The sequence below is a fragment of the Pseudomonas sp. B13(2017) genome (genome assembly GCF_002113245.1).
GTDB classification, from domain to species: domain Bacteria; phylum Pseudomonadota; class Gammaproteobacteria; order Pseudomonadales; family Pseudomonadaceae; genus Aquipseudomonas; species Aquipseudomonas putida_Z.
This window is the reverse complement of record NZ_NEJX01000011.1, coordinates 1-57,671: the sequence shown is the minus strand read 5'-3', so window position 1 is coordinate 57,671 and position 57,671 is coordinate 1. Positions and strand designations below refer to the sequence as shown.

Sequence of the window (57,671 nt, the reverse complement as noted above, 5' to 3'; positions counted from 1 at the left end):
GCGACGAACTGCCAGTCGCTGTAATGTTCCAGCCCATCGAAACCGCTCCATTCGGCGCTGAAGCCACTGCGCTTGAACGGGGTGGCGTCCGAGCGGCTGTGCACGCCGGTGATGCGGCCATCGATCGAGCGCAGCAGGCCCCAATCGTCACTGTTGGTGATGGGGTCTGGGTACAGCCGGCGAATGTGCCGCCTGGCCTGCGGGAAGCGGTTGTCCTGCAGCAGGTCGGCCAGTTCCTGCGGATACTGGGCCAGCCCCGGCGAGGCGCGGTAGTAGCTGCGCAGGGCCTGGGCATACTGGCTGCCTACCCACAACAGCTGGCGTTCGCGGTCACGCTGGGCGGCACTGGCCCAGAGCGTGCCGGTGGCGGCCAGGGCCACGCTGCTGACCGCAATCAGCAGCAACACGCCCAGGTAGGTGAAGCCGGCGTCGGCCTTACCATTCCGCGAACAGGCTGCCATCGCGCGCCCTCCCTGTGGCACCGCTCTTGATATCGGCCACGCCGCCGGCCACGCCTTCGGGCGGTGGCACCAGCTGCCAGGCATCGCTGCGCTCGGTGATCGGGTCTATCGGGGTGTTGCGCAGGTAACGCTGCTCCACCAACTGCTCCAGCGAGTCGGGGTAGTGGCCGGTGTCGCCGTAGTAGTGGTCCAGCGCCTCGCGCAGCACCGCCAGGCTCTGGCGCAGGGTGGCTTCGCGGGAGCTTTCCAGGCTGTTGAAGTAGCGCGGCATGGCGATGGTCATCAGCGTGGCGATGATCGCCAGCACCACCAGCAGTTCGATCAGGGTGAAGCCTTTGCTGCGTTTCATGGCTGTCACCATTGCCCGTAGGGGATGTTGTTCAGGCCTTTGCCGCGGGCCTTGGAATACACGTCGAACACGTCTTCGCCTTCGCGCGGGTTGTCGGGGCTGCTGTCGTAGGCGCGCAGCCCCCACCCGCCTTCGTCCTCAGCCTTGGCCGCCACCAGCGGGTCGTGCGGGATGCGCCGCAGGAAGTAGAACTTGGCGCCCTTGGCACTGCGCACATCGCGCACGCCGTCGACTAGCACCTGCAGGTTCGGCGGGTAGCCACTGGCGTCCAGGCGCTTCTCGATGTAGCCAGCATCGAACGCGCGCTTGTAGGCGTCGATGGCGTCGCGAATCTGGTACAGCGCCTCGCGCAGCTGCTGTTCCTTGCCGCGGCGCACCACGGTTTCGGTCAGCGGCGCGGCCATGCTGGCAAGCAGCCCGAGCAGTGCCAGGGTCAGCACCACCTCGATCAGGCTGAAGCCCTGCATGCGGCGCTGCGCGATCATGGCCGCGGGCTCCCTTTGGCCGGGGCGATCGCCATCTGGCTTTCCACCACCGGGGCATCGGTGGCCGGGGCATTGCCAGGCACATCCGCCGGCGGCAACGGCGCCATCTGCCGCACCTGCATGGCCGACTCGGTGCCGGTGGCGAACTCCATGTCCGACGGGCTCTGGTACGGCAGGTTGCGCACGATGCGCGGGGTGATCGCCAGCACCAGCTCCGACTTGCTCATGTCGTCCTTGTTGCTGCCGAACAGCCGGCCCAGGCCGGGGATGTCGCCAAGGCCCGGGATCTTGTTGCCGCTGGCGTTGTGGTCGTTGCGCACCAGGCCGGCCAGCACCTGGGTTTCGCCATCGTGCAGGCGCAGGGTGGTCTGGGCGTTGCGGGTGTCGACCTGGACCGGGATGGTGCCTTGGCGCGTGGCTTCCAGCGGGGTGGCGTTGCTCACCTCCAGGGCTACCTTGATCGCCACTTCGTTGTTCAGGTGCACGGTGGGCTGCACCTCGAGCTTCAGGCCCACATCCAGGTAGGTGACGCTTTCGGTGATCACCGGGCCCTGGGTGGACGGCACCGAGGTGGCGCTGATGATCGGTACCCGCTGGCCGATGTGGATGCGCGCCTGCTCACGGTTGCTGACGCGGATCACCGGGCTGGCCAGGGTGTTGATGTCCTTGTCCTGGGCGTTGATCTTGGCCTGCGGCGCCGGCGCGATGCTGATGCGGCTGGAGTCGATGCCCTTGAGCTGGTCGAGCACGCTCACCGGCTGGCCGTCGGAGCTCAGCACGCCGAAGGTGTTGGGCCATTGCAGGCCGAGGTCGAGGATGCGCGAGGTGGCCACTTCCATCACCTCCACTTCCAGCACCACCTCGGGGTTGGACTGGTCCTGCGACTGCAGCAGCTTCTCGGCCATGCGCACGGCATCGGGGGTATCGCGCATGGTCAGGGTGTTGAGGCGTTCGTCGACGAACACGTCGCGGGTCTTGAGCATGGTCTTGACCATGTTCAGCGCAGTGTTGGAGTCGATGCTGGTCAGGTAGAAGGTGCGCATGACCAGTTCCTGGTAGTCCTTGGTCTTCTGCGGCGAGTCGGGGTAGATCATCAGGGTGTTTTCGTTGACGATCTTCTGCCGCAGCTGGTTCTGTTCCAGCAGCAGCGCCACGGCGTCCTCGATGCGCAACTCGCGCACGAAGATGGTGGCCTTCATGTCCGGGCGCATGTCCTTGTCGAAGATGAAGTTGATGCCAGCGACCTGGGACAGCACCTCGAAGATGGTCTTCAGGTTGGCATCGCGAAACTCCAGGGTCACCGGCCGCTCCAGCTTGCTGCGCAGCTGCGGGAACGGTTGCGCGGTGCGCGCCTGCACGTTCTCGATGTCGCTGCGCAGGGCAATGCCCTTCTGGTTCTGCGGGTCCAGGCGCAGCACTTCGCGCATGTAGCGCTCGGCACCGAACAGGTCGCCCTGGCGCAGCGCCGCCTGGCCCAGCGCCACGCGCTCGTCGAGGGTGCGGATCAGCTCCAGCTGGCGGATGCCTTCCTGGGCGCGGCGGTTGTTCGGCTCCAGGGTCAGCACCCGGCCATAGCCCATGCGGGCGCTGGCGAAGTCGTGGCGGATGCGGTCGGCGTCGGCCTGGGTCAGCAGCGCCTCGACCGCGGCCTGGCGGCTGTGGGCCAGGGCGATGTTCAGTTCGGTGTCACGCGGGTCCTCGCGCAGGGCTTCTTCCAGGCGGGCGATGCCGGCTTCGTACTGGCCCTCCTTCATCAGCTGGTCACTGTCCTTGCGTACCGCGCTGGAGCCGCAGCCGGCAATGGCCACGCACAGCGCCACTAGCAGGAACGGAGCCGGTTTGCACAGCTTTGACGACTTCATGGTGCGCTCCCTACAGACAAAGTCTGCGACTGATGCAAAGGCAGGTAGACCAGATGCAGCTCGCTGGCCGATACCCGTTCGAGGCGGTAGGTGTCTTCGATCACGTCGCCCTGGCGCACGACGTAGAGTTTTTCGCCGCTCTGCAGGAAGATCTGCAGGTCGTCGCGGTCGCCGATGCGGCCAATGAACTGGAATGGCAGGGCCGGTGCAGTCGGGGCTGCGGCTACGGCGGGTGCGGTGACCACGGGTTGTTCGGTGACGGTGGCCAAGGCCTGGGGTTTGGTCCATTGCTGGGTCGGGAAGAGATCTCTTGAGGCTTGTTCCGGCCCTTTCGCGGGTAAACCCGCTCCCACAGGGACCGTGGATACCGCCGATTTTGTGGTAGTGGGTTTGCCCGCGAAGGGGGCAACACTGTCTTCCTCGCCGAACCAATGGCCCGGGGCCCAGGCCAGCGCCGCGCTCACGCCGAGGAAGCCAACCCAGATGACAGCACGTTGTGTGTTCATCACGACCTCGACAGGTAAAGGGTCATGCGCAGGCGGGCGTTGAGCTCGCTGTCGCCAATGCGTTTGCGTTGCAGCTCCAGGTCTTCCAGCACCAGGGTCGGCAACTGCTTCAGCAAGCCCCTGAGGAAGCCGCGAATCTGCGGGTAGCTGCCGCGCACCGGCAGCACGATCTGGTAGCGCGCCAGTTGCGTCCTGGGGTCGATGCCCAGGGCATATTCGCCACGCGCCAGGCTGATATGCTCGGCACTGGCCAGGTGGTACAGGCGCTCGATCAGCTCGCTGGCCCGGGGCTGCCCCGGCAGTTGCTGACGCAGGCTGTCGAGGGCCTGCTGCTCGGGCTTGATGGCGATCTTCAGCTCGCCACGCCTGACCCGCTCGACCTGCACGCTGGCGTCCGCTTCAGCGGCGCGCAGCTCGCGCAGGTTCTGCCATTGCGGCAACACCCCGGCGAACAGCACGCCCACGGCCAGCAGGCCCACCGCAATTGCAGCCAGGCCGACCGGGCCGACGCGACGCAGGCGTTCCTGGAGGATCAGGCTGTTCAGCGATTCACGGGCGCGCATGGCCGGTCTCCCAGGTGGCGGTGAGGGTGAAGCGCACCGGGTGCTCGGGCTGCGCGGCCAGCACCTCGTGGTTGAGCAGCGACACATCGCTGAGCTCGGCACTGGCCTCCAGGCGCTGGTGGTACTGCAGCATCGCTTCCAGGTTGCGCGCCTCGGCGGTGATGCGCAGCTGGCCTTTGCGCGCGTCGGGGGCCAGGCTGAGCAGCGCCACGTCGTCCTGGGGTTGCGCTTCAAGCATGGCGAACAGCTGCTGCCAGGGCCGTTGCAGCTGCTGCGACACGCTTTGCATCTGCGCCAGGCGCTCGGCCTGTTCGCGGCTGGCGGCGCTGCCCAGCGGTGCGACAGTGGCCGGGCGACGGCCCAGTTGCTGCTCCAGGCTGTGCACGCTGGCCTCCACTTCGACCTGCTCGGCCTGCAAGCTTTGTTGCAGCAGCACCAGGCCGGCGACCATGGCACTCGCCACGGCCAGCAGCGACCAGGCCAACGGGCTGTTGCGCCGGGGCTGGAATTCCAGGTCGAGGCGGCGCATGTCAGGCCACCGCCCGCCACATGGCGCACAGCGGGTCGGCGTCGCTGGCCGGCTGGCACAGCTGCACCGCCGCCAGTTGCGGCACCTCGCCGCGGCCCGGGGCATGCAGGTAGACCCGTGGCAGGTGCTCGCCGTACAGCTCGCAGGTGCGCTCGATCAATGCTTGCAGGGCCTGGTCGCTGTCGGCGCAGCCTTGCGCCAGCACTTGCTGCCACGCCCCACCGGCGGCCAGCAGCAGCACGCTGCGGCGCGGTTCGGCCAGGACGAACAGGAAGTCGCCCTGCTCCAACTGTGCCGAGCAGCGGTTGTAGGCGGCCATCAGGTATGGCTGCACCGAGCGCAGGCTCAGGTGGCTTTCCCGGCCCAGCGCCTGCAGCCGCTGCAGCAGGGCTTCGGGCAGCGCCGTGGCGATGCGTGCGGCCCCGGCCGGCTCGGGCGACAGCACGATGCGCCAGTCGTCCAGCGGCTGCCCGTAGAGGTTTTCGAAACAGGCCCGGGCGTAGGCGTCCAGTTCGCGCGGGTGGCTGATGGCATCACTCCAGGGCACCAGGCAGAAGCGGCTGTAGCGGGCCGACAGCAGCACCCGCAACTGGGCACCGCGCACGGCATGCTCGGCCAGCAGCGTGGCCAGGGCATCGACGGCGGCCTCCCAGGCCGGTTGGGCGGCATCGCAGGTAAAGTCGCGGCTGCCCAGCCATTGGTGGTGATTGGCGTGCCAGCTACCCAGGCCGACACCTTCGGCGCCGAGTACGGCACTGTATCTGTAAGCGCCACGATCAGATGAATGTGACACGGTTGATCTCCTCGAGAGTGGTACGGCCATCCCGGACCAGGTCCAGGGCCGAAGCCCGCAGCAGGCGCAGGCCGCGCTGGCAGGCGAGGTTCTTGATTTGCGACAGGGGGCGGCGCTCGACGATCATCTGCCGCAGGTCGTCGTCCAGGTGCAGCAGTTCGGCGATGGCGCTGCGGCCGCGGTAGCCACTGCCGCGGCACTGGCCGCAGCCCTGGGCGCGGACGAACTTCCAGCCGGCCACGCCCTCGCGGGTCAGGCCCGCGCCGTACAGGGTGTCGTCGTCGACTTCACACGGCGTGGCGCAGTGCGGGCAGGCCAGGCGGATCAGGCGCTGGGCCAGCACCGCATTGAGCGCAGAGACGAAGCTGTAGGGGTCGACCTGCATCTGGCTGAAGCGGCCGATCACATCGAACACGTTGTTGGCGTGGATGGTGGTGAACACCAGGTGGCCGGTGAGCGCCGACTGCACGGCGATTTGCGCGGTGTCCGGATCGCGGATTTCACCGACCAGGATCTTGTCCGGGTCGTGGCGCAGGATCGAGCGCAGGCCGCGGGCGAACGTCAGGCCCTTCTTCTCGTTGACCGGGATCTGCAGCACGCCGGGCAGCTGGTATTCGACCGGGTCCTCGATGGTGATGATCTTGTCCACGCCGTGGTTGATCTCGCTGATCATGGCGTACAGGGTGGTGGTCTTGCCGCTGCCGGTGGGGCCGGTGACCAGGATCATGCCGTAGGGCTCGGCGGCCAGCCGGCGCAGGGCGCGCAGGGTTTCCTCGGCAAAGCCCAGGGCCTGCAGCTGCACGCCGCTGACCCGGTCGGACAGGTCCTGCTTGTCGAGCACCCGCAGCACCGCGTCTTCGCCGAAGATGCTGGGCATGATCGATACCCGGAAGTCGATTTGCCGGTCGCCCACGGCAACCTTGAAACGGCCGTCCTGGGGCACGCGTTTTTCGCCGATGTCCAGCTCGGCCATCACCTTGATGCGCGAGATCACCTGGTCGGCGAAGGCGCTGCCGCTGGCCTTGCCGGCGCCGTTTAGCACACCGTCGATGCGGTACTTGATGGTCAGGCCCTGGCCGGTCATGCCCAGGTGGATGTCGCTGGCGTGCAGCTTGAGGGCGTCGTACAGCGTGGAGTTGACCAGCTTTACCACACGGCTCTGGTCTTCGCTGATGCTGGCCAGCGACAGGCGCTGCAGCGGGTCGCTTTCGCTGCTGGTTTCGGCGTCGTGGTCAAGGGCGTCCACGGCGTGGAAGCTTTCTTCGTGGCGGGCCAGGAAGGTGGCCAGGTCGGCGGCGTGGGCCAGGTACAGCGGTGCGCCTTGCAGCACGTCGTCGATCCAGGCCAGGCGGGCGTGGTCGAAGGGGTCGGCGAACACGCCCAGCAGTTGGCCGCCCTGCTCGATCAGCACGAATTCACGCTTCAGGCACATCGCCAGGCTGACCTTGTCGAAGCGTGGGGTGCTGGCCAGCAGGGTGTGGCTGCCCAGCACCGGGTAATGCAGGGTCAGGCCCAGGCGCTGGGTGAAGGTGTCGGGGGTGTCGCCGGCCAGCTGTTCCAGGCGGGTGAGCAGGCGTTCGTCGCTGGTTTGCAGGCGGGCCTGGGCCAGCAGGTCGCGGGGGTAGGCTGAGAATGGTGTTGGATTCTTCGCGGGCATGCCCGCTCCCACAGGTACAGCGCAATCCTGAAGGCAACGCGAATCCTGTGGGAGCTGGCTTGCCGGCGATAAGGCCGTAACGGTTGCATCGAATGCTTCTGGCATGGCCTGCGACTCCGCTCAGGGGCGCGTCGCAGGCTGGCTCGGCCAGGGGTGCGGGCGCCGCTATTCCCCTGTGAGCAGTTGATCGTCGTCGGGCCCTGGGGGCTTGGCGCCGTTACGGCGGCGGTCGGCCAATACCCAGCTTCCATCGTACAACTGCAGGGGGAACGATTCGTTCCTGTTCTGGCGTCGTTCGACGAACCCTTCAGCCGGGTTGTCCGTGGCCCTGCGCCGGCGCTCGATGCCCATCAGGTCGAAGACTGCACGGGCCAGTTCCACCAACGGGAACGGCTTGAACAGGACATGGCTCACACCCAGTTCGGCGGCCCGCTCACGCACCTCGACGGTGGGGTGGGCGGTAATCAGCACGAAGTGGCACTGCCTGTTCCTGTGTACGGTCTCCAGAACCTGAAACCCCTCCATGTCGGGCAAGCGGTAATCCAGCACGATCACTTGCGGTGCCAGGCTTGCAGCCTGCTCGATACCACTGGCACCGTCGTGGGCAACATGAACTTCCAGGCCTTGCGCCTGCAGGTACGCTTGCAGGTTCTGCGCAAGAGTCTGTTCGTCATCGACTACCAATACTCTGTTCACCAAGGTCGACTCCCAAGAACTGCCCGGTTACCCGGTCTGCGAAGTGCGCCCCTGTACAGGCTTGAGCAGGCTTCGTGCCAGGCGTGAATAGTCATGCTGAATAACCGTAACTCATTGATTTTGCGGAAGTTCCGTTCGCCACCCGCAACGCGTCGGGCAGGCGCACCGGCCCCGTTCCCCACATGCGGGGAAACTGATGGCACACTGCCATTTCGTTATTCCCCAGCATTGGGGAAACGCCATCAGGGGCTTCAGTCGGCGATCTCCACGGTAGCGGACGCACGCAAACGTTGGCGCACGGACTGGCGCGCCTGCGCCTCCCGCTGCCCGATGAGCGTGGCCCGGGCCAGGACCAGGCCCTGTTCGCGTATGACCGAAGGCTCGTCACTTTGTTGCTGCACTCCTTGCAGGTTTTGCGAATTGGCATCATAGAATGCCTCCACTTCGGCCTCGCTGGGCGCGGCGACCGCGCTGAGCTGGGCGTACACCTGCTGCGCGGCCAGCTCGCGCCGGGTGTACTCATTGTACTGTGCCCTATCGAAGCCCGCTTCCGCCAGCCGCCGCTCAAAAATTGCCGGGCTGCCAAGCGCGGCCTCGATCTCGCCCACATGCGCCGACACCTGCTCGTCGCTGATGGCTATGCCGAGGCGTTGGGCCTCCTGCCACAACAGTTCCTTGTCGATCAGTTCATCCAGGGCCTGATCGCGCAGGCGCTGGTACAGGTTCGGGTTGCGGATGCTGGCCACCGCGCGGCCCTGGGCGTCCAGGTATTCGCTGAAATAGCGCTCCAGGCGCATCGTCTCGATCTCCACACCGTTGACCCGCGCCGCCGGCATATCGGCCCAGCTTGCCTTGGCCAGCACCTGCAACAGGCACAACAACAGAACACGCATGGCAACCTCCGCTCAAGGGCTGTCCGGCAGTGGCCGGTACGGGGTGACCGCGGTAAAGCGCGGCCCGGGAAGGGCCACCGCCACCACATGGGCACCGGCCATGCCCTGGCGGCGACCGGGGCCGAAGCCCAGGGCCGGGGTCAGGCCGGTGGACACATCATGCAGGCCTTCCAGCGCGGCAATCAGCTGCTCGCGGCTGGTGTCACGGCCAGTCTGCTTCAACGCTTCGCTCAACAGGCGCAGGGCGCACAGGGTGTTGACCTGCAACGACGCCTGGCGGGGGTCGAGGCCCTGGCGCTGCTGCAGGCCGGCCAGGGTCGCCAGGCCCTGTTCGGTCCAGTCCTCGGGCACGTAGGGATAAGCCAGGAACACCCGTTGCGACCAGAACTCGGGCAAGCGCGCCACGGCGCCGGTCACCTGGCTGGAGGCGCCAAACAGGTATGGCTGGCGGCCGGCTGCCTGCAGCGCCGAAGCCAGTTCGGCAAAGGCCTGGGCACGGCCGAGGAAGACAATGCCCTGCCCGTCCACGGCTTTGCCTGCAAAGGCCTGGGCCGCAGGTGTTGCCCAGCCCTGCTGCAGCAGGCGTTCGCGCACCTGTTCTGCCAACGCCGCATGTTCATTGCCGGCATACACCACACGCAGGTCGCCCGCTGCCATGCCCAGCGCCGCGCGGGCGTGGCCGGCCAGGCTCAGCAATTGCGCGGGCAAGCCGGGCAACGGGTCGAAAATCTGTGGGCTGCCGCCGCTTCGTGGGGTGCTGCCGATCAGCGGTACATTGTGTGGCGCCAGCAAGGTTGCCAGGCGCTGGTCGAGCATGGGTACCAATGGCGCGATCAGGGCGAATACCCGCTCCTGCTCCAGCAACTGCTGCAGCGCCTGTTCGGCGCTGGCCGGGTCGGCGCCCGGGTCGAGCACCACCAGTTCCAGGCGTCGCCCGTGGATGCCACCCTGCTGGTTGAGTTGCGTCAGGCCGTCTTCCAGCACCGCACGCACCACCTGCCCGGCCTCGGCCAGCGGGCCGGATGCCGGCAGCAAGGTGCCCAGGCGCAGCACACCCTCCTCCACGCCGGGGTCACGTTCCTGGGCCAGGCGCTTGAGGTAGGCCGTGAGGTTGCGCTGGTCGGCCAGGGTCAGCTCGAAGCGTGGCATGGCCGGGTCCAGGCGATTACCGGCCGGGTCGACGCCGTGCTGAATGGCCCGGGCCAGGCTGCTGTCGGTGTAGGCCGGATAGCGGCGGCCGTTGACCTCGCGTTCGCCCTGGCCTTGCGCCAGGCGCTGCCAGTCGAGGCTGGGCGGGCGTACTCCCCCTTCGGCGCGGCCGCGGCCATCGTTGCCGTGACAGCTGGCACAGGGCAGCACGCTGGCGGGGACCGTCATGTCGCTGGCGCCGACACGGGCTTGCAGTTGTGCGTCGCTGCTGGAGACGCCCTGGCGGTAGAGGTGTTTGCCGGCTTGTTCGTTGGCGCTGAGGTCCAAGGCAAAGGCCGGAGCACAAAACATCAGGCTCAAAAGCACAACCAGGGTCGTGCTCATGGCTTTTCCAGCCTGCTCAGGCCTCATCGCCGGCAAGCCAGCTCCCACAGAGATCGCAGCGTGCCTGAAGGCAGTGTCATACCTGTGGGAGCCGGCTTGCCGGCGATGAGGCCGGCAGCAACAGCATAAGGCCACCAAGGCATTCATGATGCTCACCGCCCTGCCAAAGGCAGTGCCAGCAACTGCATGCGCTGGGCAATCGCCGCAGGCGGTGCATCCGGGCGGATCTTGCTCCAGCGCTTGCCGGCCACGTCGCCGGCAATCAGCTGTGTCGAATGCTGCTCGGGGCTGGGCAGGAACTGGCCGATGCGGCCGAGCACCAGGTCGACATTGGCCTTGTCACCCGTCAGGAACACCCAGTTGGGCCCATCCACACCCTGCTTCTCGGCAAACGCCTTGAGCACTTCGGGCGTGTCGTTGAGCGGGTCGCTGCTGATCGACACGAAGGTCACCTGGCTGGCCAGCTGCGGCCCCATGGTCTCGCGCACTTCACGCAACTTGCGGGTAATCAGCGGGCAGGCGTCGGTGCAGTGGGTGAAGATCACATTGAGCATCACCACCTTATCCTTGAGCACATCGCTGTAGAAGCGCAGCTCGCGGCCGTTCTGGTCCTTGAGCACAGTGTCGGTGAACCAGGTCCGGGCATCGCGGGTGCCGCCACCACTGGTCATCGCCTGCGGGGCCGGCTGCGGTTCTGGTGCCTGCGGGGCATGGCCTTCATGGGCGAACGCCACCGAAGCGAGGATCCACAGGCAGCCACCCAGCACCAGCCAGTCAAAACCGCGCATGCCAACGCGGCGGTTGCTTACCTGGCTCATGGTTGCACCTCGTGATGGTCGGCAATGGCCGTGCTCTTGGCATGCACCCGGCGGGCGCCGAGGCGGTTGATTTCGTCGATCAGCACTGCCGGGTCGGTGAACCCGTAGTAGCGCGTCCAGTGCCCGGTGCGCCCGTCACCCACCAGGATCAGCGGCGGGTGCTGGCTGAGGTCGGCGCTGAAGCTGCCCAGGCCCTTGAGGGTTTCGCTGATGGCGTACGGCGTGCCGGTCAGCCAGCTCCAGCCCGGCCCCTTCTGGAAGGCCTTGGCGTAGTCCTGCAGGCGCTTGGCGTCGTCACGTTGCGGGTCGACGCTGATCGACACCAGATGAATGTCTTGCCCTACCCGGCCACCCAGTTGCTGCTGGACCTTGCCCATGATCGACGACACCACCGGGCACACCGTGGTGCAGCTGGTGTAGATGAAGCCCATGACCACCAGGTGGTCGCCCACCAGGTCTTTTTCCAGGCGTACCGGCATGCCGTCCTGGTTCAGCAGCGAGACATCGGCAAAGCGCACGCTGGCCTTTTCCTGGCGCGCCGCCGGCGGCTGTTCGGCGTGGCCGTTGTGATCGTGGCCACCATGGGCCAGAGCCAGGGTGCCGGCCAAAGCCAGGCTCAGGGCCAACAGTTTGCAAGCATGCTTGGCGTTCATCGCAGACTCCTCACGTCATTCTCGGAAACGGTGGACGTTGCGGCCGGCAGGACGCGCAGGCTGGTGTAGTTTTCCTCGGCGAACCTGCGCCCCAGCGACGGCGACTGCACGTGCAGGTACCAGGCGCCGGCTTCGGGCAGGGTCAGGGCTGCCTGATAGATGCCCTCGCCCACCTCCTCCAGTTGCAGGTTTTGCGGCATGGACGAAGGCGCCAGGAAGTAGCGCAGGCTCAGGTCGCTCAGGCCCAGGCGCGGCTGGCCGTCGTCGCCGACGATGCGCACCCGCGCGGTAACGGCGCTGTGCTGCGACAACGGCCGGTCCAGGCCGATGAACTCGGCGTGGGCGCCCTTGCGCTTGCCGGCATTCGGCGCTGCGGCCACGTCGGTGCTGAAGCAGTGGATGATCTGCGGCTGGTTGAGCAGGAAGGCCACGTCGAACTTGCCGGCGGCGGGCATCTTCACCGTCGAGCCGTACACGCCCGGTGCCAGTTCGCGCAGGCTGCGGTCGACGACGATGGCGGCGCGGGCCTGGTGGCCACGGTTGTTGTAGCCGGACATCGGTGCGTTCATGCCTTCGGCGTAGAAGTAGGTGGTGTTGTCCACCGGATTGACCACGAACACCGAATTGTCGTCACGCGACACCGACAGCCCCTGGGCCAGCGGCAGGTCACCGGCCTGGCGTGGCGCCGCCGGGCCAGCCTCGAAGCCCTGGATGATCGGCGAACGCCCTTCGCCCAGGCTGGCCAGGTTGATCATGCTCACCTTCGGCGAAGCCAGGCCGCGCACGTAGGCATAGCCCTTGGTGAAGGTCAGCTGGTACGGTTCGGCCGCCACCGGGATCTGGTGGATCAGCTTGTCGGTACTGGCGTCGATCACCAGGGCCTGGTTCTCCAGGGTGTTGAGCACGATGCCGTAGCGGCCATCGCTGCTGAAGCGCATCGGCCCCAGGCCCTGGGCGGCCTGGACCGTGTGGCGCAGCTGGTGGTTGCGGGCATCGAACACGCGCACGCTGCCCTCCTCGCCATCGACCACGTACACCGCCTGGGACAACGCCGAATAACTGACCGACAGCGGGTGCGGGCCAACCTTGATGGTCTTGGCCAGGCGCATTTCCGGGATGTCGATGACGCTCAGGGTGCCGCTGTCGCGGTTGCTGACATAGGCGTAGCGCGAGTCGGCACTGAAGGCGATTTCGTGGTGCCCGCCGCCGGTGTTGAAGGTTTTCAGGGTGTTGCGCCCCGGTACATCGATCACCGTTACCCCGCCCTTGGCCGGGTCGCTGCTGTTGTTGCCTACCCACAGCCGGTGCTGGTCCGGCTGCAGGGCCACGCGCAGGGGCTGGTCGCCAGCGTTCAGGTCGGCCACGCGGGTGAAGGTCTCGGTATCGATCACCGAGACCTTGCCGCGCTCCGGGATGGACACGAACACCAGCTTGTCGTCACCAGTAGCCACCCAGTCCATGGGCCGCCCAGGCAGGTCGATGCGGGCCATGGTGCTGGTCACGCCGCCCACCGAAACGGTCGGGTCGATCACCGTCAGGCTGGCGTCCTTGTTCATCATCAACAGGAAGTAGCTGTTCAGGTCGAGCAAAGGCCGGGCGCCGATACTGCTTTTGAGGAACAGCGCGACACGGGCCTTGCAGCTCTGGTCGCGGTCGCCCTCCGGGGCCGACTGCGTCGGGTCGATCCACGCCCCCGGGGCCATGCCCGACAGCGGCTGGCCACTGGCCTGGTCGCTGACCTTGAAACGGATGTTGGCGAAGCTGCCCTCCTGCAGCTCGCCCCCCGCCAGCGGCCGGGCCTCGAACTCCACGGTCACGCCGTCGCGGCTGAGCCGGTGCGGGGCCTGCGGGTCGTCAGAGCCCTGCAAATACTCGCGCGGATCGCACCAGAGGCTTTCATAGGCCACGCCCAGGCCGATCAGCACAGCCCCCAGCGCTACCCCCATGTATGCAAGGCGGGTTTTCTTGTTCATGTTCGCGCCCCCATTTACCGTCACTGCGCCGGTGCCGTTGCCGGCGGCGCTTCATTGGTCACCCGCAAGATCCCCCACAGCCCCGAAAGGTTGCCGTAGGCGGCGTAGTCGCGGAACAGGTAGTCACCCGCCACCGCGTTGGCACCGCCGGCACTGGGCAGCATGAAGCTGAAGTGCGCGGCCGGCAGCACGCTTTCCTGGGCCCCGATGTACATGGCCATCGGGTTGTAGCCGAAGCGCACCGAGCCGATGCCAGGCAGGCTCAGCGGGTAGCCGTCCACGTCGTTCTTCTCGGCCTGGTAGTTGTGCAGCGGCCACAAGTGGCCATCCAGCTGGTAGACCATGCCGCGGCTGCCACCACTGGGCATCACGATATGGTTGCGCACTGGCTGGCCGGGCTTGGCGTACAGCACCGGGGTTTGCGGGTCGCCACCGACCAGGGCGTTGGCGTAGGCCATGTGGGCATTGGGCACATCGCCAAAGCCCAGGCCGGCGGCGCGGCCGAAGGGTGAGTCGGGGGCCATGCCGAAGCGCAGCCACAGGGGCTCGGTCTTGTAGTTGACCGCCATGTTGCCGTTGTCCTGCGGGTCGCCGGCGGCGCCGTTGCCTTCGGTATTGATGCCCTCCACCGGGCGGCCGTCGGCCCAGCGCATGTTCAGCGCACGCTGCCAGACCGTGACGAAGTCGCGGTAGTCCGGCTGGCCGGTGACCTTGACCGTGGCCTGGGCCCGTGTTGCGCCGTCTTCGGTCCAGGTGGCGGTCTGCGGCAGGATGCTCATGGCACCCACCAGGCCTTTCTGCGGCTGCTTGATGAAGTCCGACGGGGTCAGGTTGAGGCCGCCGAACTCGATGGCCGTGGTGTTGATGTTGTCCACCGTGCGGCCCAGTTGCGACACCGGCTTGCCTTCACGCTCCAGGTGGCCGGCATAGTACTGGTAGGTACGGGTCGGCCAGGCGCCACTGGTGCCGGCACGCGGGGCCACGGTCTGCACCGGGTTGAGGCCGACGTTGGCGCCGTCGGACTTGGTGATGTCGTAGGCCAGCAGCTGGGCATGCAGGCCCACGTGGCTGGACGGCCGCATCAGGTTGTTGGCAAAGGCGGTGGCACCCTCGCTGTCGAAGCGGTCACGCTTGACCACGTTGTGCATCACCGCAGTGCTGGGCAGGTCCGGCATCACCAGTGGCAGGCGGTTTTCCAGGGTGATGCTGATGCACTCGCCGGCGTTGGCGCGCAGCACCAGCGGCTCCACGGGCACGCCCGCCTTGAGCTTGCCGGTGGTAGCGTCCAGGTCGGCCTTGCGCACATACAGGATCGCGGTCGGGTCGTGCAGCGGCGCGCTGTGACCACCGATGGTGAAGGGTTCCCCATCTTCGGGGTCTACCCCACTGACCAGCGGGATGGCGGTCTTGCGGCTGTTGAACACCAGGGTGCCGCCGTTGGCCTTGAGCGGGCCGCCGACATGCTGGCCGACACCGGCCGGGTCGTTGATGCTGACGCCGTTGCGGTTCTCGAGGATGTCGTTGGCCAGTGCCGCGACGATTTCGTAGCTGCGCTTGACCGTGGGGCGGCTGCCGATGCCGTTGGGGTTGGCCGTGGTTTTCGGGCAGATGCCATCGAAGTTCACGGTGTTGCGCATGGCCACCGGCTGCGGGTTGTTGGGCAGCGGGAACAGGTCGGCACGCTGCGCGGTGTAGTTGCGCATGATGCCCCAGATGCCGTTCCAGTAGCCCTCCAGGGCCGCATCCAGCGAATACAGGTAGTCACCGTTGGTGGCTGCCGAACTGGAGATCATCGACACCGGTGCCATGAAGCCCAGTTGTTCGGAAATACCGATCATCTGCGATGACTTCCAGCCCGAGTTGGAGCTGTTGCCGTAGCCGGTGCCGTTCTGCAGCCACTTCACGCCATGCAAGGTGATGTTGTGCTCCTCTTCATGGCCACCGGCATGCATGCGCAGGCGTACGTTGTCACCGGAGTAGGTGCGCAGCATCGGGGTAAACGGGTCGCCCGGTTCGCTGCCGGCCGCGTTGATGTGCGGCGGGAACAGCGTGGTGCCGCCGGTAGGGCCGACCGCCGAGGTGATCGCCGAGGGCGCCAGGTTCAGTGCCGGGATGGCGCGGTCGGTACGGGTTTGCAAGGCGTAGCTCAGGTCGCCGGCCAGGCCGTCGGCCTGCATGCCACGCTTGCCGTCCGGGCCGACCTTGTTCGGGTCGTACACACGCAGGGCCAGGGGCTCGTTGCGGTAGTTGACGACGAACATGCCCGGGTCATCCACCGAGATTGCCTGCGGGCAGGGCCGGCTTGGGCAACCGGGGTTGATGCCGCCGCGTTCCTCGACGATGGCCTCCAGCAGGTTCGACGCCTTGCCGCGCACCGGCGGGTTGATGGCGTAGCGGAAGCTGTCGGCGGTGGCCGGGTACGACTGGGCATTGGGGATGCCGTCCGGCCCGGCGCCGACATACACACCGGCCTCATAGGCGTGCTGGAAGTCGCTGTATTCCAGGAAGAACTCGCGGTAGCTGTCGTTCTTGCCGTCGCCATCGTGGTCACCGGTCTGGATCACCGCCTGCCACGAGGTCGGGCCACCGTCCTGGCGCGTGGCCGGGTTGTACAGCTTCTCGCCGGTTTCGGCGTGGTACCAGGTGGAGTTGGCCGGCTCGGCCAATACGGTGGCATACAGCCCAAGCTGCTGGTGGGTCGATGGGCCGAGGTGGTCGTGGGTGAAGATGGTGCCCAGGCCACGGTCGACGTTGTACACGTTCACCAGCGGGTCGGCGAACCAGCGCTGCATGGCCGTGCGTGCGCCCAGCCAGTCGGCCCGGCCGAAGCGGCCGAAGTACGGGTGCTGCCGGGCTTGCGGGCAGGCGGCGGTGCCGTCGCGGCTATCGCCCTGGGTGCAGCCGTTGTAGGCACGAATGGCCTGCACCCGCTCGACCACACTGCCGGGCGAGAGGATGCCGTCTTCGTAGTTCCAGCCGTTGGCCGAGCCATCGGCGGCGGTCAGGTCCCACTTGGGCAGGTGAATGTGCTGGCCGATCACGTCGGTCGGGGTGCGCACCTGGTAGTCGTCCATCTCATAGATGTTCGGGATCAGGTTGGTGTGCTGGTACATGGTGCAGTCGAAGGTGTTCATGCGCATCACCAGCGGCTCTGGCGGGCGCTGCTTGGTGATCACCGGCCAGGCGTCTTCCCACAGGGCGATGATGCGGGCCTGCGGGAAGTGGTAGCCGACCTTGTTGTACACCGCGTCGAACTGGATGTTGGCGCCCTTGTAGATGCGTGGGCGGTCGGCGGTGAAGGCCGAGGCGCCACGGAAGTTCAGGCCCGCCAGGCTCTCGCCGCTGAAGTACTCGCCTACCCCGGAAGACTGGGTCAGGCGTTTGCCCCGGTCATCCATGCACGGCTCGTAGAACGGCGCGCCGGCAGTCGGCAAGGCGCCGTTGGTGCGGAACGCCTTGGCCACCGGCTGGCTGCCAGGGATCAGGGCGAAGCTTGGGTGTTCGGCCAGGGCGTGGAACTGCATGGCCGCCTGCTCGACATCGGTGCCCTCTTCGGGCAGGTAGATCGGCTTGGCCTTGTGTACCACCTTGGTGAAATCGAGCTTGGTGGTGGTGGTTTCGGCCTCGCCGCCGGCGGATACGCCGTCCAGCGCGTGGCGCCCCAGGCCGCCGTCCCAGCCATCGACCTGGTTCGGGTCGAGGTTGGCCCACAGTGCGTTGCCGCTTTCCTTGAGCTGGCGTGCCATGGCCGGGTCGAGCATGTCCAGTGGCGGGGTTGGTGGGCGGTTGCCCACGCTGCTTTCCATGCCGCCGATCCAGAACGGATAGCCAGGGTTCTTCAAGGTGCCGTCGGCGTTGCGGTTGGCGTCGCTGCGGTCGACCAGCGCCAGCGAGCCGATGGCCTTGCGGACCGGCGCCTGGTTGGCTGGCTCTTCATCCTCTTCTTCCTCGGGCTCGTCGTCGTCATCATTGGCGGCAACCAGCGCTTCGGACAGCTTCGGTACCACCACCACCTTGCCTGGCATCGGCGCCATGGCCTTGCCGGGCAGCGGCACGATGGCCGGGATCGGCGTGCCGGCAACGATCTCGCCATCGGGCAGGGCCCGGGCGCCAACCGCCGGCTTGCCGCTGCGCAGGGCGAACGGGGTGTTGTGGAAGCCGTTCTCGCCCTGCCCGCTCACCTCGAGGCGGGTGCCTTCCTCGAACACGTCGTGCACCCGCCACATGGCCCACATGCCCTGGGCGAAGTGCGGGTAGAAGTGGCAATGGTAGATGGCATCGCCCGCCACCCGGTTGCGGTTGCCCGAACCGCCGTTGGCGATTTCGTAGGTGTAGCCGACCCCCGCGCCGATGCCCTGGGCATCGATGTAGTCGGAATTGTCGTCATTGGGGTTGAACAGCCACTGGTGGCCGTGCAGGTGGAAGATGTGCTGCTCATGGCCGTTGTGGGTGTTGCGGAACTTGGTGAAGTCACCGATGTAGCTGTGATGCACGTTGGCCGGTTCCGCCGGGAACAGGGCCATGCTGGCCTTGACCCCGACGGCGCTGGCCGGTGGTACCTCGCCAGGGCGGATGTGCTCCAGGCCGACGTTGGCCGGCACGTCCACCAAAGTACCGACGTCACCGACAGTGTGCGCACTGAGGAAGAACTCCTCGTAGGCGCACGACAGGCAGTCGTGCATCGGCCCCACGCCCAGGCGGTTGGCCACCACTTCGGCGCCCATGCCACCGGAACCGTAGTTGATCATGAACGAGTCGCGGGTGGGTTCCAGTACGTGGCCCATCACCGGGTCGGCCCAGTAGCCAGGGAACGCCTGGGTGCCGGCGACCTCGTCGGCGAACTGCGAGGCGAAGTCACGGAACGCCTCCAGGCGGTTGGGCAGCGCCGGGTTGCGCTTGCCCAGGCTTTCCAGCGGGTAGGTGGATTTGGGGAAGCTGCCATCGGGGTTGGGGCCCATGACGATGGCATCGGTTTCGCTGTTGATGATCTGGTTGCCGTCGACCATGGCAATGATCGGCTTGCCGGCCTTGCCTTCGGCGATCCAGGGTTGCATTTGCGGGTAGCGGGCTTCGTAGTCGATCACCGGCTGGCCGGTGGCGGTACGGCCGGTGGTGGCCAGGCGCATTTCTTCTTCGGTGAGGGTATTACGGTAGGTGCGGCCGAGCTTGGGCACCACCACTACCTGGCCGAACAGGCCGTTGGCAACGTTGCCCGCAGTACCCTCGCCGCCGAAGGTGGCGGCCTTGCTGGTAGCGGCGAAAGCGCCTTCGCGTTCGGCGTACAAGGTATAACTGCGGGTGCTGCCGGGGCTGACGAAGAAGTTGCCGTTACGCCCGGTGTAGGCAGAAATGTCGGCAATGCTGTTGACCGCCTGCATGCCGTTGATCTGGAAGCCGACCATGCGCTCGGCCACCTGCTCGTCGGCGACGAAGCCTTCGGCGGCTTCGTTTTCGAGCTCCGGCCCCTCCTCTTCGCCCTCAGCCTCTTCGGCCTCGATGCCGTGCTTGTTGGGGTTGGCCTTGTAGTCGAGCAGGTTGGTCAGGTTGACGGTAAGGCATTCACCGGCGGCCACCCGCAGCACGATGGGCCGCGGGCGCTTGTCCGGGCGCAGGGTGACCTTGCCCGGTACTGCCGCCCCGCCGCTGCTGAGGGGGACCATCTTGTCGTCCACCACATCCTCGCGCAGGGCGAACATCATGCCGTTGGCGTTTTGCGCGCCAAGGCGGTTGAACATCAGTGGCTGGTCCAGCGCCACCACGTTGGCGACCAGGGTGCGCTGGCACTGCACGGCGGCTTCGCTGGTCGACTCCCAGCCGAGCAAGGCCAGAACGAGTGATGACAGGATGGGGCCTTTGAGTGGCATAGACATGCTGCACCTCCGGGACACAGGATCTCTGCGTGGAGCTGGAGCAAGGTGTATGCCAGGAGCGGATTGCTTTTGTTTTCAGTTGGTTGCAGCGGCAAACGAAACAGATTGGGGAGGATTCCCCAGCGGTTTTCCCCGAAACGGGGGGTGGGTTGCAGGTGTTCGTCACAAGATTTTCAGCGCCTGTAAGACATTTCTGAACATAAAACCAAATACTTCAGAAACGACCCGCTTGGGAATTATCCTACGCGCGCTGCCGAACTATCGCTGTTGTCGGGGAAACACCTCACGGATAACGTTTTCGGGTCGCTTCGGTGACCGGGCATGAGAACCCGACAGATAAGCTAGCAGCACCTCTATGGTGGCCGTACGTGGGCGGGCTTTCGCCTGGCCGGGTCTTTGCTAGCTTCTTCTCGGCTTTCTCACACCCGCGTACGGCTGCCACCTTCAATCCATGAGAAAGATTCAGGCGGTAGTTCCATTCCTCTAGAAGCTGGAATTACATAATGAAAAAAGCTTGTCCCCGACCCACCCGTCAAACTGACGTCCCGCCCCTTCTACACCATCAACCAGGACATGCCCTCGGTTGACGCTCTGATCCACTCCCTTCAGCTGATGTCTGGCATCGAAGACACGCTGGACGAATTCATCTGCGCCAACGCCGGCGAGCCCGGCATCAATATGTTGGTCAATGCGGTGCATCATGTTCAGATGACCAAGGCCCTGACAGAGTTGCTGTTCCACCGGCAGGCCGGGGATATCACCTGGCATTGAAGTAGAGTCGACTGGCCTCATCGCCGGCAAGCCAGCTCCCACAGGTACAGCATTGCTCTCGAGGTTGTCGCTGTACCTGTGGGAGCGGCCTTGTGTCGCGAAAGGGCCGCAACGCGGCCCCAGGGTTGATGCGCAACAGTTGAAATTGCTGGGGCTGCTTTGCAGCCCTTTCGCGACACAAGGCCGCTCCCACAGAGATCGCGCCGCCTTTTGGAATTTGAGCAAGACAGTTGCTCCCAGGTACTGCGCATGGCTTGAAACCGATGCGGTCGATGTAGGAGCGGCCTTGTGTCGCGATGGGGCGCGCAGCGGCCCCCGGATCTTGGCTGCGATGCGGATATCGCTGGGGCCGCGTTGCGGCCCGATCGCGACACAAGGCCGCTCCTACAAGGGGGCTGCGCAGTCCAGGGGATTGATGTCACCCAACCAGGGCGCGTACGCAGAAGTACAGGATCGACGGGCCCATCAGGCAGCCCAACCCGGTATGGAAGGTGGCTGTCAGTGCCCCGTACGGCACCAGGCGCCGGTCGGTCGCCGCCAGCCCGGCCGTCACCCCCGACACCGTCCCCGCCAACCCGCCGAACACTATCGCCGAACGTGGGTTGTCCAGCGCCAGCAGGCGCGCCGATACCGGGGTAAACACCATCACCAGGATCGCCTTGATCAGCCCGGTGGCAATCGACAGCGCCATCACGTCCGAGCTGGCCCCCAGCGCCGCACCGGTCACCGGCCCGACGATATAGGTCACCGCACCCGCACCGATGGTGGTCATGCTTACCGCATCACGGTAACCGAATGCGTAGGCCACCGCAGCGCCGACAATGAACGGCAGCACCGTGCCGAGCAGCAGCGCCACCGCGCCGATCATCCCGGCCCTGCGCGCCTCGGTGGCCTGCACCTCGAAGGCCGTGGCGACAATGGCGAAGTCGCGCAGCATTGCCCCGCCCATCAGGCCGATGCCGGAGAACAGCGCCATGTCGGCCAGGCCTTTCTGGCCACCGGTTATGGTGCCGCCGACCCAGGCCAGCACCAGGCCGATGACGATGGCGATGGCCGAGCCGTGCACGCGGCCGAAGGTCAGGTACTTCGACAGCACCACCGACAACCACATGATCGCGCCCACCACCGCAAAGGCAGTGATCAAACCGTTATGTTCCAGGGCATTGTCAATGATCGGCCACATGATCAACGCCCTCCTGCAGGGGCAGCCTGCACATTGCTTTCGGGGCCGGCCTCCACTGCCGGCAGGGGTTCGCCGCGGTGGCTGCGGCTGATCAGGGCAATGGTCGCACCGCACACCAGTACCGCACCCACTGCCGCCAGCAACGCCACCGGCCCGCCGTGCAGGGCGGTGACCACGTTCTGCTGGGCAGCCATGGCCACCACCACCGGGATGTACATGGCGCCCCAGAAGCCCACGCCGAATTCGCATTCCTTGCTCATGCCGCCGTTGCGGTGCATGTACAGGCGTGCGCAGATCAGCAGGATCATGGCGATGCCGACCCCGCCCACATTGGATTTGACGCCCAGCAGCACGCCCAGGAAGTCGCCGACGATGACGCCGGCAAGCGTGCAGACCGCCAGCAGTGCCACACCATAGATGATCATTGTTGTTGTCCTCAGGTAGTGTCGAAGTTGCTTGTTGTTGTTCTTCGTAAACACACTTTTGTGCGGCTTTCGCAGTCATTGTGGGAGCGGGCGTGCCCGCGAACACGGGCGAAGCCCGTGCCATTCACCGAGGTGCCTGCTTCGCGGGCACGCCCGCTCCCACAGGGATCGCCATCCGCCGCGGTGCCGCTGTCATCGTTCGTTGGCCACCTCCTGGCGCAGCAGCGCATCCAGGGTGTCCCGGCGGGTGCCTTCAACAGCAACCACCCTGCCCTGTTCGAACACCGGCCGGGCCAGCCCGCCGAGCACGTTGCCGGGCGGCAGCTCCAGGTGCAGGCGCACGCCACGCTCATAGGCGTTGCGCAACGTAGCACGCCAGTCGACCACCCGCGCCATGTTGCCGGCCAGGTCGTCGCGCAGACGCTGTGGGTCGAATATCGGCCGTGCACTGCTGCCGCTGAGGTAGGTGATACGCGGTCGCTGCAGCTCGACCGTGGCGAACGCACTGGCCAGTTCGGCCGCCGGGCCATCCAGCAACGGGCAATGCGACGGCACGCTGACCGCCAGGCGCCGGGCCACGCCCTGGCCCAGGCGGCGTGCCTTGGCGGCAACCGCAGCCATCGCGCCATCGCTACCGGCGATGACGATCTGGTTGTCGCTGTTGAGGTTGGCGACATACACCTCGCCGCCCGTATCGCTCAACAAGCGTTCGACACAGGCCAGGTCCAGGCCGCTGAGTGCGGTCATGCCGTAGCCTTGCGGATAGGCGCGCTGCATCAGTTCGCCACGCAGCGCAACCAGGCGCACGGCATCGGCAAAGCCCAGGGCGCCCGCCGTGACCGCCGCCGGGTAGGCGCCAATCGACAAGCCCGCCACGTAATCCGGCGCGGGGCTGCGCTGCATCAGCCAGCGCGCCCAGGCCACGCCAGCCAGCAGCAGGCACAGCTGCACGGCACGGGTCGTCTGCAGGGCCTGCTGGCTGTCCAGCGCCAGGGCCTGCTGGCCGAGGGTGTCACTGGCCTCTTCCAGCAATTGCCCGGCACCCTCAGGCAGGCGCTGCAGCATGCCCACCTGCTGGGCGCCCTGGCCGGGGAAGGCGAACAGGCTGCTCATGCTGCACGCTCCATCGCTGCCCATGGGTCGCTGACCAGGCGTGGGCCATGGGCCGACTTGAGCAGCACGCGGCGGGCGAAGCCGGCCCACTCACGCAGGGCGACAGCACCCGCCGGGGTTTCCAGCTGCAGGTCGATACGACAAGGCGCGCAATCGAGGATATCCAGCAGCTCACGCGCCTGCGCCCGGGCCAGCGGTTGTGGCGTGCGCAGCAGCAAGTCCAGGTCGCTGTCGGCGTGTATTACCTCCATACCGGTGGCGATCTGGTACCCCACCCCACCTGTCGGCCCCCAGGCCAAGCCGCTGGCATCCAGTACCGGGGCGACCGAGGCCAGGGCCTGCAATGCAGGCCAAGGGCTTTCAGCTTGCCAGCGCAGCGCTTCGGGGCCTTGCTGACACTGGATATCGGCCAGCCGCATCAGTACACCCGACCGCTGCGCCCTGCCCTGGCCACGCAACCCCACCGCCACCCAGCCGTCCGCACAGGTGGCACGGCGCACCACCACCGGCTGGCCGCTCAGCAGCACCTCCTGCGCCCAACGCGGCGCATCAGCAGGCAGGCCCGATACGGGCATGCCCCAGAGCAGGTCGTGCGGCCTTGGCGCGTTCATCTCAAGCGCCCTGCCACTGGCGGCGCAGCTGTTCGCGCACCTGGCGCGAGGCGCTGCGGTTTTCGCCCGCCAGCCGCGACGACAGGTCGCTCGAGCTGCCGATGTCGCGCACTGCATCTGCCAGGCAGGCACGTACCTGGGCGATGTCGGCACTGCTCGGAATCTCGGCGCTGCCCACCGTCAGCCGGCGCCACAGCAGGCCCAGCGAGGCGTAGCTGGCCAGGTCGTAGGCCATTGGCGGCACCTCGGCGGCCAGGGCTTCCAGTTGCTCGACGCTGCGCAGGGTGATGCGCGCCGCCGCCGCCTTGCCCATGGCGTGCACCATGACCCCGGCATCGTCCAGGGCGATCAGGCGCTGGGCCTGGTAACCGTGGGCCAGGAAGGCACCAGACATGGCCTTGCCGACCAGCAGGCCGATCACCGGGTGCCCGGCCAGCCGCGCCTGGGCATAGGCCTGCACCGCAGCGGCCAAAGCCTGGTGAATACCCAACGCCTCCTCACGGCGGCCATAGGCCTGGCTGGGCACGTCGATCACCGCGACGATGGCGCGCTTCTGGCCATGGCGGTCAGCCTCGACCGCTTCGCTCACGGCCTTGGCCAGGCCCCAGCCTTCCAGCAGGCCGACTTCGCCCGAGCGCGCCCGGGGGAACGGGTTGTCAGCGTCCGGCACCACGGCGATGAAACGCGCCAGGCGGTTGTCCAGTTCGCCGTCGATTACCCGCAACGACGCGGGGTAGCCGGGCAAGGCTTGCCCGCCGGCCAGGCCCGGCAGCCAGTTCAAGGAACGGTTCATTTGGCTTCTCCTTGGTAAAGGTCACGCACGCCAGCGGCATCCAGTTGCGGGCAGCCATCGCCCAGTAGTGCCAGGCGTTCGAGGAACCAGGCGTGTTGACCGGCGCGATCCCTTGAAGGCTCGTCGAGCAATTGCAGCAAGCGTTCGCGCAGCGCCTCGATGTCATCGGCCACATAGGCATCGACCAGGCCGCTGGCGTGGCGCTGCTCGCCGCCGGTCAAGCTCCAGATGAAGGGGCGGTCCTTGGCGTCGTATTCACCGATGCCCGCTTCCTGCTCGATCACCTGCGGGCCGTTGAGGCCCAGGCGGGCTTCGCGGGTGACCAGCAAGTGGCTGCACAGGCCGGCGGCGATGGACATGCCGCCGAAACAGCCGACCGAACCTGCGACCAGGCCAACCACCGGCTGCCAGGCGCGCAGCTCGACAATCGCCGCCTGTATTTCGGCAATCGCCGCCAGGCCCAGGTTGGCTTCCTGAAGGCGTACACCGCCGGTTTCCAGCAGCAGCACGGCGCAGGTGGGGATGCCCTTGCGGTTGTCTTCGATGGCCAGCTCCAGCGCACCGGCGATCTTGGCCCCCCCCACCTCGCCCATGCTGCCGCCCTGGAAGCCGCCTTCGATGGCGGCAACCACAGCGTTGCGCCCGTTCAGCAGGCCCTTGGCGATGACCACGCCATCATCGGCCTGGGGCACGATGCCCTGGCGCGGCAGCCAGGGTGACATAAGCCGGTCGAACGGGCCCAGCAGCTCACGGAAGCTGCCCGGGTCGAGCACGGCGCGGGCGCGTTGACGGGCGCCCAGTTCGACAAAGCTGCGGCTGTGCAGCAGGCGTGCGATATCAGTCATGGGCGATCTCCTCGAAGCCTTGCTCCAGGCGCAGGCGCACCACGCCTGGGGTGGCGCCGAAATCATGGATGTCGATGTTCACGGCCGGCCAGGTGCGGCCCTCGAACAGGCGCTGGAACAGCTGCGCCCAGCGGGCAGCGCTGCCGTTGACCGAAGTCACCACCTGGATTTGCAGGCTGCCGGCGGTGCCGGGTTCGATCAGCACTTCAAGGTCGCCGGAGCTGACGCAGCCCACCAGCGTGCGGCCACGCCCAGGGGCGGCGGCGGGGAATTGAAAGGTCAGGGTTTCCATGTCACAGGCTCCCGGCTTTGTCGAGGAACAGGCAGGCGGCCAGCAGATCGGCGGCGCCGCCCGGTGAGGCATTCAGGTGCAGCAGGTGCTGGTCCAGCCGGCGCAGCTGTCGGCGCCCGGCCAGCGTGGCGCTGCCGCCTTCGCTCAGCACGGTACGGGCGCCGTGCTGGACGGCAGCCAGCCCGGTCGGGCCGCTGCGCCAGAGCACGCAGGTATCGTTGAGCACGGCCATGATCGCCAGCAGCGCGTCCAGCCGGGCGTGCGGCTCGCTGGCACCGGCGGCGCGGCTGCGCTGCAGTTGCGGCAGGCCGTGACCGATAACCGCCGGGAAACCTTGTTGCGCCTGTTCGCGGGCGCCGCCAGTGCCATAGCGGCAACGTACCTGCAGGCCATGGCTGTCTTGGGTGGTCATGGCGGGGTCGTCGAACAGTGCGATGCGACCGGCACGGGCAGCCAGGGTGTTGGCATCGGCCTGGGTGTCGAGGGCCTTGGATGCTACCAGCAGGCCGAGGGCCCAGATTGCGCCGCGGTGGGTGTTGACCCCACCGGTCGCGGCCAGCATCGCCGCCTCGCCTTCGCGGCCGAGCTGGCCCAGGGTGGCGCGCAGGGGCTGGCCGAGGGTGCCGATGGCCTGGGCGGCTTCGGCCATGTTGCGCAGGCATGGCCACAGGGCCAGGGCCGAGGCATGCATCAGGGCCAGGGTCATGTCGTGGTGGGCGCCGTTGCCACGGCGGTCGACCAGGCCGGGTTTGGGGGACAGGTCGGCTTCGTCGATCAGGGCTTCCACGGCCAGGTCGGCCAGGTGGTCGGCCAGGGGTAATTTGGTTGCCTGTGCCGGCCTCTTCGCGGGCATGCCCGCTCCCACAGGGACCGCGCTATCTTCAAGTGCATCACTTTCCCTGTGGGAGCGAGCATGCTCGCGAAGAAGCCCACGCGGTTGCAAGTCGAGTGCTTTCATCACCAGCTCCTGAACCGTGCAGGCGGGTTGTAGAGGCCGCCGGACCATTCGACCAGATCGGCGATGCTGCGCGCGGCCAGCAGCTCGCGGCTGGCGTCGGTGCGGCGGATACCGAGGTCTTCGGGCAAGGCGACCAGGCCTTGCTGGCGCAGGCGCTGAGTGTCCTTGGGGTCGTGTCGCAGGCCGATGGCGGTAACCCCGGCCACGGCGGCGATCATCTGCTGGCGCTCTTCCAGGCTGCGGGCCTTGTACAGGTAGGCAATGCCCTCCTCGGTCAGCAGGTGGGTGACGTCGTCGCCATAGATCATCACTGGCGCCAGCGGCATGCCGGCTTTCCTGGCCACTTCCACGGCATCGAGGGTTTCCACGAAGGTGGGCTTGCCGCCTTCCTGGTAGGTCTCGACCATCTGCACCACCAGCTTGCGACCGCGTTCGAGCATGGTTTCCGGCACGGTCATGTCGAGCCAGGCCGGGGTCGCATGGCGCCGGCCACGGGGGTCGTGGCCCATGTTCGGGGCACCGCCGAAGCCGGCCAGGCGGCCGCGGGTCACGGTCGAGGAATGGCCATCGCCATCCACCTGCAGGGTGGCGCCAATGAACAGGTCGACAGCGTATTGCCCGGCCAGCTGGCACATCATGCGGTTGGAACGCAGCGAACCATCACGGCCGGTGAAGAACACGTCCGGGCGCTGGGCGATGTAGTCCTCCATGCCCAGCTCGGTGCCGAAGCAGTGCACGCTTTCCACCCAGCCGGTCTCGATGGCCGGGATCAGCGTCGGGTGCGGGTTGAGTGTCCAGTTGCGGCAGATCTTGCCCTTCAGGCCCAGGGACTCGCCATAGGTGGGCAGGATCAGTTCGATGGCGGCGGTGTTGAAGCCAATGCCATGGTTCAGCGACTGCACCTGGTGTTTCTCGTAGATGCCGCGAATGGCCATCATCGCCATCAGCACGTGCACCGGCTTGATATGGCGCGGGTCGCGGGTGAACAGCGGCTCTATATAGAAAGGCTGGTCGGCAACCACCACGAAATCGACCCAGGATGCCGGGATATCGACCCGTGGCAGGTCATCCACGCGGTCCACCAGCTGGTTGACCTGGGCAATGACGATGCCGTCGCTGAACGCGGCCGGCTCCACCAGTGCCGGGGTGTCTTCGGTACTGGGGCCGGTGAACAGGTTGCCATCGCGGTCGGCCATGAAACCAGCCACCAGGGTGACGTTGGGGATCAGGTCGACCAGCAGCCGCGAGTACAGCTCGATATAAGTGTGGATGGCACCGACTTCGAGCAGGCCGTCTTCCAGCAGCTGTCCAATGCGCAGGCTCTGCGGGCCGGCGAAGGAGAAGTCGAGCTTGCGGGCGATGCCACGTTCGAACAGGTCCAGGTGCTCGGCGCGGCTGACGCTGGGCATGATCATGTGCAGGTCGTGCAGGCGCCCAGGGTCGACCTTGGCCAGCGCACGCGAGAGGAAGTCGGCCTGCTTCTGGTTGTTGCCTTCGAGCACTACCCGGTCGCCGGGAGCCAGCAGCAGCTCCAAGGCTTCGACGATACGCTCGGTGGGCAGCACCACGCCGTCGGCGAGGTGGCGGACCCGGTCAAGGCGGCGCTGCTTTTCGGCGCGCCGCCGCGACCATTGCGGCGGTGGATTCTTGGTTGTTGTCATGGTGACTCCACGGGTTCGCTGTCGTGGGGGTCACCTTAGGGCTGGGGTGGTTGCGCATCAATCAAGCTCAGGCACTGATCGTTACGGCCAGGGTAACGATTTAGCATATGCGCTGTCGCTCATGGCCCTATCGCAGGCAAGCCAGCTCCCACAGGTACAGCGCAGGCCTTGAAAGTTGTGCGGTACCTGTGGGAGCTGGCTTGCCGGCGATAGGGCCAGCCCGGCCAACCTGAAACCTTGCTAGAGTGGCGTTATCGCCACACAAGACAAAAATGCAGAATCCCCCTGCAGATTTGTCGATTGTGCAAGGCAAATTCGCATGACAGGATCCTGCGATCCTCCAGCGAACTCCAGACTTCACTTGGAAAATCAATAACAAAGCAGGGAGAACGCAATGACTGCGCACGCTCATACCTCGGCAACCGACCATGTGCTGGCCGAGGTCCGCAACCAGATCGGCCATCTGACCCTGAACCGCCCCGCCGGCCTCAATGCCCTGACCCTGGACATGGTCCGCAGCCTGCGCCAGCACCTCGACTTGTGGGCCGAAGACCCGCACGTGCACGCCGTGGTACTGCGTGGCGAGGGCCCCAAGGGTTTCTGCGCCGGTGGCGATATCCGCTCGCTGCACGACAGCTTCAAGGCCGGCGAAACGCTGCATGAAACGTTCTTCGTCGAGGAATACGCCCTTGACCTGGCCATTCACCGTTACCGCAAGCCGGTGCTGGTGCTGATGGACGGCTTCACCCTCGGTGGCGGCATGGGCCTGGCCCAGGGCTGCGACCTGCGCGTGGTCACCGAGCGCAGCCGCCTGGGCATGCCCGAAGTGGCAATCGGCTACTTCCCGGATGTAGGTGGCAGCTACTTCCTGTCGCGTATCCCTGGCGAGCTGGGCACCTACCTGGGCGTCAGTGGCAGCCAGATCCAGGCAGCCGATGCGCTGTACTGCGGCCTGGCCGACTGGTACTTGGCCAGCGACCAGCTGGCAGCCCTCGACGAGGGCCTGGACCAGCTGCACTTCGGCGACAACCCACTCAAGGACCTGCAGAACCTGCTGGCCAGGCTCGGCACCCAGGTGCTCGACGATGCGCCGCTGGAAAAACTGCGCCCGGTCATCGACCACTTCTTCGCCCTGCCCGACGTGCCTGCCATCGTCGAGCAACTGCGTGCGGTGAGCATTGGCGACAGCCACGCCTGGGCCGTGGCCACCGCCGACCAGCTGGAAAGCCGCTCGCCGCTGGCCATGGCGGTTACTCTGGAGATGCTGCGCCGGGGTCGCCACCTGAGCCTTGACGACTGCTTTGCCATGGAGCTGCACCTGGACCGCCAGTGGTTCCAGCACGGCGACATCATCGAAGGCGTGCGCGCGCTGATCATCGACAAGGACAAGCAGCCACGCTGGAACCCGCCGACCCTGGCCGCACTGCAACGCCAGCGGGTCGACCAATTCTTCGAAGGCCTGTGAGCCCGGGAGTACACAGATGCAAGACCTGGAACTGAGCGAAGAACAGATCATGATCCGCGACATGGCCCGGGACTTTGCCCGTGGCGAGATCGCCCCGCATGCCCAGGCCTGGGAAAAGGCCGGCTGGATCGACGATGGCGTGGTGCGCAAGATGGGCGAACTGGGCCTGCTGGGCATGGTGGTGCCGGAAGACTTTGGCGGCAGCTACACCGACTATGTCGCCTACGCCCTGGCGGTGGAAGAGATCGCCGCCGGCTGCGGTGCCACCGGAGCGATGATGAGCATCCACAACTCGGTGGGCTGCGGCCCGCTGCTGGCCTACGGCACGGCCGAACAGCAACAGCAGTGGCTGCCACGCCTGGCCACCGGCGAGGTGATCGGCTGCTTCTGCCTGACCGAGCCACAGGCCGGTTCCGAGGCGCACAACCTGCGTACCCGCGCCGAGCTGGTGGATGGCCAGTGGGTGATCAACGGCGCCAAGCAGTTTGTCAGCAACGCCCGCCGCGCCGGGTTGGCCATCGTCTTCGCGGTGACCGACCCGGAGTTGGGCAAAAAGGGCCTGTCGGCGTTCCTGGTGCCCACTGACAACCCGGGCTTCAAGGTCGATCGCAGCGAGCACAAGATGGGCATCCGCGCCTCCGACACCTGCGCGGTCACCTTCGACAACTGCCGCATCCCTGCCGCCAACATCCTCGGTGAGCGTGGCAAGGGCCTGGCCATCGCCCTGTCCAACCTCGAGGGCGGCCGTATCGGCATTGCTGCCCAGGCACTGGGCATTGCCCGCGCCGCGTTCGAGGCGGCGTTGGTCTACTCGCGTGATCGGGTGCAGTTCGGCAAGCCGATCAACGAACACCAGAGCATCGCCAACCTGCTGGCCGACATGCAGGTGCAGGTGAATGCCGCGCGCTTGCTGATCCTGCATGCCGCGCGCCTGCGCAGCGCCGGCAAGCCGTGCCTGTCGGAGGCCTCGCAGGCCAAGCTGTTCGCTTCGGAAATGGCCGAGCGGGTGTGCTCGATGGCGATCCAGGTGCATGGCGGGTATGGCTACCTGGAGGATTATCCGGTGGAGCGCTACTACCGCGATGCGCGGATCACGCAGATCTATGAAGGGTCTAGCGAGATCCAGCGGATGCTGATTGCGCGGGAGTTGAAGCACTACCCGCTTTAAAACCTTGCGCGATCCCTGCAGGAGCGGCCTTGTGTCGCGATAGGGCCGCATGGCGGCCCCAGCAATTTGTGCATCGAAGCTGACATCCTGGGGCCGCTTTGCGGCCCTTTCGCGACACAAGGCCGCTCCTACAAGGGCCAGCGTTAACCGCCCCGCACTCGTCTATCGCCAATAGCGCGAATCATCCACCACCTTGGCATGCCCCTCGAACAGCGCCGGCAGTTGCTCCTTGAGGTAGTCGATCCAGGTGCGCACCTTGGCATCCAGATAATGCCGTGACGGGTAGATCGCATACAGCGCGCTCTCGCGCAGGCGATACGGCGCCAGCAACCGGCACAACCGCCCCTGCTCGATCGCCTGGCTGGCGGTGTAGAACGGCAGCAGGCCAATGCCCATGCCCAGCTCGCTGGCCACCAGCATGGCGTCGGCGACGTTGGTGGAAAAACTGTCGCTCGGTGCGATCACGCACTGGTCAACCCCTTGCGGGAACACCCAGTCACCTTCGTACATCGGATAAGCCATGCGCAGGCAACGGTGCTGGTGCAGGTCTTCCGGGCGCTCTGGCACGCCGTGGGCCACCAGGTAACTCGGCGCCGCGCAGGGGATGCTGAAAATGTTGCCCAGCGGCACGGCGATCAGCTGCGAATCCGGCAGCGCCCCGTCCACGGTAATCACCACGTCATGCCCTTCGGCCAGCGGGTCAGGGTTGCGCTGGGACAGGGTCAGCTCGATCACCACCTCCGGGCACAATGCGTTGTAGCCGGCCACCAGCGGCATCAGTAACAGGCCCAGGCCGTGCGGGCAATGCAAACGCAGGTGGCCGCGGGGCGTGAGGTGCGCGCCACGGGCTTCGCCCACCGCCTCTTCGGTCAGCAACATGATCTGCCGCGAGCGCTCGAGAAACCGCTCGCCCGCCTCGCTCATGCGCAAACGCCGCGTGGTGCGGTGCAGCAGACGGGTCTGCAGCTGGTTTTCCAGCTCGGCAACGATGCGCGAAACCTGCGCCGCGGAAATGTCCAGGGCATTGGCGGCCGCAGCGAAGCTGCCACATTCCACCACACGGGCGAAGGTACGCATGGCATGCAGCATGTCCATGAAGGTGTGCTCCTTGTTCGGTCTTATTCTTGCGTTACAGGCAGGAATCTATCACGGGTTAGCCCATTTATTGTGGATGACCAATGAATGGATCATTAGCCATACATTGAAAAAAGGAGCCTGCCATGAAACGTTCGATCGCTGTCCTTGCCGTTGCCGCTACTCTCGCCTCGTTCGGTGCCCTTGCCGACACCGGCAGCAACCAGCCGGTCAGCAGCAGCAACTACGAATACGGCATGCCGCTGGACGTGGCCAAGGTCATCTCCATCACCCCGGCCAGCAACGCCGCCGACTGCCAGGTTGGCACCGCGCACATGGTGTATGTCGACCATCAGGGCCAGAAGCGCGAAATCGACTACCGGGAAATGGGCAACTGCTCGCAGCAGTGAGTCAGGCCAGCACCTCGGTGATCCAGCCGACCTGTTGCCTGAAGTCGTCGATTTTCGCCTGAGGCACCGCACCGCGGGCCCGCTCGAAGTTGGCCAGGGTCTGCTGCTTCTGCCGCAGCATGCGCCGCCACTTGACCAGGAACGCCTCGCTTTTCTCCTGCACCAGCACCGGGCCGAAGTACAGCTGTTCAGCGGTGTACACCGCCCCGCCCGGCTCGGCGACGATGATCTCGTAGTCGAAGCGGTTTTCCCGCAGCAGCTCTTCGCTGACGATCCGGTAACCATTGCCCACCAGCCACTGGCGCAGTTCGCGCTCGGCGCCATTGGGCTGCAGCACCAGGCGGGTGACGCCAGCCAGGCGCTGTTTGCCGGCCTCGAGGATTTCGCACATGGTGTCGCCACCCATGCCGCAGATACTGATCACCGTGATGCGGTCTTCCGCCTCGACCGCTGCCAGGCCATCGGCCAGGCGCACGCTGACCCGCCCTTCCAGGCCGTTCCTGCGCACGTTGCGCTGGGCCGAAGCAAACGGCGTCTGCGCCACTTCGCCCGCTACCGCCGCGTCCAGCACGCCGCGCAGCATCAAGGCCACCGGCAGGTAGCCATGGTCCGAGCCGATGTCGGCCAGGCGCGCGCCTTGCGGTACTTGTGCAGCCACGCGCTCCAGGCGCCTGGACAATGTCTGTTCGTTCAACGTAAACCCCTGCTTTGCAATCGGCCGCGATTCTGACGGCGAACGCCGCGCATTTCAAACACCGGGGTGCCCTCGACCGTGCCGGCGCGCTCGCGTAGGCTTGCCGCTTTCCTTCCGTAGCAAGGCAAGACACCCCATGGCACAAGCAGACATCATCTACACCCCGGACCCGGACGCCGAGTCGATTTCCTCCGACGTTGCCGAATACAACGGCGTGCTGGTCACCACGCAGATCCCGACCCACGCCGATGGCAGCCTGGAACTGGGCGGCATCGTCGAGCAGAGCGAGTGCACCCTGCAGGCGCTGAAAGTGGCGCTGGAGAAGGCCGGCAGCGGCATGGACCGCGTGCTGCACCTGACCATCTACCTCACCGACATGGCCGACCGCGCGGCATTCAACGAGGTGTACCAGCGCTTCTTCAGCAAGCCCTGGCCGGTACGCGCCGCCGTGGGCGTGGCTGCACTGGCGTTCGAAGGCATGCGCGTGGAAGTGACCGCAATGGCCGCCAAGCGCTGATTCACCTTCAAGGGCCCTATCGCCGGCAAGCCAGCTCCCACCTCGACCGCGCTGCCCTCAAGCCTGTGCAGTACCTGTGGGAGCTGGCTTGCCGGCGATAGGGCCGGTGCAGGCAGTACACCTCTCGGCACCCCGATGATGCCGCCAGCCCGTTTCGCCGCTACAATGCCCGCCTAAACCGTGACAGCCCGAACCTATAACGACATGTCCCTTCCAAAGAATCACCTGGAACTGCTCAGCCCTGCCCGTGACGTGGCCATCGCCCGCGAAGCGATCCTGCACGGTGCCGACGCCATCTACATCGGTGGCCCGAGCTTCGGCGCGCGCCATAACGCCTGCAACGAAGTCAGCGATATCGCCGAACTGGTCGAGTTCGCCCATCGCTACCATGCACGCGTGTTCACCACCATCAACACCATCCTCCACGACAACGAGCTGGAGCCCGCGCGCAAGCTGATCCACCAGCTGTACGACGCCGGTGTCGACGCGCTGATCGTGCAGGACCTGGGGGTGATGGAGCTGGATATCCCGCCGATCGAGCTGCACGCCAGCACCCAGACCGACATCCGCACCCTGGAACGGGCCAGGTTCCTCGACCAGGCCGGCTTCTCCCAGCTGGTGCTGGCGCGTGAGCTGAACCTGCAGCAGATCCGCGCCATCGCCGCCGAAACCGACGCCGCCATCGAGTTCTTCATCCACGGTGCGCTGTGCGTGGCCTTCTCCGGCCAGTGCAACATCTCCCATGCGCAGACCGGCCGCAGCGCCAACCGCGGCGACTGCTCGCAAGCCTGCCGCCTGCCCTACACCCTGAAGGATGACCAGGGCCGCGTGGTCGCGTTCGAGAAGCACCTGCTGTCGATGAAGGACAACAACCAGACCGCCAACCTGGCTGACCTGGTCGATGCCGGCGTGCGCTCGTTCAAGATCGAAGGCCGCTACAAGGATGTGGCCTATGTGAAGAACATCACCGCCCACTACCGCAAGGAGCTCGACGCCATCCTCGAAGGCCGCCCGGAGCTGGCCCGCGCCTCCAGCGGCCGCACCGAGCACTTCTTCGTGCCCGACCCGGACAAGACCTTCCATCGCGGCAGCACCGACTACTTCGTCACCGACCGCAAGGTCGACATCGGCGCCTTCGACTCGCCAACCTTCACCGGCCTGCCGGTGGGTGTGGTGGAAAAGGTCGGCAAGCGTGACCTGCAGGTGGTCACCGAGGTGCCGCTGACCAACGGCGACGGCCTCAATGTGCTGGTCAAGCGCGAAGTGGTGGGCTTCCGCGCCAACATCGCCGAACCGCGTGGCGAGTTCGAGGAAGACGGCGAGAGGCGCTACCGCTACCGCGTCGAGCCCAACGAAATGCCCGAAGGCCTGCACAAGCTGCGGCCCAACCACCCGCTGTCGCGCAACCTCGACCACAACTGGCAGCAAGCCCTGCAACGCACCTCGGCCGAGCGCCGCGTCGGCGTGCAATGGCACGCGGTACTGCGCGAACAACGCCTGGCGTTGACCGTCACCAGCGAGGAAGGCGTGAGCGCGCAAGTGGCACTGGACGGCCCGTTCGGCCCGGCCAACAAGCCGCAGCAGGCGCTGGACCAGCTGCACGACCTGCTCGGCCAGCTGGGTACCACCATGTACCACGCCGACAGCATCGAGCTGGACGCCCCGCAGGCGTACTTCGTCCCCAACTCGCAGCTCAAGGCCCTGCGCCGCGAAGCCATCGAGGCGCTGACTGCAGCACGGGTGCAGGCGCACCCGCGTGGCGGGCGCAAGGCCGAGACCACGCCACCGCCGGTTTACCCCGAGTCGCACCTGTCGTTCCTGGCCAACGTGTACAACCAGAAGGCCCGCGACTTCTACCACCGCCACGGCGTGCAACTGATCGACGCGGCCTACGAGGCTCATGAAGAGCACGGCGAAGTGCCGGTGATGATCACCAAGCACTGCCTGCGCTTCTCCTTCAACCTGTGCCCCAAGCAGGCCAAGGGCGTGACCGGCGTGCGCACCAAGGTAGCGCCGATGCAGCTGATCCAGGGTGATGAAGTGCTGACCCTGAAGTTCGACTGCAAGCCGTGCGAAATGCACGTGATCGGCAAGATGAAAAGCCACATCATCGACCTGCCGACCCCGGGCAGCGCGGTTGCGCAGGTGGTTGGGCATATCAGCCCGGAAGACCTGCTGAAGACCATTCCGCGCGGGCCGCATTGATTTAGCCTGCAAGGGCCCTTTCGCGGGCACGCCCGCTCCCACAGGGATCTCCACAGTCCTCCATGCCTGTGCAGTATCTGTGGGAGCGGGCATGCCCGCGAAGAGGCCCGCGACGACACAAAAAAGTCTCAAATGAGACCATCCCGCTTGATCCCCCTACCATTTCCTGCACAATGATTGGCATGCGAACCACGCGAGGCATGCCGATGCAACCCACCCCGCACGATGAACGCCTGCTCAAGGCCCTGGCCCACGCTATCGTGGTCCACCCCCGCGCCACCCTCAAGGAGCTGGCCGAAACCGCTGGCGTCAGCAAAGCCACCCTGCACCGTTTCTGCGGCACCCGCGACAACCTGGTGGCGATGCTCGAGAACCATGGTGAACAGGTGCTCAACCAGGTGATCGACAATGCCGCCTTGCACACGGCCGAACCCCTGGCCGCCGTGCGTCACCTGATTTCCGAGCACCTCAAGCACCGCGAGATGCTGGTGTTCCTGATGTTCCAGTACCGTCCCGACACCCTGCTGAACGACAACGAAGACCGCCGCTGGCTGGCCTACACCCAGGCGATGGATGCGTTTTTCCTGCGTGCGCAGCAGATGGGCGTGTTGCGCATCGACATCAGCGCGGCGGTGTTCACCGAGATGTTCATCACCCAGATCTACGGCATGGCCGATGCCGAACGGCGTGGGCGTGCGGCCAGCGCCAATTCGGCGCAGGCGCTGGAGCAACTGTTCCTGCAGGGGGCACTGGCCAAGGTCTGAGGGTGGGGCTACTGGCCTTATCGCCGGCAAGCCAGCTCCCACCTCGACCGCGCTGCCCTCAAGGCCTGTGCAGTACCTGTGGGAGCTGGCTTGCCGGCGATTAGGCCGGTAGCCCTTACACAAAAAAAGGCCCCTGGGCACAAGTCCCAGGGGCCAAAGCGGTTGGATCACCCAACCAAAGGAGCCTTTCTCAGCCGCGCGCCGGCCATCCGCCGCCCAGGGCGCGGAACAGGTCCACCAGCGCCAGCTGCCGCTGCGTACTTGCCTCGATGTACGCCGCTTCGTTCACAAAATCGCTACGCTGCGCATCCAGGTAGCGCAGGTGGCTGTCTATCCCGCCTTCATAACGCGCCTTGGCCAGGGCCACCGTTGCGCGGCTGGTATCGGCCAGGGCCCGACGGGCGATTTCCTCACGCCGCAAGGTATCGGTAGCCGCCAGGGCATCGGCCACCTCACGAAACGCCTGCTGGACCGTCCCTTCATAAGCCGCCACCGCCGAGTCCTTGCGCGCCTCGGCCAGGCTCAGCCCGGCCCGGTTGCGCCCGGCATCGAAGATTGGCAATGACAACTGCGGCATGAAGCTCCAGCTGCGCGAACCGCCATCGAACAGGCCGGATACCTGGGTACTCGACGTGCCAAAACTGCCGGTCAGGCTGATACGCGGGAAGAATGCCGCCCGCGCCGCGCCAATATCGGCATTGCGCGCCCGCAAGCGGTGCTCGGCGGCGAGGATGTCCGGGCGCCGTTCAAGCAGCGCCGACGGCGCGCCAGGGGCAATGTCCTGCAGCACGCTGGGCGCCGCCTGGCGTTCGGCCGGCAGGGCCTTGGTCGCCTCGCTGTTGCCCACCAGCAGCACCAGCGCGTTGTAGGCCTGGCGCTGTTGGCGCAGATTGTTCTCCAGCTCGGCACGCGACTGCTCGACCAGGCCGAGCGCCTCCTGATGGTCCAGCGCCGTGGCCGTACCGGCGGCGCGACGCTGGCCGATCAGGGCCAGCGAGTCCTCGCGGCTGGCCAGGGTCTGCCGGGTCAGGGCCAGGCGCCGCTCGCTGCCGTCCAGGCTCAGGTAGGCCTGGCTCACTTCGGCGATCAGGGCAATGCGCGCGGCGCGGCCAGCCTCTTCGGTGGCCAGGTACTGCTCCAGGGCCGCATCGCTCAGGCTCTTCACCCGGCCGAACAGGTCCACCTCGTACTCAGGCAATGACAGGCCGACCTGGTAGCTGCTGGCAACGCCTTCACGGCCATCGCCGGCCAGCTCGGCGGGCTGGTGCTGGCGGTTGGCGGAAGCCGCGGCGTTCAGCCCCGGCACGCGGTCGGCACGCTGGATGCGGTACTGTGCACGCGCCTGGTCGATGTCCAGCAGGGTCTGGCGCAGCGAGCGGTTGTTGTCCAGCGCCGTGCTCACCAACTGACGCAACACCGGGTCGACGATGAACGCCTGCCAGCCCAGCTGGTCCACCTGTTGCCCGTGGCTGGCGGCATCGTTCCACTGGCTGGCGACTGGCGCCTCGGGGCGCTGGTAGGTCGGCGCCAGGGAGCAGCCGCTGGTCAGCAACGCCAGGGCGAAGGGCACAAACAGATTACGCATGACCATCACTCCGGCACCTCGACGGCTTGGGCTTGTGGCGCTGGCTTGCGCTTGAGCAGCGACAGCACCCAGACAAAACAGATCGGTACGAACACCACGCCCAGCAAGGTGGCGCTGAGCATGCCGCCGATCACCCCGGTGCCGATCGCCCGCTGGCTGGCCGCACCGGCACCGCTGGCGATGGCCAGGGGCACCACGCCGAGGATGAACGCCATCGAGGTCATCACGATCGGCCGGAAGCGCAGGCGTGCGGCCTCGATGGCGGCGTCACGCAGGCTGTAACCCTTCTCCCACAGTTCCTTGGCGAACTCGACGATTAGGATGGCGTTCTTCGCCGCCAGGCCGATGATGGTGATCAGGCCAACCTTGAAGTACACGTCGTTGGGCATGCCGGTAACCATCACCGCCAGCACCGCACCCAGTGCGCCGATCGGCACGATGAGCATCACCGTCAGCGGGATCGCCCAGCTTTCGTACAACGCCACCAGCAGCAGGAACACCACCAGGATGGCCAGGGCGAACAGGCTGCCGGCCTGGCCGCTGGAGACCTTTTCCTGGTACGACAGGCCGGTCCAGGCGTAGCCGATCCCCGGCGGCAGCTCGCTGACCAGGCGCTCCATCTCGGCCATCGCCTGGCCAGTGCTGTAGCCAGGCGCGGCATCACCGGAAATACGGATCGACGGGTAGCCGTTGTAGCGCACGATCTGTACCGGCCCTTCCTCCCAGCGGGTGGTGACGAAGGCACTGAACGGCACCTGCTGGCCATCGGCATTCGGCGCGTACAGGCGCAGCACGCTTTCCGGGGTCATGCGCTCGCCCTGCTCGGCCTGCACCACCACCCGCTGTTGCCGGCCGGCGTTGGTGAAGTCGTTGATCACCGCCGAACCAAAGGCGGTGGCCAGGGTGTTGTTGATGGTCTCGAAGGTCACGCCCAGGGCGCGGGCCTTTTCCCGGTCGATGTCGACCCGTAGTTGCGGCGCCTCGGCCAGCCCTTCCATCATCGCGTAGAGGATGATCGGGTTGCCGTTGGCCTGGCCGAGGATCTGGTCGCGCGCTGCCAGCAAGGCTTCACGGCCCAGGCCGCCACGGTCGAGCAGGCGCAGGGCGAAACCACCGGCGTTGCCCAGGCCATCGATCGGTGGCGGGTTTACCGCCATGATCGCGCCATCGCCGTAGCCGGCGAACTGCGCGTTGATCGCCTGGGTTTCGGCATCCACCGATTGCTCGGCACCACGCACCGACCAGTCCTTGTAGGTAGGGAACGCCAGCGCGGCGTTCTCGCCCATGCCGGAGAAGCTGAAGCCACTGACCATGAACGCCGAGGCCAGGGCTTCACGCGACATCAGGAACTGCTCCAGGGCCTGCCCGGTAGCATCGGTACGCACACGGCTGGCGCCCGGCGGCAGCTGCACGTCGACAATGGCATAGCCCTGGTCTTCCACCGGCACGAATGATTCCGGCAAACGCAGGTAGAAGTAGCCCAGCATCGCCAGGATGCCGGCATAAACCAGCATGTAGCGTCCGGCACGGCGCACCAGGGCATTGTTCATTACCGAATAGCGCTCGGTCAGCCGTGCAAAGCCACGGTTGAAGGCGCCGAAGAAGCCGCGTTTTTCATGGTGCCCAGGGGCCACCGGCTTGAGCAGCGTGGCACACAGGGCCGGGGTGAAGGTAAGCGCGAGGAAGCCCGAGAACAGGATCGACACCGCCAGCGACAGGGAAAACTGCTGGTAGATCACCCCCACCGAACCCGACATGAACGCCAATGGCATGAACACCGCCGACAGCACCAGGGTGATGCCGATGATCGCGCCAGACACCTGGCCCATGGCCTTGACCGTGGCATCGGCCGGCGACAGGCCCTCCTCGGCCATGATCCGCTCGACGTTCTCCACCACCACGATGGCGTCGTCGACCAGGATGCCGATGGCCAGCACCATGCCGAACATGGTCATCATGTTCACCGAGAAGCCCATCAGCTTCATCACCATCAGCGTGCCCAGCAGGCACACCGGCACCACGATCGACGGAATCAGCGTGTAGCGGATGTTCTGCAGGAACAGGAACATCACCAGGAACACCAGCACCATGGCTTCGAGCAGGGTGTGGATGACCTTTTCGATGGCCACGTCGACGAAGCGCGAGGTGTCGTAGGGCACCGAGTACTCGACGCCTTCGGGGAAGAACTCGCTCAGCTCGGCCAGGCGCTGCTTGACCAGCTCGGCGGTTTTCAGCGCATTGGCGCCCGGTGCCAGCTGCACCGCACCGGCCACCGCAGGCTTGCCGTCCAGGCGCGAGGAGAAGTTGTAGCTTTCCATGCCCACTTCCAGGCGTGCGACATCGGCCAGGCGCACCAGCGAACCGTCCGGGTTGGCGCGCAGCACCACGCGGCCGAACGCCTGTGGGTCGTCCAAGGTGCCTTGCACCGCCAGGGTAGCGGTCAGCTCTTGCTGGCTGCTGCCAGGCGCACTGCCGAAGCTGCCAGCCGGCACCTGCACGTTCTGGCCACGGATGGCGTTGCTCACATCATCGATCGACAGCCCGTAGCCGACCAGCTTCTGTGGGTCTACCCACACACGCATGGCAGCTTCCGACGAGAAGAACTGCAACTTGCCCACGCCCGGTACCCGGCGCAGCTCGTTGTTGATATTGCGAGCGGCATAGTCGCCCAGCGCCGTGGTATCGGCCTGGCCGGCGCCGTCCTTGTAGCTGAGGGCATAGATGAGCAGGAAGCCGGCGCTGGTCTGCTCGACCTGGATACCCTGGGTAATCACCGCCTGCGGCATGCGCGCCTCGGCCTTTTTCAGGCGGTTCTGCACATCGACCTGGGCCAGCTCCGGGTTGGTGCCCGGTTCGAAGGTGACCACCACCTCGGCCATGCCGTTGGAGTTGTTGGTGGACTCGAAGTACAGCAGGTTCTTGGCGCCGTTGAGCGACTCTTCGATGATGCTGGTCACCGATTCCACCAGCACCTTGGCCGAAGCGCCCGGGTAGGTGGCGGTGATGGTGATCTGTGGCGGAGCCACGTTGGGGTACTGGGCCACCGGCAGCGCGGGAATTACCAGCAGGCCGGCCAGGGAAATGAACAACGCCACGACCCAGGCGAAGTTCGGCCGCTTGATGAAGAACTTGGACATCTCGTAACCCTCGCCTCAACGCGCCGCGGCTTGTTGCGCCGGGGCCGGTGCCACCGGCATGCCCGGGGCCAGGCCGGCAGGGCTGCCAACGATCACCTGGTCACCCGGGCGCAGGCCCTCGGTCACCTGCCAGCGGGCACCGTGCATGGCACCGGTGCGCACGCTGCGCGCCTCGGCAACCCCGCCAATGCCCACCAGCATCACCCGCGCTTCACCGTCGCTGCCGCGCTGGATGGCGCGCTGCGGGACGAGGATGGCTTGGTTGTCGGTGCCTTGCGGGGTGCGCACGCGCACGTACATGCCCGGCAGCAGGATGCCGTCGGCGTTGTCGAAGCGGCCGCGCAGGGTGACCTGGCCGGTACCGCGGTCGACCGCGACGTCGGTGAACATCAGCGCGCCCGGGCGCTCATAGTCGGTGCCTTCCACCCGGGCGGTCAGGGCCTGCTGGTCACCGGCCGCCAGCGCGCCGTCCTTCAGTGCCTGGCGCAGGCGCAAGGCATCGGCGGCGGACTGGGTGAAATCGACGTAGATCGGGTCGAGCTGCTGGATACGCGCCATCAGCGTGGCGTCACCCTGCCCTACCAGTGCACCTTCGGTGACCAGTGCGCGGCCGATGCGGCCAGAGATCGGCGCCTTGACCGTGGCATAGCCCAGGTTCAGGCGCGCGGTCTCGACATCGGCCTGGGCCGAACGCACCGCGGCCTGGCCGCTGCGCAGCTCGGCGCTGGCGGTGTCGAAATCCTGCTGGCTGACCGCCTCGATTTTCACCAAGGGTTCGTAGCGGCGCACCCGCGCCTGGACTTCGAGCATTACCGACCGGGCTTTGGCCAGGTCGGCTTCGGCGCGTGCCAGCGCGGCCTTGAATGGCGCAGGGTCGATCTGGAACAGCACATCGCCGGCCTTGACGTCGGCGCCCTCTTCAAAACGCTTGTGCAGGACGATGCCGGCCACCCGTGCGCGCACCTCGGCGACACGCATGGGTTCGACCCGGCCCGGCAGGGTTGCCGCCAGGGTCAGGGGTTCGCTGGCGACCGTCACGGTCTGCACCGGAAAGGCGCTTTGGGCCGCAGACGGCGGCGCTTCCGCTTCGCCGCAGCCGGCCAGCGCGACTGCTGCCGCCAGGCAGCTGGCCATTCCTATTGCACGCAAGTTGCTCATGATTCACCCGAGCTTTAGATGGAAAAACGGCCCGAATGATATTGGCGAAGGCAAAATGAGTCAATTTTGTCTCATTTGATACTTTGTTAATAATTGTGAAGCCTGTCCGTTGTAGGAGCGGCCTTGTGTCGCGATCGGCCGCGCAGCGGCCGCAATTCAGGCGCTGCCGTGTGTCAGGGAGATACGGGATGCAGGTTTGGCGGCCGCTGCGCGCCCGATCGCGACACAAGGCCGCTCCTACAGGGATCGCGCAGGGCCCAGGCTTGGCGCCCTGCCTGTAGAGGACCTTGAAGCCTGTACGGTCAGTGTGGGAGCGGGCAGGCCCGCGAACACCGGCGTAGCCGGTGCCATCCACCGCAGCGCCTGCTTCGCGGGTGAACCCGCTCCCACAGGGATCGCGCAAGGCCCCGGGGCTGGCGCCAGGCCTGTAGTGGCAATGGCCTGAATCAAAGACCTTGAAGCCTGCACGGTCAGTGTAGGAGCGGGCATGCCCGCGAACACCGGCGTAGCCGGTGCCATCCACCGCGGCGCCTACTTCGCGGGCATGCCCGCTCCCACAGGGATCGCGCAAGGTCCCGGGGCTGGCGCCATGCCTGTAGAGGCAATGGCCTGAATCAAAGACCTTGAAGCCTGCACGGTCAGTGTAGGAGCGGGCATGCCCGCGAACACCGGCGTAGCCGGTGCCATCCACCGCGGCGCCTACTTCGCGGGCATGCCCGCTCCCACAGGGATCGCGCAAGGTCCCGGGGCTGGCGCCATGCCTGTAGAGGCAATGGCCTGAATCAAAGACCTTGAAGCCTGCACGGTCAGTGTAGGAGCGGGCATGCCCGCGAACACCGGCGTAGCCGGTGCCATCCACCGCGGCGCCTGCTTCGCGGGCATGCCCGCTCCCACAGGAATCACGCCAGTACATGACCTTTGCGCTGCTGCTCAGCGAATCTGATGCTTGTGCAGCAACCGATAGAAAGTCGGCCGCGATATACCTAGCACCTTGGCCGCCACGCTCAGGTTGTCACTGTGCCGGCTGAGTACATCGCACAGCGCCTGGCGCTCGGCCCGGTGCTTGTACTCCTCCAGCGTACCCAGCGGTTGCTGCATCTGGTCAAGGGTCTGCAATCCCAGGTCCTGCGCCTCGATTTGCCGACCTTCGGCCAGCACCAACCCGCGCCGCACACGGTTGGCCAACTCGCGGACATTGCCCGGCCAGTCATGCCGGCCCATGGCCGCCAGGGCATGGTCGCTGAACGAACGCGGTCGACGCCCGGTTTCCAGGCTGTAGAAATGGGCAAAATGGCTGGCCAGCATCGACAGGTCGCCATGCCGGTCGCGCAAAGGCGCGGTCACAACCTGCAACACGTTAAGGCGGTAATACAGGTCTTCGCGAAAACGCCCTTGCTCGATGGCCCTTTCCAGGTCCACGTGGGTAGCCGCCAGCACCCGCACATCCACCGGGATCGGCTGGCTGCCCCCCACGCGTTCGATGTGCTTTTCTTGCAGAAAGCGCAACAAGTTGGCCTGCAACTCCAGCGGCAGGTCGCCAATTTCGTCGAGGAACAACGTACCACCATGGGCCGCTTCGATGCGCCCGGCCTTGCGCTGATGAGCACCGGTGAAGGCGCCCTTCTCATGGCCGAACAGTTCCGACTGGATCAGGTGCTCGGGGATCGCCCCGCAGTTGATGGCAATGAACGGCTGCTCGCTGCGTTGCGACTGACGGTGCAGGGTGCGGGCCACCAGTTCCTTGCCGGTACCGCTTTCACCGCGGATCAGCACCGGCGATTCAGTAGGCGCCAGCTTGCCCAGCAGCTTGCGCAACTCGCGGATCGGGCGGCTGTCACCGAGCAGCTCGTGGCTGGTTTCATCCACCCTCGCCAGCCCTTTGCCACGCAGGCGCGCCATGCCGAAGGCCCGGCCCAGGGTGACCTGCACGCGGGAAACGTCGAACGGCAAGGTGTGGAAGTCGAAGAACCATTCACAAACGAAATCGCCGACGGCCGGCATGCGCAGCTGTTCGGCGCTGAGCACGGCAATCCATTCGGTGTTGCTGCGCTTGATCAAGTCCTTGACCCCGTCCGGGCGCCTGAGGTGCGACGCCTGCAAGCGCAACAGGCCCACATCGCAAGGATGATCCAGGGCGGCACCTAGCATGCAACTGTCCACATCCCAGCCTGCGCTGCGCAATCCAGGCAACAAACGGTGGCAGTCATCGCAGGGGTCGACGATGAGCAAACGGCGTAGAACGGCAGGCTGCTGCATGACCGATCCTTGGCGCCAGTTTTCGGTTTTTTGAAATAAAACAGTAAGTTGTGGCGCCCGATTAACAGTAGCAACGAAGTTGACGGTTCCCAGTACCGTCTGTCTGCCGAATCATTTTTTTACAATCAGTGACGGGAATTTTCGCACTTTATCGACATCACATGGCGGCATGGGCAAGAACGGATTCGAACCTGGCAAATTTTTTTACAACCAATGTGTGACTCGCCCCCGGACAACGAGCATCAGTACACATAACCCCGCGCTGCACTTCGCGATAACCGAGGCGACTTTGAAGCAACGCGGACTTACCTGGATGTTTGGGACCATAGAGAGACCGAACCATGAATGCCCCGCTCCGTGTCAACGAAGCACTGCTGATTGCCGACCACGCCTTCGAACCTTTCCAGTGCGTAGCCTGGGATGCACCCAACGGTACTGGTGAACTGAGCCTGGCAGTGATCGACCGGACCAGCACCCGCATCGGCAGCAAGCAAGTGTCCTCGCGTATCTACTCCGACCCGGCCCAGTGGGCCAGCCTGATCGAGGAAGTGCGCGCCGAACTGTGCGAAAAAGGTTACGACCTGCAACCGTGGTCAATGCCGAAATAATATCGGCCGGCAAACCAAGTGCGTGCACCGCCACGCACTTGTACAACTTCCGGGTTGCTGTTCTGGCAACTTTTCTTATTGCGACATAGTGTCGCATCGATACTTTTTCAATCCACCAACCTGAACTGTTGCAGGTGCTGGTAATCAGCCTGAAGTTGTTGCGCCAGACGCTGCGCACGGCCCAGGCGCACCGGCGCCAGCTCCATGTCCACCAGCAAAGTGGCACACGGCATTGGCTGCACGGCATTCCAGTGCTGCAGACGACCATCGGTAAACACCAGGCAGCGCAATGCTTCTTCAGGGTGGGCCCGTTGCCGCGCCTGCAACCAGTGCCGAGCCTGTTCCAGTGCTGCGATCAACGGCGTGCCGCCACCGGCACCCAAGGCTTGCAGCCAGGGTTGCAAAGCGGCCGAGGCCTTCAGGCCGTGGCGCTGCCACTGCGGCGTGCGCCCGCTGGCGGTAAGCAGGGCCAGCCGGGCACGCTGGCGGTAGGCCTGGTCGAACAGCGCCGCCAGCAGCCCTTTGGTTTGTGCCAACGCCTGGTGGCGGCGGGTCGAGGCCGACGCATCGACGATTATCAGCCACAGTTCTGCGGGCCTGCTCTGGCGTTGTTGCCAGCACAGGTCCTGGCGCTGGCGTGGCCGGCCCTTGAGCAGGGTCGGCAGCCAGGCCACCCGACCGGCCGCGGCACTGTGCGCCCGGCCTCGGCTGGCACCGTACTGCTTGCCTGCGCCTGCTTTGGCATCCGCCCCTTTGGCAGGTGGCAGGGGGATGCTCAGGGCTTTTTTGCCCAGTTCGGCACCTCGCGGCGGGCGCCGCTGGCCACCGGCTGCGCCGCCATCGCGCCCCAGTCGCCCTGCCCGCCCTGTTCGCCAGGGTTGCCTGCGCCTTGCCGATCGGGTTGTTGCTCAGGCTGCTGCGGTGCCGCAGGGGGGGTGGCCTGGGGCGCAACGCGGCGGCGATGGCGCAAGGCGAACTCGGCCACTGCATCGACATCGGCCTCTTCGATGGCCTCGCCACCGCGCCAGGCACAGTGGGCGCGTGCGGCGCGCAGCCAGACCAGGTCGGCGCGCAGGCCGTCGACCCCGGCGGCGTAGCAGCGTTCGGTGATCCAGGCCAGGGCCTGGTCGTCCAGGGCAATGCCGGCCAGGGCCTGGCGCGCCGCCTGGCAGCGCTCGCGCAATTGCGCCTGGGCCTCGGCCCATTGCGCGCAGAAGGCCTGCGGGTCGCTGTCGAAGGCCAGGCGGCGGCGAATGATCTGCTGGCGCGCTTCAGGCTCGGGCAAGCCTTCCAGGGCCACGTTGAGGCCAAAGCGGTCGAGCAACTGCGGGCGCAGTTCGCCCTCCTCCGGGTTCATGGTGCCGATCAGTACGAAGCGGGCACTGTGCCGGTGCGAGATGCCGTCGCGCTCGATGCGGTTGGTGCCACTGGCCGCCACATCGAGCAGCAGGTCGACCAGGGTATCGGGCAGCAGGTTGACCTCATCGACATACAGCACGCCGCCATCGGCCTGGGCCAGCACCCCCGGGGAAAACTGCGCCTTGCCCTGCCCCAGCGCGGCATCCAGGTCGAGGGTGCCGACCAACCGTTCTTCGCTGGCGCCCAGTGGCAGGGTGACGAACGGGCCCTCGCCGAGCAGGTCGGCCAAGCCACGGGCAAGGGTGCTCTTGGCCATGCCACGCGGCCCCTCGATCAGCACGCCGCCGATCTTCGGGTCGATGGCGGTCAGGCACAGCGCCAGTTTCAGGTCGTCGGCACCGACCACGGCTGCCAGTGGAAATTGCACGGGTTCACTCATTTCAAGCCTGTTCCTCGCCGTCGAGCAGTTGTTCCTCGAGGGCTTCGCGGTAGTCGCCAGGCGCCTGCCACAGGCCGCGCTGCTGGGCCTCCAGCAAACGCTCGGTAAGGTCGCGCAGGGCCTCGGGGTTGTGCTCGCGCATGAAGTCGCGGGTCGCCGGGTCGAGCACGTAGGCATCGGCCAGCGCCTGGTAATGATGGTCGTCGATCAGCTGCGTGGTGGCGTCGAAGGCGAACAGGTTGTCGACCGTCGCCGCCATCTCGAAGGCGCCTTTGTAGCCATGGCGCTTGACCCCGTCGATCCACTTCGGGTTCAGCGCCCGGGCGCGGATGACCCGGTTCAGCTCTTCCTTGAGGGTGCGGATGCGCGGCCGGTCGGCCTGGCTGTGGTCGCCGTGGTAACTGGCCACTGCCGCACCGGACAAGGTTTCCGACGCCGCCAGCATGCCACCCTGGAACTGGTAGTAGTCGTTGGAATCGAGCAGGTCGTGTTCGTGGTTGTCCTGGTTCTGCAGCACCGCCTGCACCTTGGCCAGGCGCTGGGCGAACTGGGCGCGGGCCGGGGTACCGTCGTCGCTGGTGCCGTAGGCATAGCCGCCGTGGTTGAGGTAGACCTCGGCCAGGTCGTCGCGGCTGTGCCACAGGCGCCCGTCGATGGCGTTCTGCACCCCGGCGCCGTAGGCCCCGGGCTTGGCACCGAACACCCGCCAGCCAGCCTGGCGCGCGGCCTGCTCGGCGTCCACGCCCTGCGCCTGCAGCGCGGCACGCTCGCTACGCACGCGGGCGGCCAGGGGGTTGAGATCGTCGGGTTCGTCCAGCGCGGCCACCGCCTGCACTGCGGCATCGAACAGGCGGATGAGGTTGCCGAAGGCATCACGGAAAAAGCCGGAAACGCGCAAGGTCACGTCCACCCGCGGGCGGTCGAGCAGGCTGAGCGGCAGGATCTCGAAATCGTCGACCCGCTGGCTGCCGGTGGCCCACACCGGTCGCACGCCCATCAGCGCCATGGCCTGGGCGATGTCGTCGCCACCGGTACGCATGGTTGCCGTGCCCCACACCGAAAGGCCGAGTTGGCGCAGGTGATCGCCGTGGTCCTGCAGGTGGCGTTCGAGGATCAGGTTGGCCGAGGCGAAGCCCAGGCGCCAGGCGGTGGTGGTGGGCAGGTTGCGCACGTCCACGGTATAGAAGTTGCGACCGGTGGGCAGCACGTCCAGGCGCCCACGGCTGGGCGCGCCACTGGGGCCGGCGGGCACGAAACGCCCGGCCAGCGCCGCCAGCAGGCCATTCATTTCGGCGCTGCCGCAGGCGTCCAGGCTGGGTGCCACCGCTTCGCGCAGCGCCTGCACCACATCGTGCACCGGCTGCCATTCGCTCTGGGCTGGTAACTGTGCTGTTCCGCCCAGCGCCTGGTCGATTACCTGCAGCGCCAACACTTCGAGGCGTTCGCGGGTATCGCCACAGGTGCGCCAGGGTTCGCTGCTCATGGCCTGCAACTGCTCGGGGCGTGCGCCCTGCCACGGCTGCCCGAGCTCGCAATCGAGCGGGTCGAAACCCGGCACCAGCGCCTTGGCCAAAGCCCGCAGCAGGCTGGCATTGCCGCCGCGACCGTCGCCACGCTCGACCCGCAACAGCGCCAGCAGGGTATCCAGGCGCAGCCGGCCTTCCGGGGACTGGCCGAACACATGCAGACCATCGCGAATCTGCGATTCCTTCAGGTCGCACAGGTAGGTGTCCAGGCGCGGCAGCCACACGGCGGCATCGTCCAGTTGGCCTTCCAGTTGCAGTTCGCGGTCGATGTGGTTGGCCTTGACCAGTTCGAGAATGTCGCGCTGCAACTCGCGGGCGCGTCGCGGGTCGAGCAGCTGCGCTTCGTAGAACTCGTCGGCCAATTGCTCCAGGTGGCGCAACGGGCCATAGGTTTCGGCACGGGTCAGCGGCGGCATCAGGTGGTCGATGATCACCGCCTGGGTGCGGCGCTTGGCCTGGGCACCCTCGCCCGGGTCGTTGACGATGAACGGGTAGATGTTCGGCAGCGGGCCGAGCAAGGCGTCCGGCCAGCACTGCGCCGACAACCCGACGCCCTTGCCGGGCAGCCATTCGAGGTTGCCATGCTTGCCGACATGGATCACCGCGTCGGCGGCAAAGGCATGGCGCAGCCAGAAGTGAAACGCCAGGTAGCCGTGCGGCGGCACCAGGTCCGGGTCGTGGTACACCGCGCTGGGGTCCACCTGGTAGCCCCGCGCCGGCTGAATGCCGACGAAGGTCAAGCCAAAGCGCAGGCCGGCCACCATCAGCCGGCCACTGCGGTACATCGGGTCCTGCTGCGGTGGCCCCCAGCGTTCCAGTACGGCCTGGCGGTTGGCCTCGGGCAGGCGCTCGAAGGCGGCCTGGTAGTCGGCCAGGCTCAGGCTCTGCGCGCAGGGGCGCAAGTCCAGATGGTCGAGGTCGTTGGTCACGCCGCCGAGCAACTGGTGGATCAGTTGCGTACCGCTGCCCGGCAAGTCGGCCAGCGGATAGCCTTCGGCCCGCAGGGCCTTGAGGATGTTCAGCGCCGCCGCTGGCGTGTCCAGGCCAACGCCGTTGCCAATGCGGCCATCCCGGGTCGGGTAGTTGGCCAGCACCAGGGCCACGCGCTTTTGCGCATTCGGCAGGCGCGCCAGTTCGACCCAGCGGCGGGCCAGTTCGGCGACAAAGTCCATGCGCTCGGGGTGGGCGCGGTAGCAGACCACGTCGGACTGGCTGCGCTCGCTGCGCCAGGCCATGTCCTTGAAACTGACCGGGCGGGTGATGATGCGCCCGTCCAGTTCGGGCAGGGCAATGTGCATGGCCAGGTCACGCGCCCCCAGGCCCTGCTCGCTGGCTTCCCAGCCGGGCTGGTTGTCTTGCGCGCAGATGGCCTGCAGCACCGGGATGTCGCGACGGAACGGGCGCAGGTTGGGCCGTTCGGGGCTGGACAGGGCAAAGCCGGTGGTGTTGACCAGCACTTCGGCACCCACCTCGTCCAGCCAGGCTTCGACCTGCTCCAGGCAGGCGCTTTCCTTGAGGCTGGCCACGGCGATCGGCAACGGGTTGAGCCCGGCGGCCTGCAGGCGCTGGCAGAACACATCGATGAACGCGGTGTTGGCCGCCTGCAGGTGCGAGCGGTAGAACAGCAGTGGCGCCACCGGCTGTTCGGGATGCCACTGCGGGTACCAGTCCTCCAGCGTGGCGCTGCCCTTGGCCGGGTGATACACGGCGGTGCGCGGCAAAGGCTGCGGCTCGTCCCAGGCATAGTCGCGGCCCAGCCACTGGCTGGCCAGGCAATTGAACAGGTTGATGGCGTTGGCCTTGCCGCCCTGGCGCAAGTAGTGCCAGAGGCGCTCGGCCTGCTCGCCGCTGACACTGCCCAGGCTGGTCAGCTCCGGGTCCGGGCGGTCGTCGCCCGGCACCAGGATCAGTTGCACGCCACGGCCGGCCAGTTCGACCAGTTGCTCGACGCCATAGCGCCAGTAGCCGACGCCACCGTGCAGCGACACCAGGATGACCTTGGCATGGCGCAGCACCTGGTCGACGTACAGGTCGACCGAGGCATGGTTCTGTACCTGCATCGGGTTGGCCAGGCGCAGGCTGGGGTAATCCTCGGGCAATTGCTCGGCGGTATCGGCGAGCAATGCCAGGTGCGAATCGCCGCTGCAGAGAATCACCAGCTCGGCGGGCGTCTGGCCGAGGTCGGCAATGCTGTCATCCGGCACGAAGCCGCCGGGCTGGGTCCGCAGCAGGTGCATGGGTCAGGCGCCCAGTGCCTGGCGCAGGCGCGCTTCCAGCTGGGCGGCGTCGAGGTCCTGGCCGATCAGCACCAGGCGGGTGATGCGCGGCTCGTCGGCGCGCCAGGCGCGGTCGAAGTGCTTGTCGAAACGGGTGCCCACGCCTTGTACCAGCAGGCGCATCGGCTTGCCCGGGATGGCAGCGAAGCCTTTGGCGCGCAGGATGCCGAATTCCACCACCAGCTGGGTCAGGGCGTCGAGCAGCAGGCTTTCGTCGGCTTCGGGCAGGTCGATGGAGATGGAGTCGAAGGCGTCGTGGTCATGATCGTCATGGTCATCGCCGTCATGATGCGAATCGTGGTGGGTACGGCGGCCATCGATGTGCGCCTCGGACTCGGCGCCCACGCCCAGCAGCACCTCCAGCGGCAGCTTGCCGCTGCTGGCCTCGATCACCTTGACCGCCGGCGGCAGTTCTTCGGCCACCTCGGCGCGGACCTTGGCCAGGCCTTCGGCGTCGATCAGGTCGGCCTTGTTCAGCACCACCAGGTCGGCGCTGGCCAGCTGGTCGGCGAACAGTTCGTGCAGCGGCGACTCGTGGTCCAGGTTGGGGTCGAGCTTGCGCTGGGCATCGACCTGGTCCGGGTAGGCGGCGAAGGTGCCGGCGGCCACCGCAGGGCTGTCGACCACCGTGATCACCGCGTCGACGGTGCAGGCATTGCGGATTTCCGGCCACTGGAAGGCTTGCACCAGCGGTTTGGGCAGGGCCAGGCCGCTGGTTTCGATGAGGATATGGTCCAGGTCGCCACGGCGTGCCACCAACTCGCGCATCACCGGGAAGAACTCTTCCTGCACGGTGCAGCACAGGCAGCCGTTGGCCAGTTCGTAGACGCGGCCGGTGGTTTCTTCTTCGGTGCAACCGATGCTGCACTGCTTGAGGATTTCACCGTCGATGCCCAGTTCGCCGAACTCGTTGACGATCACCGCAATGCGGCGGCCCTGGGCGTTGTCGAGCATGTGGCGCAGCAAGGTAGTCTTGCCCGAGCCGAGGAAGCCGGTGACGATGGTGACGGGGAGCTTGGCCAGTGTTTTCATGTCGCATTGCCCTTGGCAGATTGGCGCGGGCATGCAGGACGACAGCCACGGGCCAGACCGGCCGGGCTTGTTCGCCACCGGATCACCCCGCCCGGTTGAAAGTCGAAAACGTGACGAGGCAGGTCTCCTGGCTCGCACCGTTCCATGTGCCCGCTGGTGCAGCGGGCTGGCGGGATGACGCCTTCCCGCGCGCGGGCGCAGTGGCTGTGTCGATCCGTTGTCGGTGCTTACAGTTGCGGGGGCAGCCGCGGCTTGTACCGCGTTCCCGTCTTAGCTTCGGCCTGGCCGAAGAACCTCGAAGTGGCAAGGCTACGCAGTGGCTGGCGGGTGGTCAACCATTGCTGTCGGGCTGGCCGACAACAAGTGGCGCAACTGCGTTACAGTGGTGGCTTTGAGCAGCGAGGCACCCCGGTGAAACCCCTGAACAAGCGCGATATGGCACGCCTGGAGCGTGAACTGGTGGTTTGCCTGACCGAAGCCTGCGAAACCGCCAAGGCGGAGATCGTCGGTTTCAGCTGGCTTACCCATCGTCTTGCTCCCGAGGATTTTCCGGCCAGCCTGCGTATTACCTGGGTGTTCGAGCGAGAGGCCGACAAGTCCGCCGCCGTGGCGGGCGACGCGAAGGTACGCATGCTGGCGCTGACCGGCCTGGCTTTGGAACAAGCCGGCATTCAGCTGGATCATCCGGCCTGGCATGTGCGGTTTGACAGTGAAGAGGCCTGCCAGCAGAGCCACGGGGGCGACTGGAGCAAGCGCTTGATGGGGCGCTGAACCAGGGGCATGCGCGGTCCTGGCTCTTGTAGGAGCGGCCTTGTGTCGCGATAGGGCTGCGAAGCAGCCCCAGCAATTTGTGCCTCTATGCTGAAACCCTGGGGCTGCTTCGCAGCCCTATCGCGACACAAGGCCGCTCCTACAGGGGCCGCGGCGCACTCGCGGAATCTGTTTTCCGGCGACAACGATGCCTCTATCCGTTAGGCTACGCATTCCCCTGTCACGAGGTGTTCGTCCAATGCGCCATTGATGCCGCCGTCCCTTCGACGGCCAGTCTTCAGCCTCCGGTTCGCTCCGGAGATGTCGCGGCATTTGTGGAGTTGTGCATGACGAACACGTCGATCCTGACGCTGGACAGCGTCTCCTTGGCCTTGCCTGACGGCAGGCTGTTATTTACCGACCTCAGCGAAACCTTCGACCAACGCCGCACCGGCCTGGTCGGGCGCAACGGTGTGGGCAAGAGCCTGCTCGGGCAGATACTTGCCGGCCAGCGCGAACCAAGCAGCGGCCAGTGTCGGCGCCTTGGGCGCATCCATCTTCTGGACCAGCAGGTGATCGAGCACAGCGCCACGGTCGCCGACCTGGCCCAGGTGGGCGCGGTGCTCGCTGCGCTGGAGCGCATCGAGCAAGGCAGCGTCGCACCCAGTGACTTCGACACCGTTGGCGAACGCTGGGATATCCGCGAGCAATTGCAGGGGCACCTGCAACGCCACGGCCTGGGCCAGCTCGACTGGCACCAGCCCGCCCACAGCCTGAGCGGTGGCCAGGCCATGCGCGTGGCGCTGGTCGGCGCCTGGCTCAGCGAAGCGGACTACCTGATCCTCGACGAACCGAGCAATCACCTGGACAGCAACGCCCGCGCCCAACTGCTGAGCATGATCGAAGCCTGGGACCGGGGCTTGCTGGTGATCAGCCATGATCGCAGCCTGCTCGCGCACATGACGCGCATCGTCGAATTGTCCAGCCTGGGCTTGCAGGCCTATGGCGGCAACTACAGCTTCTATTCGGCCCAAAAAGCCAGCCAGACGGCACAGGCCCAACAGCAACTTGCCCGGCTGAAACAGGAGCAGCAACGCCAGGCGCGCGAACTGCAGCGCCAGCGCGAAGACCTGGAACGTCATCAGGCCCGCGCCGGGCGCAACGCCAGGCACGCCAACCAGGCCAAGATCCTGGTCGACCGCCAGCAGGAACGCAGCCAGGCCACTGCGGGCAAGCAGCGCCGCGACCATCGCGACGCCCGGCAGGCGCTGCAGGGCAAAGTGCGTGACGCCGCCCGCGAAGTCGAGCAGGACAGCGCCATTACCCTGCATGCACCCACGCCGCAGCGTCATCCGGGCCGCGAAGTGCTGGCCTTGCAGGCGCTGCACCTGCCCCGCGGCACGCGCAAACCACTGAACCTGCGCTTGTGCCTGGGCCAGCGGCTGGGCCTGGTCGGCGCCAATGGCAGTGGCAAATCCACCCTGCTCAGGCTGATGAACGGTGAGTTGCCAGCACCGCCCGAGCGCCTGCGCCTCAGGGGTGAAACCGCCCTGCTCGACCAGCACTGCAGCGCACTACCAGGCCACACCAGCGTGCTCGACCACCTGCGCCAGGCAAACCCGACCCTGGCCCAGGGCGACTTGCGCAGCCGCCTGGCGCAACTGGGCCTGGATGCGGCCCGCATCGAACTGCCCAGCGGCCTGCTCAGCGGCGGTGAGCGGATGAAGGCGGCACTGGCCGCCGTGCTGTACCGCGAACGGCCGCTCGACCTGTTGCTGCTGGACGAACCGGGCAACCACCTGGACCTGCCGTCTCTGGCCGCACTGGAACACATGCTCGGGCAGTTTCGCGGGGCGCTGGTGGTGGCGTCCCACGACCAGGTACTGCTCGACCAGCTGGCGCTGGACGAGTACCTGCACCTGTAGAAGCCGCAATGAATGCATTGCAGGCTATCAATTCGTGACTGGCCGTTCCCGATCTGCCACGGATGTATTATGGTGGCGTGGTGCGCATATAACAGCAGCCCGAGCAATCGGGCACTTGCAAGACAATGAGGGTGTCATGAGCAACGAAAGCATTAATTGGGACAAGCTGGGTTTCGACTACATCAAGACCGACAAACGCTACCTGTCCGTATGGCGCAATGGCGAGTGGGACAAAGGCACCCTGACCGAAGACAACGTACTGCACATCAGTGAAGGCTCCACGGCCCTGCACTACGGCCAGCAGTGCTTCGAAGGCCTCAAGGCCTACCGTTGCAAGGACGGTTCGATCAACCTGTTCCGCCCGGACCAGAACGCCGCCCGCATGCAGCGCAGCTGCGCCCGCCTGCTGATGCCGCAGGTGCCGACCGATGTGTTCATCGAGGCGTGCAAGCAAGTGGTCAAGGCCAACGAGAAGTTCGTGCCACCGCATGGTAAAGGCGCCCTCTACCTGCGTCCGTTCGTGATCGGCACCGGTGACAACATTGGCGTGCGCACCGCCCCCGAGTTCATCTTCTCGATCTTCGCCATCCCGGTTGGCTCGTACTTCAAGGGCGGCATGAAGCCGCACAACTTCCAGATCTCCAGCTTCGACCGCGCAGCCCCACAAGGCACTGGCGCGGCCAAGGTCGGTGGCAACTACGCCGCCAGCCTGCAGCCGGGTGCAGAAGCGAAGAAAGCCAACTTCGCCGACGCCATCTACCTCGACCCGCTGACCCACACCAAGATCGAGGAAGTCGGTTCGGCCAACTTCTTCGGCATCACCGCCAACAACGAGTTCGTCACCCCGAAATCGGCTTCGGTGCTGCCAGGCATCACCCGCCTGTCGCTGATGGAACTGGCGCAATCGCGCCTGGGCCTGACCGTGATCGAAGGCGATGTGGAAATCAACAAGCTGGACCGCTTCATCGAAGCCGGCGCCTGCGGTACCGCTGCGGTGATCACCCCGATCGGCGGCATCGAGTACAACGGCAAGCTGCACGTGTTCCACGACCTGGAAAAGGTCGGCCCGGTTACCCAGAAGCTCTACAATGAGCTGACCGGTATCCAGAGCGGTGACGTGGAAGCACCGGCTGGCTGGATCGTCAAGGTTGCCTGAGGCGCTTTAACGGTTTGAAAAACGGGGTAGGCCAGCGATGGCATGCCCCGTTTTTTATTGGCTGATGGCACCGGCTGCGCCGGTGTTCGCGGCGAAAGCCGCTCCTGAAACCTGCACCGTCCCTGTAGGAGCGGCCTTGTGTCGCGAAAGGGCTGCGAAGCGGCCCCAGGATATCCGCACAATGCACAAATCGAGGGGCCGCGCAGGGCAGTTAGTTCTCATGCAAGGCGACGCTGCATCAGCAGGTGCCGGGCTTTGTCGAAGGCCCAGTTGTACAGCACGGTGTAGGGCAGGATGATCACGAAGAAGCCCAACTCCACCATGAACGCCTGCAGCAACGAAATCTCCAGCATCCACGCCGCCACCGGCAGGCACCACACCACCAGCCCGGCTTCGAAGCCCAGGCCGTGCACAAAGCGTGCGCCGGCCTTCCAGTGGATGCGTTCGACCCGCACGTAGCGATCGACCAACGCGTTGTAGACCATGTTCCACAGCATGGCGATCACCGACAGGGACACCGCCAGCGCCCCCGCCGTCGCCAGCGACTTGCCCATGATCCAGGACAACAGCGGCGCACACAGCAGCACGGCGAACACTTCATAACCGACGGCGTGAACCAGGCGTTCGGTGAAAGAGACGTTTTTCATTGCAAATTCCATCCATTGCGTGAGTCGTGCTTCCTATTTTCTTTGATAGAACTGATACTCGCGACATAGCTACCATCGGTTTTATCAATACCATGCGCTACTCACCCGAAGCTCTGGTCGCCTTTGTCGAAGCTGCATCGCTAGGTTCGTTTTCCGCTGCGGCGCGCAAGTTGCGCAAAAGCCAGTCCACCATCAGCATCGCCATCGCCAATTTCGAGGCCGATGTGGGTTGCCCGTTGTTCGAGCGTGGCGGCCGTCACCCCACGCTGAACGAGGCTGGGCGGCAGGTGCTGAGCCATGTCGAGGCGATTCTCGATGCCAGCGCCCAGCTCGATGCCCTGGCGGTGCGGCTGGCGGAAAATGTCGAGGCTCTGGTCTCGGTGGTGATGTCGGACAGCTACAGCGTGACCTTCCAGGGCGCGGTGATGGCCCGCTTCGCCCAGCACTACCCGCATACCGAGCTGCGCTGCGGCCCCTCGGAAGATGCCGATGTGATCGAGCTGATCCAGCAGGGCCTGGCACATGTCGGCATTCTTGCCACCCAGCCCAGTTACCCTGCGGACGTTGCCGTTGCGCGCTTGCCAGAGCAGGCAGAGTTTGGGGTGTACGTGGCCGACGGGCATCCGTTGGCGGCATTGCCCCAGGTGCAGACGCAGCACCTGGAGAACGTCCGGCAGCTGTATATCAAGACCTATGCCCCCAGCTTGCACCACGGTCGTGGCCAGGCCTGGTCGGCACCGGACTACCTCACCCTGCTGGAGTTCGCCGTGCGCGGGTTCGGCTGGGCCGAACTGCCCAGGGCTCTGGTGGCACGGTTTGGCAATGGGCTGGTGGAGCTGCAGGTGGCCGGGTACCCGCGACGGGTTGACATGGATGTGGCCTGGTCGAGCCGGCGCGCGCTCGGGCCGGCGGGGCAGTGGCTGGTGCGGCAGATGCTGGGGCAATAGGCCTTTATCGCATTCAAGATCCTGGGGCTGCTGCGCAGCCCATCGCGACGCAAGGCCGCTCCTACAGGGGCACTAAAGCGAAAAATCCTACAACGTTTTAGGAAGCCCATTGCTCCCCCGCGAAGGCGTTCCTCGCTAGTGTTTTGGCCGTTGCGTCAAATCACTGGAAAAGGAACTCCTGATGAGCATCAGCAAAGCCATCCACATCGCCATGCAGGAAGAGATCCCCAACACCTACGGCACCTGTAATGCCTGCGAACGCTCCGGCCTGCCGATTCTG

The 57,671-nt window shown here is 66.1% G+C and carries 48 protein-coding genes and 1 riboswitch (1 of these 49 running past the window's edge); of the genes, 12 read left to right on the top strand and 36 right to left on the bottom strand.

Translation table 11 applies throughout. From position 1 onward, the window contains the following. From CAG44_RS15640 to mnxG, 16 genes are all read right to left on the bottom strand, one after another. Positions 1–461, bottom strand: partial view of a type II secretion system protein gene (locus tag CAG44_RS15640; RefSeq protein WP_013972856.1) — the 5' portion only. 67 nt of this gene lie to the left of the window's left edge; the window shows 461 of its 528 coding nt (coding positions 1–461); the start codon lies at positions 459–461; its stop codon lies off the left edge, out of view. After that, positions 436–810: a type II secretion system protein gene (locus CAG44_RS15635; protein WP_024087221.1), complete on the bottom strand. Its 375-nt coding sequence runs from the start codon at positions 808–810 to the stop codon at positions 436–438. Before CAG44_RS15635 ends, CAG44_RS15640 begins: the two co-directional genes overlap by 26 nt. Positions 811–815: 5 nt before the next feature. Then, complete coding sequence (locus tag CAG44_RS15630) at positions 816–1,295, bottom strand: type II secretion system protein (RefSeq protein WP_085692466.1); 480 nt, start codon at positions 1,293–1,295, stop codon at positions 816–818. Then, the gene (locus CAG44_RS15625) at positions 1,292–3,157 is read right to left on the bottom strand and encodes a secretin N-terminal domain-containing protein (protein WP_025339365.1); all 1,866 of its coding nucleotides are present in this window, start codon (positions 3,155–3,157) and stop codon (positions 1,292–1,294) included. Before CAG44_RS15625 ends, CAG44_RS15630 begins: the two co-directional genes overlap by 4 nt. After that, positions 3,154–3,663 carry a hypothetical protein gene (locus tag CAG44_RS15620; protein ID WP_085615418.1) on the bottom strand — a complete coding sequence of 170 codons (510 nt, stop codon included), beginning with the start codon at positions 3,661–3,663 and terminating at the stop codon, positions 3,154–3,156. The genes CAG44_RS15625 and CAG44_RS15620 overlap by 4 nt, the downstream gene beginning before the upstream one ends. Next, positions 3,663–4,226, bottom strand: a complete 564-nt coding sequence (locus tag CAG44_RS15615) for a GspMb/PilO family protein (protein WP_085692465.1) — start codon at positions 4,224–4,226, stop codon at positions 3,663–3,665. The genes CAG44_RS15620 and CAG44_RS15615 overlap by 1 nt, the downstream gene beginning before the upstream one ends. Then, on the bottom strand, positions 4,213–4,755 hold the full coding sequence (locus CAG44_RS15610; protein WP_075045046.1) for a PilN domain-containing protein: 543 nt from the start codon (positions 4,753–4,755) through the stop codon (positions 4,213–4,215). Before CAG44_RS15610 ends, CAG44_RS15615 begins: the two co-directional genes overlap by 14 nt. Position 4,756: 1 nt before the next feature. Next, complete coding sequence (locus CAG44_RS15605; RefSeq protein WP_025339369.1) at positions 4,757–5,548, bottom strand: hypothetical protein; 792 nt, start codon at positions 5,546–5,548, stop codon at positions 4,757–4,759. Then, positions 5,532–7,205 (bottom strand): GspE/PulE family protein, encoded by a 1,674-nt coding sequence (locus CAG44_RS15600; RefSeq protein ID WP_085692464.1) that lies wholly within the window; start codon positions 7,203–7,205, stop codon positions 5,532–5,534. The genes CAG44_RS15605 and CAG44_RS15600 overlap by 17 nt, the downstream gene beginning before the upstream one ends. A 165-nt stretch (positions 7,206–7,370) precedes the next feature. Further along, on the bottom strand, positions 7,371–7,904 hold the full coding sequence (locus tag CAG44_RS15595) for a response regulator (protein WP_025339371.1): 534 nt from the start codon (positions 7,902–7,904) through the stop codon (positions 7,371–7,373). A 248-nt stretch (positions 7,905–8,152) separates the two neighbouring features. Then, on the bottom strand, positions 8,153–8,794 hold the full coding sequence (locus CAG44_RS15590; protein ID WP_085588441.1) for a SurA N-terminal domain-containing protein: 642 nt from the start codon (positions 8,792–8,794) through the stop codon (positions 8,153–8,155). Positions 8,795–8,806: 12 nt separating this feature from the next. Then, on the bottom strand, positions 8,807–10,327 hold the full coding sequence (locus CAG44_RS15585) for an ABC transporter substrate-binding protein (RefSeq protein WP_085692463.1): 1,521 nt from the start codon (positions 10,325–10,327) through the stop codon (positions 8,807–8,809). A gap of 152 nt (positions 10,328–10,479) precedes the next feature. Then, complete coding sequence (locus CAG44_RS15580) at positions 10,480–11,145, bottom strand: SCO family protein (protein WP_085692462.1); 666 nt, start codon at positions 11,143–11,145, stop codon at positions 10,480–10,482. Then, the gene (locus CAG44_RS15575; protein WP_085588435.1) at positions 11,142–11,798 is read right to left on the bottom strand and encodes an SCO family protein; all 657 of its coding nucleotides are present in this window, start codon (positions 11,796–11,798) and stop codon (positions 11,142–11,144) included. Before CAG44_RS15575 ends, CAG44_RS15580 begins: the two co-directional genes overlap by 4 nt. Then, complete coding sequence (locus CAG44_RS15570; protein ID WP_085588433.1) at positions 11,795–13,771, bottom strand: cytochrome D1 domain-containing protein; 1,977 nt, start codon at positions 13,769–13,771, stop codon at positions 11,795–11,797. Before CAG44_RS15570 ends, CAG44_RS15575 begins: the two co-directional genes overlap by 4 nt. A 20-nt stretch (positions 13,772–13,791) precedes the next feature. Further along, positions 13,792–19,641, bottom strand: coding sequence for a manganese-oxidizing multicopper oxidase MnxG (gene mnxG / locus CAG44_RS15565; RefSeq protein WP_085692461.1), 5,850 nt, complete (start codon positions 19,639–19,641; stop codon positions 13,792–13,794). Positions 19,642–20,214: 573 nt separating this feature from the next. Between mnxG and CAG44_RS15560 the strand changes: the two genes are divergently transcribed. Beyond that, entirely contained in the window at positions 20,215–20,412 is a 198-nt protein-coding gene (locus tag CAG44_RS15560) for a hypothetical protein (RefSeq protein ID WP_085588428.1), read from the top strand. A 418-nt stretch (positions 20,413–20,830) separates the two neighbouring features. Here the strand turns inward: CAG44_RS15560 and madM are convergent, their stop codons facing one another. The 9 genes from madM to mdcA form a co-directional block, all read right to left on the bottom strand. Next, a complete protein-coding gene (gene madM / locus CAG44_RS15555; protein ID WP_085692460.1) occupies positions 20,831–21,595 on the bottom strand; it encodes a malonate transporter subunit MadM in 765 nt (254 codons plus the stop codon). Positions 21,596–21,597: 2 nt separating this feature from the next. Further along, the gene (gene madL / locus CAG44_RS15550; protein ID WP_003258591.1) at positions 21,598–22,020 is read right to left on the bottom strand and encodes a malonate transporter subunit MadL; all 423 of its coding nucleotides are present in this window, start codon (positions 22,018–22,020) and stop codon (positions 21,598–21,600) included. Between the two features lie 192 nt (positions 22,021–22,212). Next, the gene (mdcH, locus tag CAG44_RS15540) at positions 22,213–23,133 is read right to left on the bottom strand and encodes a malonate decarboxylase subunit epsilon (RefSeq protein ID WP_085588426.1); all 921 of its coding nucleotides are present in this window, start codon (positions 23,131–23,133) and stop codon (positions 22,213–22,215) included. Then, positions 23,130–23,744 (bottom strand): malonate decarboxylase holo-ACP synthase, encoded by a 615-nt coding sequence (locus CAG44_RS15535; protein WP_085588424.1) that lies wholly within the window; start codon positions 23,742–23,744, stop codon positions 23,130–23,132. The genes mdcH and CAG44_RS15535 overlap by 4 nt, the downstream gene beginning before the upstream one ends. 1 nt (position 23,745) lies before the next feature. Further along, positions 23,746–24,537, bottom strand: a complete 792-nt coding sequence (mdcE, locus tag CAG44_RS15530) for a biotin-independent malonate decarboxylase subunit gamma (protein WP_085588422.1) — start codon at positions 24,535–24,537, stop codon at positions 23,746–23,748. Then, positions 24,534–25,382, bottom strand: a complete 849-nt coding sequence (locus CAG44_RS15525; RefSeq protein ID WP_085588420.1) for a biotin-independent malonate decarboxylase subunit beta — start codon at positions 25,380–25,382, stop codon at positions 24,534–24,536. The genes mdcE and CAG44_RS15525 overlap by 4 nt, the downstream gene beginning before the upstream one ends. Continuing rightward, complete coding sequence (locus tag CAG44_RS15520) at positions 25,375–25,674, bottom strand: malonate decarboxylase subunit delta (RefSeq protein ID WP_024087234.1); 300 nt, start codon at positions 25,672–25,674, stop codon at positions 25,375–25,377. The genes CAG44_RS15525 and CAG44_RS15520 overlap by 8 nt, the downstream gene beginning before the upstream one ends. Position 25,675: 1 nt before the next feature. Next, positions 25,676–26,527 carry a triphosphoribosyl-dephospho-CoA synthase gene (locus CAG44_RS15515; protein WP_256573528.1) on the bottom strand — a complete coding sequence of 284 codons (852 nt, stop codon included), beginning with the start codon at positions 26,525–26,527 and terminating at the stop codon, positions 25,676–25,678. A gap of 104 nt (positions 26,528–26,631) precedes the next feature. After that, positions 26,632–28,293 carry a malonate decarboxylase subunit alpha gene (mdcA, locus tag CAG44_RS15510; protein ID WP_015270609.1) on the bottom strand — a complete coding sequence of 554 codons (1,662 nt, stop codon included), beginning with the start codon at positions 28,291–28,293 and terminating at the stop codon, positions 26,632–26,634. A gap of 394 nt (positions 28,294–28,687) precedes the next feature. On the opposite strand from mdcA, the gene CAG44_RS15505 reads away from it, so the two are divergent. Both CAG44_RS15505 and CAG44_RS15500 read left to right on the top strand, forming a co-directional pair. Further along, a complete protein-coding gene (locus tag CAG44_RS15505; protein ID WP_085692459.1) occupies positions 28,688–29,758 on the top strand; it encodes an enoyl-CoA hydratase/isomerase family protein in 1,071 nt (356 codons plus the stop codon). Positions 29,759–29,774: 16 nt separating this feature from the next. Next, on the top strand, positions 29,775–30,926 hold the full coding sequence (locus CAG44_RS15500; protein ID WP_075045375.1) for an acyl-CoA dehydrogenase family protein: 1,152 nt from the start codon (positions 29,775–29,777) through the stop codon (positions 30,924–30,926). 162 nt (positions 30,927–31,088) lie between these two features. On the opposite strand, the gene CAG44_RS15495 is transcribed toward CAG44_RS15500, so the two are convergent. Further along, positions 31,089–32,021, bottom strand: coding sequence for a LysR family transcriptional regulator (locus CAG44_RS15495; RefSeq protein WP_085692458.1), 933 nt, complete (start codon positions 32,019–32,021; stop codon positions 31,089–31,091). Positions 32,022–32,146: 125 nt separating this feature from the next. Between CAG44_RS15495 and CAG44_RS15490 the strand changes: the two genes are divergently transcribed. Continuing rightward, complete coding sequence (locus CAG44_RS15490; protein WP_075045088.1) at positions 32,147–32,410, top strand: DUF2790 domain-containing protein; 264 nt, start codon at positions 32,147–32,149, stop codon at positions 32,408–32,410. A gap of 1 nt (position 32,411) precedes the next feature. On the opposite strand, the gene CAG44_RS15485 is transcribed toward CAG44_RS15490, so the two are convergent. Continuing rightward, a complete protein-coding gene (locus CAG44_RS15485) occupies positions 32,412–33,104 on the bottom strand; it encodes a tRNA (adenine(22)-N(1))-methyltransferase TrmK (RefSeq protein WP_085692457.1) in 693 nt (230 codons plus the stop codon). 136 nt (positions 33,105–33,240) lie between these two features. Here CAG44_RS15485 and CAG44_RS15480 point away from each other — a divergent pair, with 136 nt between their 5' ends. The 3 genes from CAG44_RS15480 (at position 33,241) to CAG44_RS15470 (ending at position 36,590) form a co-directional block, all read left to right on the top strand. Beyond that, entirely contained in the window at positions 33,241–33,621 is a 381-nt protein-coding gene (locus CAG44_RS15480) for a RidA family protein (protein ID WP_015270613.1), read from the top strand. Positions 33,622–33,825: 204 nt separating this feature from the next. Continuing rightward, entirely contained in the window at positions 33,826–35,826 is a 2,001-nt protein-coding gene (locus CAG44_RS15475) for a U32 family peptidase (RefSeq protein ID WP_085692456.1), read from the top strand. Positions 35,827–36,032: 206 nt separating this feature from the next. Then, positions 36,033–36,590, top strand: coding sequence for a TetR/AcrR family transcriptional regulator (locus tag CAG44_RS15470; RefSeq protein ID WP_085588743.1), 558 nt, complete (start codon positions 36,033–36,035; stop codon positions 36,588–36,590). 190 nt (positions 36,591–36,780) lie between these two features. On the opposite strand, the gene CAG44_RS15465 is transcribed toward CAG44_RS15470, so the two are convergent. The 4 genes from CAG44_RS15465 to CAG44_RS15440 all read right to left on the bottom strand — a co-directional run bounded on the left by CAG44_RS15465 (position 36,781) and on the right by CAG44_RS15440 (position 44,726). Next, positions 36,781–38,181: an efflux transporter outer membrane subunit gene (locus CAG44_RS15465; RefSeq protein ID WP_178076930.1), complete on the bottom strand. Its 1,401-nt coding sequence runs from the start codon at positions 38,179–38,181 to the stop codon at positions 36,781–36,783. Then, positions 38,181–41,312, bottom strand: a complete 3,132-nt coding sequence (locus CAG44_RS15460) for an efflux RND transporter permease subunit (protein ID WP_085692455.1) — start codon at positions 41,310–41,312, stop codon at positions 38,181–38,183. The genes CAG44_RS15465 and CAG44_RS15460 overlap by 1 nt, the downstream gene beginning before the upstream one ends. 15 nt (positions 41,313–41,327) lie before the next feature. After that, entirely contained in the window at positions 41,328–42,470 is a 1,143-nt protein-coding gene (locus tag CAG44_RS15455) for a MexC family multidrug efflux RND transporter periplasmic adaptor subunit (RefSeq protein WP_085692454.1), read from the bottom strand. A gap of 930 nt (positions 42,471–43,400) precedes the next feature. Beyond that, entirely contained in the window at positions 43,401–44,726 is a 1,326-nt protein-coding gene (locus CAG44_RS15440; RefSeq protein ID WP_085692452.1) for a sigma-54 dependent transcriptional regulator, read from the bottom strand. 341 nt (positions 44,727–45,067) lie between these two features. Between CAG44_RS15440 and CAG44_RS15435 the strand changes: the two genes are divergently transcribed. Then, complete coding sequence (locus CAG44_RS15435) at positions 45,068–45,334, top strand: hypothetical protein (RefSeq protein ID WP_013972506.1); 267 nt, start codon at positions 45,068–45,070, stop codon at positions 45,332–45,334. 107 nt (positions 45,335–45,441) lie between these two features. On the opposite strand, the gene CAG44_RS15430 is transcribed toward CAG44_RS15435, so the two are convergent. From CAG44_RS15430 to cobW, 4 genes are all read right to left on the bottom strand, one after another. Further along, positions 45,442–46,008, bottom strand: coding sequence for a VWA domain-containing protein (locus tag CAG44_RS15430; protein ID WP_085588392.1), 567 nt, complete (start codon positions 46,006–46,008; stop codon positions 45,442–45,444). Between the two features lie 101 nt (positions 46,009–46,109). Then, on the bottom strand, positions 46,110–47,132 hold the full coding sequence (locus CAG44_RS15425) for an ATP-binding protein (protein ID WP_085692451.1): 1,023 nt from the start codon (positions 47,130–47,132) through the stop codon (positions 46,110–46,112). A 1-nt stretch (position 47,133) separates the two neighbouring features. Continuing rightward, positions 47,134–50,895, bottom strand: coding sequence for a cobaltochelatase subunit CobN (gene cobN / locus CAG44_RS15420; RefSeq protein WP_085692450.1), 3,762 nt, complete (start codon positions 50,893–50,895; stop codon positions 47,134–47,136). Positions 50,896–50,898: 3 nt separating this feature from the next. Continuing rightward, positions 50,899–51,966 (bottom strand): cobalamin biosynthesis protein CobW, encoded by a 1,068-nt coding sequence (gene cobW / locus CAG44_RS15415; protein ID WP_085692449.1) that lies wholly within the window; start codon positions 51,964–51,966, stop codon positions 50,899–50,901. 99 nt (positions 51,967–52,065) lie between these two features. Next, a riboswitch (cobalamin riboswitch) is annotated at positions 52,066–52,279 on the bottom strand. Positions 52,280–52,377: 98 nt separating this feature from the next. Between cobW and CAG44_RS15410 the strand changes: the two genes are divergently transcribed. The 3 genes from CAG44_RS15410 (at position 52,378) to CAG44_RS15400 (ending at position 55,797) form a co-directional block, all read left to right on the top strand. Further along, on the top strand, positions 52,378–52,737 hold the full coding sequence (locus CAG44_RS15410) for a hypothetical protein (protein ID WP_085588739.1): 360 nt from the start codon (positions 52,378–52,380) through the stop codon (positions 52,735–52,737). Positions 52,738–53,063: 326 nt separating this feature from the next. Continuing rightward, positions 53,064–54,641 (top strand): ATP-binding cassette domain-containing protein, encoded by a 1,578-nt coding sequence (locus CAG44_RS15405; protein ID WP_085588384.1) that lies wholly within the window; start codon positions 53,064–53,066, stop codon positions 54,639–54,641. Between the two features lie 136 nt (positions 54,642–54,777). Then, positions 54,778–55,797 (top strand): branched-chain amino acid aminotransferase, encoded by a 1,020-nt coding sequence (locus tag CAG44_RS15400; RefSeq protein ID WP_013972500.1) that lies wholly within the window; start codon positions 54,778–54,780, stop codon positions 55,795–55,797. A 218-nt stretch (positions 55,798–56,015) separates the two neighbouring features. On the opposite strand, the gene CAG44_RS15395 is transcribed toward CAG44_RS15400, so the two are convergent. Then, entirely contained in the window at positions 56,016–56,444 is a 429-nt protein-coding gene (locus tag CAG44_RS15395) for a multidrug/biocide efflux PACE transporter (RefSeq protein WP_085692448.1), read from the bottom strand. Between the two features lie 92 nt (positions 56,445–56,536). Between CAG44_RS15395 and CAG44_RS15390 the strand changes: the two genes are divergently transcribed. Further along, positions 56,537–57,391, top strand: a complete 855-nt coding sequence (locus CAG44_RS15390; protein WP_085692447.1) for a LysR family transcriptional regulator — start codon at positions 56,537–56,539, stop codon at positions 57,389–57,391. Positions 57,392–57,671 lie beyond the last annotated feature (280 nt).

Coding starts and splice junctions, on each gene's coding strand:
- CAG44_RS15635 (WP_024087221.1), bottom strand. CDS start 810: ATGAAACGCAGCAAAGGCTTCACCCTGATCGAACTGCTGGTGGTGCTG.
- CAG44_RS15630 (WP_085692466.1), bottom strand. CDS start 1,295: ATGATCGCGCAGCGCCGCATGCAGGGCTTCAGCCTGATCGAGGTGGTG.
- CAG44_RS15625 (WP_025339365.1), bottom strand. CDS start 3,157: ATGAAGTCGTCAAAGCTGTGCAAACCGGCTCCGTTCCTGCTAGTGGCG.
- CAG44_RS15620 (WP_085615418.1), bottom strand. CDS start 3,663: ATGAACACACAACGTGCTGTCATCTGGGTTGGCTTCCTCGGCGTGAGC.
- CAG44_RS15615 (WP_085692465.1), bottom strand. CDS start 4,226: ATGCGCGCCCGTGAATCGCTGAACAGCCTGATCCTCCAGGAACGCCTG.
- CAG44_RS15610 (WP_075045046.1), bottom strand. CDS start 4,755: ATGCGCCGCCTCGACCTGGAATTCCAGCCCCGGCGCAACAGCCCGTTG.
- CAG44_RS15600 (WP_085692464.1), bottom strand. CDS start 7,205: ATGCCCGCGAAGAATCCAACACCATTCTCAGCCTACCCCCGCGACCTG.
- CAG44_RS15590 (WP_085588441.1), bottom strand. CDS start 8,794: ATGCGTGTTCTGTTGTTGTGCCTGTTGCAGGTGCTGGCCAAGGCAAGC.
- CAG44_RS15585 (WP_085692463.1), bottom strand. CDS start 10,327: ATGAGCACGACCCTGGTTGTGCTTTTGAGCCTGATGTTTTGTGCTCCG.
- CAG44_RS15580 (WP_085692462.1), bottom strand. CDS start 11,145: ATGAGCCAGGTAAGCAACCGCCGCGTTGGCATGCGCGGTTTTGACTGG.
- CAG44_RS15575 (WP_085588435.1), bottom strand. CDS start 11,798: ATGAACGCCAAGCATGCTTGCAAACTGTTGGCCCTGAGCCTGGCTTTG.
- CAG44_RS15570 (WP_085588433.1), bottom strand. CDS start 13,771: ATGAACAAGAAAACCCGCCTTGCATACATGGGGGTAGCGCTGGGGGCT.
- mnxG (WP_085692461.1), bottom strand. CDS start 19,641: ATGTCTATGCCACTCAAAGGCCCCATCCTGTCATCACTCGTTCTGGCC.
- CAG44_RS15560 (WP_085588428.1), top strand. CDS start 20,215: ATGCCCTCGGTTGACGCTCTGATCCACTCCCTTCAGCTGATGTCTGGC.
- madM (WP_085692460.1), bottom strand. CDS start 21,595: ATGTGGCCGATCATTGACAATGCCCTGGAACATAACGGTTTGATCACT.
- madL (WP_003258591.1), bottom strand. CDS start 22,020: ATGATCATCTATGGTGTGGCACTGCTGGCGGTCTGCACGCTTGCCGGC.
- mdcH (WP_085588426.1), bottom strand. CDS start 23,133: ATGAGCAGCCTGTTCGCCTTCCCCGGCCAGGGCGCCCAGCAGGTGGGC.
- CAG44_RS15535 (WP_085588424.1), bottom strand. CDS start 23,744: ATGAACGCGCCAAGGCCGCACGACCTGCTCTGGGGCATGCCCGTATCG.
- mdcE (WP_085588422.1), bottom strand. CDS start 24,537: ATGAACCGTTCCTTGAACTGGCTGCCGGGCCTGGCCGGCGGGCAAGCC.
- CAG44_RS15525 (WP_085588420.1), bottom strand. CDS start 25,382: ATGACTGATATCGCACGCCTGCTGCACAGCCGCAGCTTTGTCGAACTG.
- CAG44_RS15520 (WP_024087234.1), bottom strand. CDS start 25,674: ATGGAAACCCTGACCTTTCAATTCCCCGCCGCCGCCCCTGGGCGTGGC.
- CAG44_RS15515 (WP_256573528.1), bottom strand. CDS start 26,527: ATGCCCGCGAAGAGGCCGGCACAGGCAACCAAATTACCCCTGGCCGAC.
- mdcA (WP_015270609.1), bottom strand. CDS start 28,293: ATGACAACAACCAAGAATCCACCGCCGCAATGGTCGCGGCGGCGCGCC.
- CAG44_RS15505 (WP_085692459.1), top strand. CDS start 28,688: ATGACTGCGCACGCTCATACCTCGGCAACCGACCATGTGCTGGCCGAG.
- CAG44_RS15500 (WP_075045375.1), top strand. CDS start 29,775: ATGCAAGACCTGGAACTGAGCGAAGAACAGATCATGATCCGCGACATG.
- CAG44_RS15495 (WP_085692458.1), bottom strand. CDS start 32,021: ATGGACATGCTGCATGCCATGCGTACCTTCGCCCGTGTGGTGGAATGT.
- CAG44_RS15490 (WP_075045088.1), top strand. CDS start 32,147: ATGAAACGTTCGATCGCTGTCCTTGCCGTTGCCGCTACTCTCGCCTCG.
- CAG44_RS15480 (WP_015270613.1), top strand. CDS start 33,241: ATGGCACAAGCAGACATCATCTACACCCCGGACCCGGACGCCGAGTCG.
- CAG44_RS15475 (WP_085692456.1), top strand. CDS start 33,826: ATGTCCCTTCCAAAGAATCACCTGGAACTGCTCAGCCCTGCCCGTGAC.
- CAG44_RS15470 (WP_085588743.1), top strand. CDS start 36,033: ATGCAACCCACCCCGCACGATGAACGCCTGCTCAAGGCCCTGGCCCAC.
- CAG44_RS15465 (WP_178076930.1), bottom strand. CDS start 38,181: ATGGTCATGCGTAATCTGTTTGTGCCCTTCGCCCTGGCGTTGCTGACC.
- CAG44_RS15460 (WP_085692455.1), bottom strand. CDS start 41,312: ATGTCCAAGTTCTTCATCAAGCGGCCGAACTTCGCCTGGGTCGTGGCG.
- CAG44_RS15455 (WP_085692454.1), bottom strand. CDS start 42,470: ATGAGCAACTTGCGTGCAATAGGAATGGCCAGCTGCCTGGCGGCAGCA.
- CAG44_RS15440 (WP_085692452.1), bottom strand. CDS start 44,726: ATGCAGCAGCCTGCCGTTCTACGCCGTTTGCTCATCGTCGACCCCTGC.
- CAG44_RS15435 (WP_013972506.1), top strand. CDS start 45,068: ATGAATGCCCCGCTCCGTGTCAACGAAGCACTGCTGATTGCCGACCAC.
- CAG44_RS15425 (WP_085692451.1), bottom strand. CDS start 47,132: ATGAGTGAACCCGTGCAATTTCCACTGGCAGCCGTGGTCGGTGCCGAC.
- cobN (WP_085692450.1), bottom strand. CDS start 50,895: ATGCACCTGCTGCGGACCCAGCCCGGCGGCTTCGTGCCGGATGACAGC.
- cobW (WP_085692449.1), bottom strand. CDS start 51,966: ATGAAAACACTGGCCAAGCTCCCCGTCACCATCGTCACCGGCTTCCTC.
- CAG44_RS15405 (WP_085588384.1), top strand. CDS start 53,064: ATGACGAACACGTCGATCCTGACGCTGGACAGCGTCTCCTTGGCCTTG.
- CAG44_RS15400 (WP_013972500.1), top strand. CDS start 54,778: ATGAGCAACGAAAGCATTAATTGGGACAAGCTGGGTTTCGACTACATC.
- CAG44_RS15395 (WP_085692448.1), bottom strand. CDS start 56,444: ATGAAAAACGTCTCTTTCACCGAACGCCTGGTTCACGCCGTCGGTTAT.
- CAG44_RS15390 (WP_085692447.1), top strand. CDS start 56,537: ATGCGCTACTCACCCGAAGCTCTGGTCGCCTTTGTCGAAGCTGCATCG.